Annotated in this window: 48 protein-coding genes (1 of these 48 running past the window's edge); 18 read left to right on the top strand and 30 right to left on the bottom strand. The window is 64.9% G+C overall.

The window, feature by feature from the left end; genetic code table 11:
- The 4 genes in view from cysD to HGB41_RS12105 are tightly spaced (at most 23 nt apart) and all read right to left on the bottom strand, a layout consistent with a single transcriptional unit that may run on beyond the window.
- On the bottom strand, window positions 1-751 hold the 5' portion of the coding sequence (cysD, locus tag HGB41_RS12120) for a sulfate adenylyltransferase subunit CysD (protein WP_171084580.1). It extends 188 nt beyond the left edge of the window; the window shows 751 of its 939 coding nt (coding positions 1-751); it begins with the start codon at window positions 749-751; its stop codon lies beyond the left edge, outside the window.
- A 23-nt stretch (window positions 752-774) separates the two neighbouring features.
- Window positions 775-1491, bottom strand: a complete 717-nt coding sequence (locus HGB41_RS12115) for a phosphoadenylyl-sulfate reductase (RefSeq protein ID WP_171084578.1) — start codon at window positions 1489-1491, stop codon at window positions 775-777.
- A gap of 11 nt (window positions 1492-1502) precedes the next feature.
- A complete protein-coding gene (locus HGB41_RS12110; protein ID WP_171084576.1) occupies window positions 1503-2060 on the bottom strand; it encodes a DUF934 domain-containing protein in 558 nt (185 codons plus the stop codon).
- On the bottom strand, window positions 2053-3741 hold the full coding sequence (locus HGB41_RS12105) for a nitrite/sulfite reductase (RefSeq protein WP_171084574.1): 1689 nt from the start codon (window positions 3739-3741) through the stop codon (window positions 2053-2055). Before HGB41_RS12105 ends, HGB41_RS12110 begins: the two co-directional genes overlap by 8 nt.
- A 214-nt stretch (window positions 3742-3955) precedes the next feature.
- Here HGB41_RS12105 and HGB41_RS12100 point away from each other — a divergent pair, with 214 nt between their 5' ends.
- The 6 genes from HGB41_RS12100 to HGB41_RS12075 all read left to right on the top strand — a co-directional run bounded on the left by HGB41_RS12100 (window position 3956) and on the right by HGB41_RS12075 (window position 11310).
- A complete protein-coding gene (locus HGB41_RS12100; RefSeq protein ID WP_171084572.1) occupies window positions 3956-4894 on the top strand; it encodes a CysB family HTH-type transcriptional regulator in 939 nt (312 codons plus the stop codon).
- Window positions 4895-4910: 16 nt separating this feature from the next.
- Window positions 4911-5579, top strand: a complete 669-nt coding sequence (locus HGB41_RS12095; protein ID WP_171084570.1) for a class I SAM-dependent methyltransferase — start codon at window positions 4911-4913, stop codon at window positions 5577-5579.
- A gap of 265 nt (window positions 5580-5844) precedes the next feature.
- Window positions 5845-6720, top strand: a complete 876-nt coding sequence (locus tag HGB41_RS12090; RefSeq protein ID WP_171084568.1) for a DUF4214 domain-containing protein — start codon at window positions 5845-5847, stop codon at window positions 6718-6720.
- A complete protein-coding gene (locus HGB41_RS12085; protein ID WP_171084566.1) occupies window positions 6677-8077 on the top strand; it encodes a metallopeptidase domain-containing protein in 1401 nt (466 codons plus the stop codon). Before HGB41_RS12090 ends, HGB41_RS12085 begins: the two co-directional genes overlap by 44 nt.
- 741 nt (window positions 8078-8818) lie before the next feature.
- Window positions 8819-9556, top strand: coding sequence for a LemA family protein (locus HGB41_RS12080; protein WP_171084564.1), 738 nt, complete (start codon window positions 8819-8821; stop codon window positions 9554-9556).
- Window positions 9553-11310, top strand: coding sequence for an MAG1210 family protein (locus HGB41_RS12075; RefSeq protein WP_171084562.1), 1758 nt, complete (start codon window positions 9553-9555; stop codon window positions 11308-11310). The genes HGB41_RS12080 and HGB41_RS12075 overlap by 4 nt, the downstream gene beginning before the upstream one ends.
- Window positions 11311-11415: 105 nt before the next feature.
- Here the strand turns inward: HGB41_RS12075 and HGB41_RS12070 are convergent, their stop codons facing one another.
- Together HGB41_RS12070 and HGB41_RS12065 are read right to left on the bottom strand one after the other, a co-directional pair.
- Window positions 11416-12900: an alanine/glycine:cation symporter family protein gene (locus HGB41_RS12070; RefSeq protein WP_171084560.1), complete on the bottom strand. Its 1485-nt coding sequence runs from the start codon at window positions 12898-12900 to the stop codon at window positions 11416-11418.
- 137 nt (window positions 12901-13037) lie between these two features.
- Window positions 13038-13454 carry a DUF2141 domain-containing protein gene (locus HGB41_RS12065; RefSeq protein ID WP_171084557.1) on the bottom strand — a complete coding sequence of 139 codons (417 nt, stop codon included), beginning with the start codon at window positions 13452-13454 and terminating at the stop codon, window positions 13038-13040.
- A 125-nt stretch (window positions 13455-13579) separates the two neighbouring features.
- Here HGB41_RS12065 and HGB41_RS12060 point away from each other — a divergent pair, with 125 nt between their 5' ends.
- Window positions 13580-14125 (top strand): sterol desaturase family protein, encoded by a 546-nt coding sequence (locus HGB41_RS12060; RefSeq protein WP_171084555.1) that lies wholly within the window; start codon window positions 13580-13582, stop codon window positions 14123-14125.
- Here HGB41_RS12060 and crtB read toward each other — a convergent pair.
- From crtB to HGB41_RS12015, 9 genes are all read right to left on the bottom strand, one after another.
- Window positions 14010-14990 carry a 15-cis-phytoene synthase CrtB gene (gene crtB / locus HGB41_RS12055; protein WP_171084547.1) on the bottom strand — a complete coding sequence of 327 codons (981 nt, stop codon included), beginning with the start codon at window positions 14988-14990 and terminating at the stop codon, window positions 14010-14012. The genes HGB41_RS12060 and crtB overlap by 116 nt on opposite strands.
- Entirely contained in the window at window positions 14987-16495 is a 1509-nt protein-coding gene (locus HGB41_RS12050; RefSeq protein WP_171084545.1) for a phytoene desaturase, read from the bottom strand. Before HGB41_RS12050 ends, crtB begins: the two co-directional genes overlap by 4 nt.
- Window positions 16492-17685, bottom strand: coding sequence for a lycopene beta-cyclase CrtY (crtY, locus tag HGB41_RS12045; protein WP_371868509.1), 1194 nt, complete (start codon window positions 17683-17685; stop codon window positions 16492-16494). The genes HGB41_RS12050 and crtY overlap by 4 nt, the downstream gene beginning before the upstream one ends.
- Entirely contained in the window at window positions 17678-18979 is a 1302-nt protein-coding gene (locus tag HGB41_RS12040; RefSeq protein WP_229422983.1) for a glycosyltransferase, read from the bottom strand. The genes crtY and HGB41_RS12040 overlap by 8 nt, the downstream gene beginning before the upstream one ends.
- Before the next feature lie 20 nt (window positions 18980-18999).
- Window positions 19000-20022 (bottom strand): polyprenyl synthetase family protein, encoded by a 1023-nt coding sequence (locus HGB41_RS12035; protein WP_171084541.1) that lies wholly within the window; start codon window positions 20020-20022, stop codon window positions 19000-19002.
- Between the two features lie 316 nt (window positions 20023-20338).
- Window positions 20339-21352, bottom strand: a complete 1014-nt coding sequence (locus HGB41_RS12030; RefSeq protein WP_171084539.1) for a porin — start codon at window positions 21350-21352, stop codon at window positions 20339-20341.
- Window positions 21353-21557: 205 nt separating this feature from the next.
- Window positions 21558-22736, bottom strand: coding sequence for a PAS domain-containing sensor histidine kinase (locus HGB41_RS12025; RefSeq protein ID WP_171084537.1), 1179 nt, complete (start codon window positions 22734-22736; stop codon window positions 21558-21560).
- Between the two features lie 120 nt (window positions 22737-22856).
- On the bottom strand, window positions 22857-23618 hold the full coding sequence (locus tag HGB41_RS12020) for a LytR/AlgR family response regulator transcription factor (RefSeq protein ID WP_171084535.1): 762 nt from the start codon (window positions 23616-23618) through the stop codon (window positions 22857-22859).
- Between the two features lie 95 nt (window positions 23619-23713).
- Complete coding sequence (locus HGB41_RS12015) at window positions 23714-24988, bottom strand: sensor histidine kinase (protein ID WP_171084533.1); 1275 nt, start codon at window positions 24986-24988, stop codon at window positions 23714-23716.
- A gap of 324 nt (window positions 24989-25312) precedes the next feature.
- Here HGB41_RS12015 and HGB41_RS12010 point away from each other — a divergent pair, with 324 nt between their 5' ends.
- Window positions 25313-26251, top strand: a complete 939-nt coding sequence (locus tag HGB41_RS12010) for an exopolyphosphatase (protein WP_171084531.1) — start codon at window positions 25313-25315, stop codon at window positions 26249-26251.
- A gap of 99 nt (window positions 26252-26350) precedes the next feature.
- Here the strand turns inward: HGB41_RS12010 and HGB41_RS12005 are convergent, their stop codons facing one another.
- The 3 genes from HGB41_RS12005 to HGB41_RS11995 all read right to left on the bottom strand — a co-directional run bounded on the left by HGB41_RS12005 (window position 26351) and on the right by HGB41_RS11995 (window position 30807).
- The gene (locus HGB41_RS12005; protein ID WP_171084529.1) at window positions 26351-28723 is read right to left on the bottom strand and encodes an EAL domain-containing protein; all 2373 of its coding nucleotides are present in this window, start codon (window positions 28721-28723) and stop codon (window positions 26351-26353) included.
- A gap of 185 nt (window positions 28724-28908) precedes the next feature.
- The gene (locus HGB41_RS12000; protein WP_171084526.1) at window positions 28909-30177 is read right to left on the bottom strand and encodes a nitronate monooxygenase; all 1269 of its coding nucleotides are present in this window, start codon (window positions 30175-30177) and stop codon (window positions 28909-28911) included.
- A gap of 144 nt (window positions 30178-30321) precedes the next feature.
- A complete protein-coding gene (locus HGB41_RS11995; RefSeq protein WP_171084524.1) occupies window positions 30322-30807 on the bottom strand; it encodes a YajQ family cyclic di-GMP-binding protein in 486 nt (161 codons plus the stop codon).
- 166 nt (window positions 30808-30973) lie between these two features.
- Here HGB41_RS11995 and murB point away from each other — a divergent pair, with 166 nt between their 5' ends.
- Both murB and HGB41_RS11985 read left to right on the top strand, forming a co-directional pair.
- Window positions 30974-32002 (top strand): UDP-N-acetylmuramate dehydrogenase, encoded by a 1029-nt coding sequence (gene murB / locus HGB41_RS11990; RefSeq protein ID WP_171084522.1) that lies wholly within the window; start codon window positions 30974-30976, stop codon window positions 32000-32002.
- Between the two features lie 15 nt (window positions 32003-32017).
- The gene (locus tag HGB41_RS11985; RefSeq protein WP_171084888.1) at window positions 32018-32728 is read left to right on the top strand and encodes an SDR family oxidoreductase; all 711 of its coding nucleotides are present in this window, start codon (window positions 32018-32020) and stop codon (window positions 32726-32728) included.
- Window positions 32729-32791: 63 nt separating this feature from the next.
- Here the strand turns inward: HGB41_RS11985 and HGB41_RS11980 are convergent, their stop codons facing one another.
- From HGB41_RS11980 to HGB41_RS11950, 7 genes are all read right to left on the bottom strand, one after another.
- Entirely contained in the window at window positions 32792-33388 is a 597-nt protein-coding gene (locus HGB41_RS11980; RefSeq protein ID WP_171084520.1) for a PEP-CTERM sorting domain-containing protein, read from the bottom strand.
- Window positions 33389-33819: 431 nt separating this feature from the next.
- Window positions 33820-34113 (bottom strand): GIY-YIG nuclease family protein, encoded by a 294-nt coding sequence (locus tag HGB41_RS11975; protein WP_171084518.1) that lies wholly within the window; start codon window positions 34111-34113, stop codon window positions 33820-33822.
- 284 nt (window positions 34114-34397) lie between these two features.
- Window positions 34398-35630 (bottom strand): argininosuccinate synthase, encoded by a 1233-nt coding sequence (locus HGB41_RS11970; protein WP_171084516.1) that lies wholly within the window; start codon window positions 35628-35630, stop codon window positions 34398-34400.
- 121 nt (window positions 35631-35751) lie between these two features.
- The gene (gene argF / locus HGB41_RS11965) at window positions 35752-36675 is read right to left on the bottom strand and encodes an ornithine carbamoyltransferase (protein WP_171084514.1); all 924 of its coding nucleotides are present in this window, start codon (window positions 36673-36675) and stop codon (window positions 35752-35754) included.
- 208 nt (window positions 36676-36883) lie between these two features.
- A complete protein-coding gene (rsgA, locus tag HGB41_RS11960; protein WP_171084512.1) occupies window positions 36884-37786 on the bottom strand; it encodes a ribosome small subunit-dependent GTPase A in 903 nt (300 codons plus the stop codon).
- Window positions 37783-38115, bottom strand: a complete 333-nt coding sequence (locus HGB41_RS11955; protein WP_171084510.1) for a 4a-hydroxytetrahydrobiopterin dehydratase — start codon at window positions 38113-38115, stop codon at window positions 37783-37785. The genes rsgA and HGB41_RS11955 overlap by 4 nt, the downstream gene beginning before the upstream one ends.
- Window positions 38112-39374, bottom strand: coding sequence for a M48 family metallopeptidase (locus HGB41_RS11950; RefSeq protein WP_171084508.1), 1263 nt, complete (start codon window positions 39372-39374; stop codon window positions 38112-38114). Before HGB41_RS11950 ends, HGB41_RS11955 begins: the two co-directional genes overlap by 4 nt.
- A 67-nt stretch (window positions 39375-39441) precedes the next feature.
- Between HGB41_RS11950 and orn the strand changes: the two genes are divergently transcribed.
- On the top strand, window positions 39442-40026 hold the full coding sequence (gene orn / locus HGB41_RS11945) for an oligoribonuclease (protein WP_171084506.1): 585 nt from the start codon (window positions 39442-39444) through the stop codon (window positions 40024-40026).
- A 74-nt stretch (window positions 40027-40100) separates the two neighbouring features.
- A complete protein-coding gene (locus HGB41_RS11940) occupies window positions 40101-42629 on the top strand; it encodes an ATP-binding protein (protein WP_229422982.1) in 2529 nt (842 codons plus the stop codon).
- On the opposite strand, the gene HGB41_RS11935 is transcribed toward HGB41_RS11940, so the two are convergent.
- Window positions 42626-43582 carry an MBL fold metallo-hydrolase gene (locus HGB41_RS11935; protein WP_171084504.1) on the bottom strand — a complete coding sequence of 319 codons (957 nt, stop codon included), beginning with the start codon at window positions 43580-43582 and terminating at the stop codon, window positions 42626-42628. The genes HGB41_RS11940 and HGB41_RS11935 overlap by 4 nt on opposite strands.
- A 169-nt stretch (window positions 43583-43751) precedes the next feature.
- Here HGB41_RS11935 and HGB41_RS11930 point away from each other — a divergent pair, with 169 nt between their 5' ends.
- The gene (locus HGB41_RS11930; protein ID WP_229422981.1) at window positions 43752-44900 is read left to right on the top strand and encodes an HPP family protein; all 1149 of its coding nucleotides are present in this window, start codon (window positions 43752-43754) and stop codon (window positions 44898-44900) included.
- Between the two features lie 195 nt (window positions 44901-45095).
- Here HGB41_RS11930 and HGB41_RS11925 read toward each other — a convergent pair whose 3' ends face one another.
- Together HGB41_RS11925 and HGB41_RS11920 are read right to left on the bottom strand one after the other, a co-directional pair.
- Window positions 45096-45788 (bottom strand): UPF0149 family protein, encoded by a 693-nt coding sequence (locus HGB41_RS11925; RefSeq protein WP_171084502.1) that lies wholly within the window; start codon window positions 45786-45788, stop codon window positions 45096-45098.
- A 131-nt stretch (window positions 45789-45919) separates the two neighbouring features.
- Window positions 45920-46960, bottom strand: coding sequence for an alpha/beta hydrolase (locus HGB41_RS11920; RefSeq protein WP_171084499.1), 1041 nt, complete (start codon window positions 46958-46960; stop codon window positions 45920-45922).
- A gap of 148 nt (window positions 46961-47108) precedes the next feature.
- Between HGB41_RS11920 and HGB41_RS11915 the strand changes: the two genes are divergently transcribed.
- Both HGB41_RS11915 and HGB41_RS11910 read left to right on the top strand, forming a co-directional pair.
- Window positions 47109-48116 (top strand): serine/threonine protein kinase, encoded by a 1008-nt coding sequence (locus HGB41_RS11915; RefSeq protein ID WP_171084497.1) that lies wholly within the window; start codon window positions 47109-47111, stop codon window positions 48114-48116.
- Window positions 48117-48251: 135 nt separating this feature from the next.
- Window positions 48252-50606 carry a coiled-coil domain-containing protein gene (locus HGB41_RS11910; RefSeq protein WP_171084491.1) on the top strand — a complete coding sequence of 785 codons (2355 nt, stop codon included), beginning with the start codon at window positions 48252-48254 and terminating at the stop codon, window positions 50604-50606.
- Window positions 50607-50848: 242 nt separating this feature from the next.
- Here the strand turns inward: HGB41_RS11910 and HGB41_RS11905 are convergent, their stop codons facing one another.
- Window positions 50849-51265: a DUF8785 domain-containing protein gene (locus HGB41_RS11905; protein WP_171084490.1), complete on the bottom strand. Its 417-nt coding sequence runs from the start codon at window positions 51263-51265 to the stop codon at window positions 50849-50851.
- Window positions 51266-51376: 111 nt separating this feature from the next.
- The gene (locus HGB41_RS11900) at window positions 51377-52441 is read right to left on the bottom strand and encodes a DUF475 domain-containing protein (protein WP_171084488.1); all 1065 of its coding nucleotides are present in this window, start codon (window positions 52439-52441) and stop codon (window positions 51377-51379) included.
- A gap of 165 nt (window positions 52442-52606) precedes the next feature.
- Between HGB41_RS11900 and HGB41_RS11895 the strand changes: the two genes are divergently transcribed.
- The 3 genes from HGB41_RS11895 (at window position 52607) to HGB41_RS11885 (ending at window position 57647) form a co-directional block, all read left to right on the top strand.
- Window positions 52607-53029 carry a divergent PAP2 family protein gene (locus HGB41_RS11895; protein ID WP_171084486.1) on the top strand — a complete coding sequence of 141 codons (423 nt, stop codon included), beginning with the start codon at window positions 52607-52609 and terminating at the stop codon, window positions 53027-53029.
- Window positions 53030-53252: 223 nt separating this feature from the next.
- Complete coding sequence (locus HGB41_RS11890; RefSeq protein WP_171084484.1) at window positions 53253-54437, top strand: efflux RND transporter periplasmic adaptor subunit; 1185 nt, start codon at window positions 53253-53255, stop codon at window positions 54435-54437.
- Between the two features lie 3 nt (window positions 54438-54440).
- Window positions 54441-57647 (top strand): efflux RND transporter permease subunit, encoded by a 3207-nt coding sequence (locus HGB41_RS11885; RefSeq protein ID WP_171084482.1) that lies wholly within the window; start codon window positions 54441-54443, stop codon window positions 57645-57647.
- Window positions 57648-57671 lie beyond the last annotated feature (24 nt).

Raw genomic sequence — 57671 nt, 5'->3', positions numbered from 1 at the left:
GGGTTTCAACCGTCTCGCCTTCGCGCGCCGGGGTCAGGGGCGTCAGCGGCACCAAGAGGCCGTTACGCGGGATCACCTGGCGCTCGTGCGCAAAATAAATCGGCGGCAGCGCCAGCTGTTCGCGGGCGATGTACTGCCACACATCCAGCTCGGTCCAGTTCGAGATCGGGAACACGCGCATGTTCTCGCCCGGATGCACGCGGGTGTTATACAGGTCCCAAAGTTCGGGGCGCTGGGCCTTCGGGTCCCACTGGCCGAATTCGTCGCGGAAGGAGAAGATGCGTTCCTTGGCGCGCGCCTTTTCCTCGTCGCGGCGGGCGCCGCCGATGCAGGCGTCGAAACCGTGTTCGGCGATGGTTTCCAGCAGCGTCACGGCTTGCGCGGCATTGCGCGAGTCGGTGGCCGGGTTACGCAGGCGCACAGTGCCGCGCCGGATCGACTCCTCGACCGAGCCGACGATCAGGCGCTCTTTCAACTCCGCCACGCGTGCATCGCGGAAGGTGATGACTTCGTCGAAATTATGACCGGTGTCGATGTGCACCAGCGGGAAGGGGAATTTGCCGGGGCGGAAAGCCTTCTCGGCCAGGCGCAGCAGCACGACGGAGTCCTTGCCGCCCGAAAACAGCAGGGCAGGGTTGCTGCATTCCGCCGCCACTTCGCGCAGGATGTGGATGGCCTCGGATTCCAGGGCGTCGAGGTGGCGCGCGTTTACCGCGGTGAGCACGCCCGGGTTGTCGAATACTGTCGTCATGTGATTTGCCTTTGTGCGGATGCTTACGCAGCCACGGATTTGATGCGAATGAGTTTGCCGTCGACCACGTGCAGGCCGCATTCCTTGGATTCGGGGTTTTCCCACCACCACCGCCCGGCGCGCACGTCCTCGCCCGGCTGGACCGCCCGGGTGCAGGGCTCGCAGCCGATCGATGGATAGCCGCGGTCGTGCAGGGCGTTGTACGGAACCTGGTTCTCGTGCAGGTATTCCCAGACGTTTTCCTCCGACCAGTCGGTCAATGGATTGAACTTCTGGAGGCCGTGCGCAACGTCGTCTTCCTGCACCGCCAATTCAGCGCGGGTGGCCGACTGCGAACGGCGCTGCCCCGTGATCCAGGCCTGCTTGCCGGCCAGCGCGCGGCCGAGCGGTTCGACCTTGCGGATGCGGCAGCATTCCTTGCGCATCTCGACGCTGTCGTAGAAGGCGTTCAGGCCGTTCTGCGCCACATAGGCCTCGACCGCCTCCGGCTGCGGCTTGTACAGGGCGATCTCGTAGCCGTAGGTCTCGCGCACCCGTTTCAGCATGTCGAGGGTCTCGGCATGCAGGCGGCCGGTCTCGAGCGAGAAGATCGCGATCGGCAGCCGGGCTTTCAGGATCAGGTCGGTGAGGACCATGTCTTCGGCGGCCAGGCTGGACGCGAACACGGCCGGCGAATAATCGCGGGCAATGCGCGCCAGGATGGCCTGGGTTTCTTCGACGCGGCGGTGGAGATCGCTCATGCCCAAACTCCTCAGATGCCCGCGCCGACGTCGTTCAGCTCGGCCGGCGTACCGCGCGGCGCGCGGCGGAACAGCGGCTGCGGCTGGTCCACCGACGCCTGGTAGGTTTCCGAGAACACGGTCAGGCCCTTGAGCGCATCGTGGATGCTGCGGTCCTGGCGGGTAGCGAAGGCGTCGAAGCCGACCCGCGACATTGGCCACAACTGGTCGCGCAGCACGTCGCCGATGGCCCGCAGTTCGCCCGTGTAGTTCAGGCGTTTGCGCAAATTGAAGGCGATCGAATAGCCGCGGCCATCCGAGAATTTCGGGAAGTCGACCGCAATCACGGCGAAGCGGCCCAGGTCGTCCTTGATATCGGCAGCCTGTTCGTCCGCCGCCAGCCAGACGCCGACCTCAAGGCGCTTGTCCAGCACTTCGCGCTGGGCCTGCCACACGGCCAGCGGCACGATGATCCGGCCTTCCGGGACGGCGGCCGTATCGGCCGTTTCGCCTTCTTCGAGCTTCAGCACGCTCCAGTCGTCGTCGACGACTTCGCGGCCCTTGATGATCTGCTTGTGGGTATTAAGCATAGTGGTCTTCCCCGCTAAGTGCGCCCGCCGTGATCGGCGTGGCATAGACGTGTTCCTTGAATGGCGCGACCCCGAGGCGCTGGGCCGTGTCGACGAAGCGCTCGCCTTCGAAGCGCTCGCGCACATAGACTTCCAGCAGGCGGCCGACCACTTCCGGCATCTGCAGGGCCGAGAACGACGGCCCGATGATCTTGCCGATGGCCGCGTTGTTGCCCTGCGCCCCGCCGATCGACACCTGGTACCACTCGCTGCCGTCCTTGTCGACGCCGAGGATGCCGATCGCGCCCACGTGGTGGTGGCCGCAGGCGTTGATGCAGCCCGAGATGTTCAGTTCGATGTCGCCGATGTCGTGCTGGAAGTCGAGGTTGTCGAAGCGTTCCGCGATGGCGGCCGCGATCGGCAGCGACTTGGCATTGGCCAGCGAGCAGAAATCGCCGCCCGGGCAGGCGATCATGTCGGTCAGCAGGCCGATGTTCGGTGTCGCCAGGCCCTTGGCTTTCACCAGCTGCCACAGTTCGAACAGCTTGCTTTGCTCGACGTCGGCCAGCACCAGGTTCTGCTCGTGCGTCACGCGCACTTCGCCATAGCTGTAGCGGTCGGCCAGGTCGGCCACGAAATCCATCTGCTCGGCGGTGGCGTCGCCCGGCGGCACGCCGGTTTTCTTCAGCGACAGCAGCACGGCGGCATAACCCGGCACCTTGTGCGGCTTGACGTTGCGGTTGAGCCAGTTGGCAAACGCCCGGTTATCCGGATGGGCGGCGGCCGGATCGGTATCGTCGCGCTGTTCGTAACCGTGCGGCTGGAACCACCTAGCCACGCGGTCGAATTCTTCCTGGGTCAGGGTTTCCGGGCCGTCTTTCAAATCGACCCACTCGGCTTCGACCTGGCGGGTGAACTCCTCGACGCCCATGGCCTTCAGCAGGATCTTGATGCGGGCCTTGTACTTGTTGTCGCGGCGGCCGTGCTGGTTGTACACGCGCATCACGGCTTCGGTGTAGGTCAGCAGGTGGCGCCACGGCAGGAAGTCGCGGATGACCGAACCCAGGATCGGGGTGCGGCCCATGCCGCCGCCGGCCATGAACTTGAAGCCGACTTCGCCAAGCTCGTTGTGCACCAGCGTCAGGCCGATGTCGTGGATGGCGATCGCGGCACGGTCTTCGACGGCGCCGTTGATCGCCACCTTGAACTTACGGGGCAGGGCGATGAATTCCGGGTGGAAGGTGCTCCACTGACGCAGGATCTCGGCGAACGGGCGCGGGTCGATGATCTCGTCGGCGGCGACGCCGGCGAATTCGTCGGTGGTGATGTTGCGGATGCAATTGCCGGAGGTCTGGATGGCATGCATTTCGACCGAGGCCAGGTCTTCCAGGATGTTCGGCGTTTGTTCCAGCTCAATCCAGTTGTACTGGATGTTCTGGCGAGTCGTGAAATGGCCATACCCGCGGTCGTACTTACGGGCAATATGAGCGAACATGCGCACCTGGGCGGAAGACAGCAGGCCATACGGCACGGCCACGCGCAGCATATAGGCGTGGCGCTGCATGTAGAGGCCGTTTTGCAGGCGCAGCGGCAGGAATTCTTCTTCAAGCAGCTCACCGTTCAGGCGGCGCTGCACCTGGTCGCGGTATTGTGCGATGCGTTCGCGCACGATGAGGTGGTCGTAGTGGTCGTAGCGGTACATGGTCTCGTCCTAGGGGGCAGACCTTGCCAAAGTCTCTGCAAACATTGTCCACCCGTTAAATGGTTGGCCAAGTGTACGGACTGCTCTATATATTCCAAACTACGGAGAATTCATTTGCTTATATGCGTAACCTGAATAAGCATCTTAAAATGTCGTCTGATGCAGGATTTGCAAAACGTCGCCACAAGAACAGTCAAAAGAACAACACCACTTCATGAATCTTCACCAGCTACGCTTCGTGCGCGAAGCCGTTCGCCAGAACTACAACCTGACCGATGCGGCCAAGTCGCTGTTCACCTCCCAGCCGGGCGTCTCGAAAGCCATCATCGAACTCGAGGAAGAACTCGGCGTGGACATCTTTACCCGCCATGGCAAGCGCATCCGCGGGCTCACCGAGCCGGGCCGGCTTGTGCTGCAGTCGGTCGAGCTGATCATGCAGGAGATCGAAAGCCTCAAGCGCATCGGCAAGGAATACGCGGCCCATGACAGCGGCAGCTTCACGATCGCCACCACCCACACCCAGGCGCGCTACATGCTGCCCAAGGTGGTGCAGGCCTTCATGCAGAAATACCCGAAGGTGCGCTTGTCTTTATTGCAAGGCAATCCGAAGCAGATCGCCGACATGGTCAAGAACGACCAGGCCGACCTGGCCATCGCCACCGAATCGATCGCCGCGATCGACGGGCTGATCACCTTGCCCTGCTACCAGTGGGAACACGTGCTGGTGGTGCCGCACGAGCATCCGCTGACGCGCTCCAAGGCGGTGTCGCTGGAAGAGATCGCCAGTTACCCGGTGATTACGTATGATGCGGCCTTTGCCGGACGCAGCAAGATCGACCACGCTTTCGGGCTGCGCAGCCTGAAGCCGGACGTGCTGCTGGAAGCGATCGATGCCGACGTGATCAAGACCTATGTCGAGCTGGGCATGGGCGTGGGCATCATCGCCGGCATGGCCTTCGACCCCGAGCGCGACCGCAACCTGCGCGCGATCCCGGTGGGCCAGCTGTTCGGCATGAACGTTTCGCGGGTGGCGATCAAGCAGGGCGCCTACCTGCGCAGCTATATCTATACCTTTATTGAACTGCTGGCCCCGACGCTCAACCGCAAGATGGTCGAGTCGGCGATGCGCGGCGGCGAGAACTATGAACTTTGAGAACCAGGGAAACACCATGAATGCCAACCCCGTCGCGGAATTCTTCACCGCCATCGCCGACCACTACGACAGCCAGTTCCACGACGAAGCCGACGAGGACCGCCAGGACGACCTCGACGACGTGGCCGAGCAGGTCACCGAACTGATGCGCGGTCATACCGTGCTCGAACTGGGCTGCGGCACCGGCTACTGGACCGACGTGCTGGCCGAGAGCGCCAAGTCGGTGATCGCCACCGACATCAGCGAGGCGATGCTGAACGTGGCGCGTGAACATGGCGACGGGCTGGATAACGTGCTGTACCGCGTGGTCGATGCGCTCGACATCCCCGCCAACATCGGCGGCGACGAAAAGATCACCGCCGTATTCGCCGGCTTCCTGTGGTCGCACCTGCGCCGCGAGCAGCAGGACGCCTTCCTGGCCGGCCTGCGCGCCCGCATCGGCAAGGATGCGCTGCTGGTGATCATTGACGACGAATATGTCGAGGGTGTGAGCCCGACCGTCTGCCGCACCGACTTGCAGGGCAACACCTGGGCGCAATTCGTCGACGCCGAAGGCGGGCGCCACGAGCTGCCGAAGAACTACCCGACCGACAGCGCGCTGCGCAAGCGCATGGGCACGGCGGTACGCGAGATCAAGATCGGGCGCTGGGATTCGTGCTGGGCGCTGACCTGCCGGCTGAAGTAAGTTGAAGGGAATCCGGGGCGCCGCCAATGGCGCCGTCCGGGCTCTCGGTATCCTCGCACGTGCCTGAAACATCGCAACAAATTCGGGACGGCTTTTCCTATGGTAGCAATGCCCGATATACTCTCGAGCACTTACTGAACAGGAAGACATCGTGCTCGTACGCCGGATCGCACCACCCCTCACCGTGCTCTTGCTCGCTGCTTGCGGTGATGCCACCACCCTACCGGCCCCCGCGCTGCAGTCGCGGCAGCTCTCCGGAAGTTCGATGTCCGTGGCTGCACCGGTTGCGGCCGATTACCATCGCGTCGTCCAGCAAATCTATGTAGGCTATTTCGGGCGTCCGGCCGATGTCGGTGGACTCGACTGGCATGCAAAGGTATTGCTTGCAGCCGGCGCCCCGGTCGACATCGGCGGAATCGCTCGCGCTTACGGCAGTAATGCCATGCTGCGCACGGAGATCGACAGCTTCGGCACCAGCGCCGAATCCGCCGCCCTGTATCCCGGCAATAACGCGCAGTTTATCGAAGGTCTGTACCGCAATCTCTTCGGCCGGGCGGCTGATGCCGGGGGGCTGGCCTATTGGGTCAACCTGCTCGACCGCCAGCTGATCACGCGCGCCAGCGCGGCGATCCAGCTAATGTCAGGTGCCGTCGATACCGACACCGTCATCATCGCCAACAAGACCAGTGCCGCGAGCGCCTTTACCACCCGGATCACGACCCCGATCCAGGAGCGTGGCTACGACGGGCTGACGGCCAATGCGGTCGCGCGCACGATGCTGAACCAGGTTGGCTTGGCCACCGACCTGGCGGCCTTCAATACCACCATCGGCGCGACCCTGAGCGCGCTGGCCGGGTCGGTTGCCAGCGCCAACGGCTGGGACATCGTGGCGGCGGTGCCGGCCATGAACTCCATAGCGTCGAAAGCACCTGTGGTGCTATCGACCCAAGTGATCGCGCGCCTACCCGCGGTTCCCGTGTCGCCACCAGTGCCGGCCAGCCTGGCGGCCGCCCGTGAGGGCAGTAACCTGAAATTGTGGCTCTACGATCCGCGCAGCACCGGCAGCCTCGCCCTTTCGACCGGTCTTCCTGCGCAACGTGACGGCCGATGGCGTTTTCCAGTTCCTCGCGGCCAATGCTGATGGCAGCCTGTACCTGCAGCTCGCCGCGAGTACGCGCTACGAATTCGATACGGTGGAGCCGAACGGCAGCGCCACTACCCTGCAGCGCCGCCGCTATCAGGTGGACGTTGCGCCGAGCGGCGCTGCCACTGTCCAGGACCAGGACGCCGACGCGAGGGGGGTGGTGGCAGTTACCCTCGCCATGACTGCGGTCGCGGGTCCGGAGGTGCAGCAGCGACAGGATGCACTGCGCGCAATTGCAGCGCAGCCGGTGGCGAGCTTCCGCCAGACCTCACAATGCCAGCTGCTCGACACCGTGAGTCCGCAGCGCAGCTTCGGGACCGACGTGTCGGCCGGCTTCCCGAGAGTGCGTACGCGCCTGCCATCATTTGGCCGCGTGCGTTCCTTGATCATCCCGGTCGACTTTCCCGAAGCAACCGGCAAGGACGATCCGGGAATCCTGTTCACGCCGCTTGCGAAGGAGGTGAGTGACTTCTACGCGAGGCAATCCTACGGCCGCCTGGCCTTCGATTTCGAGATCCTGCCGAATTGGGTGCGGATGCCGTTCAACCCATCGAATTACGGGTTCACGGCGGTCAACGGTTCGGGCGACTTCACTTCCTACCGCAACAACATCTTCGCCATGATCGACAAGCAGGTCGATTTCAGCCAGTACGACGCCGTCTACATCCTGGTGCCGAAGGACTTGCCGATGTCGAAGATGGGCTATGGTCCGGCGATTACCGGCCCGACTTTCACCTTGACCGGTTACATCATCAATGGTGCGACCGGTGGTGCCGACATGTACCTGTCGCCTGGTAACGAATGGCGCTGGATGGCGCACGAAACCGGCCACGCCTTCGGTCTGGTCGACGAAGACCTTGACCACAAGACTCAGACCCTCGGCCACTGGGGAATCATGGCGATGAACCGGAGCCGCAATGCGATCGAGCACATCGGCTGGGACCGTTACCTGATGGGCTGGCTGCCGGAAGAGCAGGTGGCCTGTCTGCCGATGGCCTGCCTGGGCAGCAACGGAATCAGCGTGACCCTTGGCCCGCTGGTGCGCCAGAGCCTCGACACCAAGGCCGCAATGGTGCCGCTTTCCAGCACGAAGATCCTTGTCATGGAATCGCGCAAGAACGAAGGTTATGACCATATCGCCAGCAACAACGAAGGCGTCTTGGTCTACACCGTGGACATGACGATCGGTACGCTCAAGGGTGGCTACCGCACAGTGCGAAGGCCCGGCTCGATCGACCCGGCTTTCGAGGACGCTGCATTGCGAGTGGGCGAATCCGTGACCGTGGATGGCGTGACGGTCACGGTGACGGCTTCCAGCAAGGATGGCGATACGGTGAAGGTCAGCCTGCCGTAAGTCAACAGCAGGGGGAGTAGATCAGAATCCCCGGCTGCCCAACCCGATCCCGATATTACCGCCGCCGGACATGCCGCGCGGCCCCTGGCCGCGGCCGCCACCTTCCGGTTTGCCGCCGCTCCGCTCCGGCCGGCCCTCGCTTCTCTCCTGACCTCCTCCCCCAGGCTGTCGTTCCAGCATGGAAATTCATCGGCGGGCCAGTCGCTCAAGGGAATGGCACCGCGCCGCGCAGGACGAGGAGCAGGGAAGCGGCAAGGACGAGGGTGGCAAGTTTCATGGGTTCGGGGCGAAGGAAGGAGGGCACATTGTCTATTGCCCACGCGTTAAGCGCGGTTATCCAGCTGTGCGCAAAAGTTGCAGTTAAAAAAGCTGCGTGTAGGGCTTTTGCGTGCCGACAAGCTGAATTAACACACACTATGGTGAACTGCTGGCCAGCCCCAAAGCTTGCGCGGAGGCCATTGCAGTCACGCGAGTATCGATTCTTAAGATTCTCGAAGTTCGCTCTTCATAAAAACTCTCCAATTATTTCAGCTGTTGCTTTGCAGCGACCATTTAGCGCCATTCAAACCAAACATCGGCCCTGTTTCCTTGATAGCTTCTTGTTCCGCATTATATGATTGCAACAAACAGTGCCTGGAAGCAATTCACACTGCATATCAACATTCGCTCAAGCGTTATACAAGCTGCAGCGAACCATCTTGCAACCGAGCGAACGACGCTCACGACAAAGGATTTTCACGCATGGCAAACGATTTGGATGAAGTGACCGGGGCAATCAATGAGAGTGGCCGCGATGTCAACGTCATCAACAAGCAGATTTCCGTTCAAATCGGCAGCGGCACCCTGGCCTTTGAAATCGCTCTGTGGACGATCCTCCCAGCCATAGGCGCCCTGGCGCTGCTGACCGATGCGCTGCCGCGGACATATGGCCTGGGACTGCTGGTGCTGGGTGCCGTGCCGGGCTTGATTTTCCAATTCATGAAAGTCTTTGCCTTGGCTTATCTGCGCAAGCTGCAACAGAAAATCCAGGCTGATGCATCGCAGATCGACAATTACCTGGAGCAGCGCGTCGTCGTCCTGAACAACGTGGTGGGCCTGGTCGCGAAAGCGATCGATCTCGACAAGGACGTCATGAAGACGGTAGCGGCCTACCGGAGCGGGCACAACGCCGATGCCGAACGCAATCAGGCATCGCAAAAGATCGACGGGATTTTTTCGCGCATTAGTCTGGCCTGCGAGGCTTACCCCGATCTGAAAGCGCAAGCCGTGATCGCCGATGCCATGCGCCAGAACAGTTATCTCCAAAAAGAGATTACCGCGGCGCGCACGCTTTACAACGATACCGTCGGGATGTGGAACCAGGACATCTTCGCCTGGCCGACCAAGCAGATCGTTGCGGCGCGGGCAGGCTATACCACGCGCATTCCTTTCACGGCCTCCGCTGAAACCAAGGCTGCCGCCCGGAGCGTCTTCTTTTGATCGACGACGTCCATGAGCCGCTGGAGCAGTACGCGTCCTATTTCAAGACTGCTCACGTCACGAATACGTCGGAATTTTTCGAGGACCTCGTGCGCCGCTCCGGCGTCGACGAGAATGCGAATATCCAGACGGTGGGGCAACTGCGGGAGCTCGAGGCGCAGGCCGCGGGCGCAGGTTCCACCAACAAGTGGTGGCGCGTCCTGCGCTTCGTCACCATCATGGTCGCGGTGCTGACGGCGCTGTATGTCGTCGCCAATTACTCCTGGCCGTGGCTCGTGGTTCCGGGAATCGTGTTTGCGCCTGCGATCCATGTGCTCAACCGCGTCATCAACGATTCCGATGCGCAGTTAAAGCGACTCCGGGAAGCCTGCGACGAGAAACGTGCCGTGGCCTGGGGTCAAATGGCGCCATTGAACTGCTTGTTCGACTGGGATATCGTGGCGAAGCTGATGCAGAAAACGGTGCCTCGCATTGCATTCGACCCGTATTTCAGCAACGGCCGCATGGACGAGCTGCGCAAGAGCTTCGGCTGGGCTGACCATCTTGGCGACGCCCACTCGATCGTGTTCTCCCACAGCGGTGTCTTGAACGGTAATCCCTTCATTCTCGCGCGTACCCTGTCGCACTGGATGGGCAGCAAGACCTACCATGGCGGGCTCGATATCAGCTGGACGGAACAGTACCGCAACTCGCAAGGCAAATGGGAAACCAGGACCCACCACGAGACCCTGCGTGCATCGATCGAGCGTCCTTTCCCCGAGTACGAAAACCAGACGTTCATCGTCTACGGCAACGAAGCGGCGCCCGACCTCGTATTCAGCCGCCAGCCTTCGAAACTCTCCAAGCTCGAAGACGGCTTGTTCGACAAATGGCGGACGAACCGCGCCATCAAGAAGCTTGAGGCAAAGTCGCGCGATGTCGGCGAAGGAAAAACGTTTACGGTCATGTCCAACCGGGAATTCGACGCATTGTTCGATGCCACGGACCGCAACCATGAAGTGCAGTTCCGGCTGCTGTTCACACCATTGGCGCAGCAGGAAATGCTGAAGCTGCTCAAGGACAGCCAGACAGGTTTCGGTGACACGTACGTGTTCGAGAAAACGCAGATGATCAATGTCGTGGAGCCGCGGCATATGCGCCGCACCGATATCAGCGGCGACCCGCAGAAATTTCATGCCTACGAACTCGCCCACGCGCGAATGTTTTTCAACGGTTACTACAACGATTTCTTCAGGTCGTTCTACTTTGGGATTGCCCCCCTGCTCGCCATCCCTTTGTACCAGCAGCATCGGCCTCATGCTGACATTTATAAAGACACATACTCGCACAAACCCTGTTCCTGGGAGCATGAAGCGATTGCCAATTACCACGGCGAGGCAGTGTTCAGCCATCCCGAGTGCGTTACCCGAAATATCCTGAAGACATCCATGCAACACGAGGCCGATGGATCACAGAATGTGCGGGTGACGGCGAGCGGATTCGGAAGCATCGGGCGCATCCACCATGTCTCGGTCCGTGGTGGAGATGGCCGCTCCCATCAGGTTCCGGTTCGTTGGGACGAGTATTTCGAGGTCCAGAACAGCGCCAATATGCTGGTAAGAGAAACGATTTCGCCAGGCGAGGTGTCGAGGGATGCCGCTACAGACGGCAATGATGTCGCACTGCCCCCAGCGTTTTTGCAGCGTGGCATCGATGCCGGCAAAGCTGTCCTGCGCCGGTCGATTGTTTCGGCGGTCTTGCCCAGTCATGGCTGAAGCATCTTTGTGACTCGGTGGCAGAAGCGGGCTGGTCGGACTTGACTGTCGCTGAAAGAAAAACTGCCGCGAGCGCGGCAGTTTTTCTATGAAGTGCGGTGAGGCTTAGCCGACCACATCGGTCTCCACCGTATTGCCGGCCTTCTGCTTCTTGCCCAGTGCCACGCGCTGCTCCCAGAAGTGCGCATTCTTGATGCCCAGCGCCACCGGGTCGAACACCGGATCCTTGCCCAGCTTCTTCTGCGCTTCGTAGTCGCGCAGGCACTTGAAGGCGACGTCGCGCATCAGGACGATGGCGACCAGGTTCAGCCAGGCCATCAGGCCAACGCCCAGGTCGCCCAGCGCCCATGCCACGTCGGCGGTCTTCACCGCGCCGTAGATGGTGGCGCCGATCATCGCGACCTTCAGCACCACGCCCATCCACGGACGCTTGGTCGTGCGGTTCAGGTAGGCGATATTGGTTTCGGCGATGTAGTAATAGGCCACGATGGTGGTGCCCGCGAAGAACAGCAGGGCGATCGCGACGAACAGCGAGCCGAAGCCCGGCATCACGTTTTCCAGCGCGGTCTGGACATAGCCCGGACCGGAAGCCACGCCCTGGACGCCGACGAACATCGGCGTGCCGTTCGGCGCTTCCACGTTGTACTGGCCGGTAATCAAGAGCATGAAGGCGGTGGCCGAGCACACGAACAGGGTGTCGATATACACCGAGAAGCCCTGCACCAGACCCTGCTTGGCCGGGTGGCTCACTTCCGCCGCCGACGAGGCATGCGGGCCGGTGCCCTGGCCGGCTTCGTTCGAGTATACGCCGCGCTTGACGCCCCACATGATCGCCTGGCCGATGATGGCGCCGAAGGCCGCGTCCGCACCGAAAGCCGAGCTGAAGATCAGCTGCAGCACGCCCGGCAGCTTGTCGATGTTGATGGCGACGATCACGCAGGCCACCAGGATGTAACCCAGTGCCATGAAGGGCACCACGTATTCGGCGAAGGTGGCGATGCGGCGCACGCCGCCGAAGATGATGAAGCCCAACGCCAGCGCCAGCGCGATGCCGGTATACGTTGTGTCGATGCCGGCGGCGGTCTTCAGGCTTTCCGCGATCGAATTGGCCTGCACGCCCGGCAGCAGCACGCCGGTGGCGAGGATGGTGACCAGGGCAAAGGTCACGGCATACCACTTCATGCCCAGGCCTTTTTCGATATAGAAGGCAGGGCCGCCGCGGAATTCCTTGTTGATCGGCTCCTTGTACACCTGGCCGAGGGTCGACTCGACGAAGGCCGAGCTGGCGCCGAGGAAGGCCATGACCCACATCCAGAACACTGCGCCCGGGCCGCCGAAGGTGATGGCGGTGGCGACGCCGGCGATGTTGCCGGTGCCGACACGGCCGGCCAGGGTCATGGTCAGGGCCTGGAACGACGAGACGCCCTGGTCGGAACTTTTACCGTCCCACATCAGGCGTACCATTTCGCCGACGTGGCGCAACTGCAGGAAGCGCGAGCGGATGGAAAAATACAGGCCGACGCCCAGGCACAGCGCGATCAGCGCAGGACTCCAGACATAGCCGTTGATGGCAGTGACCAACTCGTTCATTGCTTTGTTCCCCGTAGCTGGCAACGCAAATGCGTGCCTGTGATCGATCATGGCCGGGAACGCTGCCCGGCCGCTTGTGGGTCACAAAGATACCTGAAGAGTTATGTGTTTCCTATCGTTATTTTTCGCTACGGTGCTCAGCGCAGGTGGACCGGCGCAGTCGTCGTCCCCTCGCGCACCTCGATCGCCGCATCGTCGAAGCCGGGCGGCCCGAAACGGCCGGCGGCGTTGCGGCTGAAACCATAGTTCTCGCGCGGGATGCCGATGAAGTTGCGGTCGAGTTCGCCGTTATCGTTTTCGTCCTGGTAGGCAAGCACGGCCCAGGTGCCAGCCGGGATGTCCTTCAGGCTGACCACGACCTCGCTCGCTTGCGCCGGCACCGAGGCGCTGTACAGGCATTGCTTGAGGAAGCGCTCGCGGTCGCATACGGCGACATTGACCTTGCCTTTGCCGGCGCTCACGCCCGTTACCCGGACTTCGACCGTGGCGGCTTGCGCCGGACCGGCTGCCAGCAGCAACGTGCAGCAGAGGAGGGCGGTAAATTGGATTCGCATCGTGTTCCTTTCGTGATTCATGTTGTTTGTACCGTCGATGACCCGCACGCCAGCGGCGCTCCCGGGCGCGCGGGCAGGGCCTATGGTAGGCTCTTGCCATTCCGTTCACAGGTCGATCCATTCCCATGTTGCTCAACGCCTTCATCGTCGTGCTCACCGTCGTGCTGATGGAAGGGTTTTCCATCGTCGCGCACAAGTACGTGATGCACGGGTTCGGCTGGGGCTGGCACAAGTCGCACCACGAACCGCGCACCGGCTGGTTCGAGAAGAACGACCTGTACGCCGTCGTGTTCGCGGGCGTCGCCATCGCGCTGATCTGGTTCGGCACCGAAGGCGCGCACCCGCTCGAATGGATCGGCGCCGGCATGACCGCCTATGGCCTGCTGTATTTCGTCGCCCACGACGGCCTGGTGCACCGGCGCTGGCCCTTCAAGGTCACCCCGCGCAGCGGTTACCTCAAGCGCCTGTACCAGGCCCACCGCATGCACCATGCGGTCGAGGGCAAGGACGGCGCGGTCTCCTTCGGCTTCCTGTACGCGCCGCCCGTGGACCGCCTCAAGCGGCAGCTGCAGGCGCTCCATGGGGGGCGCTTGCAGCGCCACCCGGACGCTGCCACAGCCCCGCAGGACGCGGACGCGCCATCACACCCGCAGGGCGAACGCGCGAGCTGAGCGCAAGCCCGGCGCCCTTGGCCAGCAGCCAGAGTTTCATGGCCTTGGTCGTGCCGGCGCGCTCGTCCCAGGCGTGCGCGCCGCGCCGCTTCACCTCGATCCCGATCTGGCGGTACACGTTGCGCGCGCTCGCAATCGCCCAGGCCGAGCGCAGCGGCAAGGCGGCAATGCCTTCCAGCGCCGAGTCGTAATAGGGTTCGGCCTCGTCCACCAGGCGCGCGGCCACCTTTGCCAATGCAACGCGGTGGCGCGGGTCGGCCACTTCCTCGGGCGGAATGCCGGCCTCGACCAGCCATTGCGCCGGCACATAGGAGCGCCCCATGCGCGCGTCTTCCACGATGTCGCGCGCGATATTCGTCAGCTGGAAGGCCAGGCCAAGGTCGCAGGCGCGGTCCAGCACCCGCGGGTCGCGCGCGCCCATGATCGAGGCCATCATCAGGCCCACCACGCCGGCCACGTGGTAGCAGTAGCGCAGGGTGTCGCCAATCGTCGCGTAACGCACTTCCCGCACGTCCATCGCGAAGCCGGCCAGGTGGTCGAGTGCGTAGCGCGGCTCGATGCGGTGGCGCAGCGCGACTTCCTGGAAGGCGGCAAAGGCGGGGTCGCTCATTGCTTCGCCGCCATAGGCGCGGCGGGTCTGCGCTTCCAGCATCGCCAGTCCGGCGGCCGGGTCGTGCTGCGCATGATGTGCGACATTAAAACCCAGCTCCTGGCCGTCCACCACGTCGTCGCAGTGGCGGCACCAGGCGTACAGCATCAGCACGCTGCGCCGGGTGGCCGGGTCGAACAACCTGGCCGCCGCGGCGAAGCTCTTCGAGCCGACTTCGATGGTGCGGGTCGCATGATCCATCAAGGCTTCGCTCATGCCAGGATCCCATCCCGCAAATCTTCCACCATCAGGCCGGCGGTGGCCTTGGCCGAGCCGATCACGCCGGGCACGCCCGCGCCCGGATGGGTGCCGGCGCCGACCAGGTACAGGTTGGACAACACGCTGTCGCGGTTGTGCGGGCGGAACCAGGCGCTCTGGGTCAGGATCGGCTCCAGCGAGAAGGCCGAACCGACGTGGGCATTGAGCTGGTCGCGGAAGTCGAGCGGCGTGAAGATGCGGCTGGTCACCAGCTGGCTGCGCAGGCCGGGCATGTAGCGCTTCTCGAGGTAGTCGAAGATGCGGTCGCGGTAGCGCGGGCCTTCGACCTCCCAGTCGATCGGCGCATTGCCCAGGTGCGGCACCGGCGCCAGCACGTAATGGCTGCCGCAGCCCGGAGGCGCGAGCGACGGGTCGGTCACGCAGGGCGCATGCAGGTAGAGCGAGAAGTCGTCGGCCAGCGTCTCGCCATTGAAGATGTCCTTGATCAGCTCGCGGTAGCGCGGGCCGAAGCAGACCGTGTGGTGCTGGAGCTGCTTGTGGTGATGGTCCAGCCCGAAGTAGAGCACGAACAGCGAGTTGCTGAAGCGCTTCTTCTGCAGGGCCTGGCCTTCGGACGCGCCGCGCGGATGGGCGCCCAGCAACGCGGCATAGGTGTGCACCACGTCGGCGTTCGAGGCCACGGCATCGGCCGGGAAGAAGCGCCCGTCCTCGACCCGCACGCCGCTGACGCGGTTGCCGCTCGCTTCGATGCGGGCCACCGGGGCATTGAGTTCAATCTTGCCGCCGATGTCCTCGAACAGCTTGACCATGGCGCGCACCAGTGCGCCGGTGCCGCCGCGCGGGAACCAGACGCCCCATTTGCGCTCCAGCGCGTGGATCAGCGTGTAGATCGAGCTGGTGGCGAAGGGGTTGCCGCCGACCAGCAGCGAGTGGAAGGAAAAGGCCTGGCGCAGGTGCTCGTCCTGGATGAACTTGGCCACCAGGCTGTACACGCTGCGCCACGCCTGCAGGCGCGCCAGTTGTGGGCCGGCCGCGATCATGTCGCGGAAGGACAGGAAGGGCACCGCGCCCAGTTTCAGGTAGCCTTCTTCGAACACGGCCTTCGAATAGGCCAAAAAGCGTTTGTAGCCTTCGACATCGGCCGGGTTGAGCGCGTGGATCTGGCGGTCCAGCGCTTCCTGGTCATTGACGTAGTCGAAATGGCTGCCGTCTTCCCAGCACAGGCGGTAGAAGGGCGCGACCGGCAGCATCTCGACATAATCGCTCATGCGCTTGCCGGCGGCGGTGAACAGCTCTTCGATGCAAGACGGATCGGTGATCACGGTGGGGCCGGCGTCGAACACGAAGCCCTGGTCTTCGTAAACGTAAGCGCGCCCGCCCGGCTTGTCGCGCTTTTCCAATAAGGTGACCTGCATGCCGCTGGCCTGCAGGCGGATCGCCAGTGCCAGTCCGCCGAGGCCGGCGCCTACCACCACGGCCTGTTTCTTGTCCTTGTTGCTCATACTTGTGCGGCTTTCCTGATCTGGTCGGGATGGATTTTGAGTGCGGCGGACAGGGCTTGCCCGACCGGCACCGGCGGCTTGCCGCTCAGCAGGCGCGCCTTGTCGCGCAGGCGCAGGCGCCCGGCGTAGAAGCGCGCGATGAGCGGCGCCGGCAAATGGTAAAAACGCTGCATCACGCGCCAGCGGCATTCGGGGCTGCCGGCCAGGAACAGCATGCGGTTGAGCAGCCGGAAGAAGCGCTGGCCCTGCCACGCCTGCTGCGCCTCGAAGCGGATCGCAGCGAACAGCGCCGGCGCCTGCAGCGCCGCCGGCTCGCCGGCCAGGGCGGCGATGCGGTCGGCCAGGCGCACCGCATGCGGCAGCGAATAGCCAGTGGTGGGGTGGAACAGCCCGGCGCGCAGGCCGGCAGCCGGCTGGCCGCCGAGCGCCGTCCAGTGCGCGTCGAAGTCGCCCGCCAGCACGATCGGCAGCGAGCCGTGTTCTTCGCGCAGCACCTCGACAATGTCCCAGCCGCGCCCGCGCGCATAGGCCGCAATGTTCGCGCGCAGGCGCTCCGGCTCCCAGGCGGCGGTATCGACGTAATGCGTGTCTTCGACCAGCACCCGGTCCGGGCCGAAGGGCAGCAGGTAGACGAAGCGGTAGCCACCGTCCTGTTCGACGCTGGCATCCATGATCACCGGCGCGCTCAAACCGTGCGGCGCGCCAAGGCGCAGCTCCTGGCCGAGGAAAGTCTGGTAGCCGAGCGACATGTGCGAGGTAGGGCGCGGGCCCCGCCCGTCGATGACCGCAGCAGCTTCCAGGGTCTCGCCACCGGCCAGGCGCACCGTGGTCGGGGTCACGCCCTCGATCTGCGCGCCCAGGCGCAAGTCCGCACCCAGCGCGGCTTCGATCACGCGCGCGAAATCTTCGGAGGCGATGCTGGCATAGCCGCCTTCGAGCGTGCGCGCCAGGTTCGGGAAGACCACGTCGTAGCGTGGCCAGCGGTGCGACACGAGGGGCGCGATCCACGCCAGCTGTTCGTGCGTCAGGTCGCTGTCGTGGAAGGACCAGGTGTGGTTGCCGCCAATGTGCTCACTCGCTTCGAGCAGCAGGATGCGCAGGCCGGGACGCAGGCTGCGCAGGCGCCAGGCAATCAGGCCGTTGGCGAGTCCGCCGCCGGCCAGGATCAGGTCGTAGGGCTCCTTATCCACCGCTGGCCACACCTTGTATCGGTTGCGGCAGACGCCGCAATTGCAGGGCGTCTTCGACCAGGTCGGCCGCACGGGGCGCACCGCCGCTGGCCGCGACGCTGCCCGCCAGCGCATCCAGGCGCGTGGCGAAACTGTTCTCGTCGAGCAGCCGGCGCAATTGCGCCGCCAGGTGGGCGCTGCCGGAGAAGTGGGGCGAGGCCTTCAGGCCGATGCCGGCATGGACGATGCGCGCGGCGGCGCCCGGCTGGTCGAAGGCGATCGGCAAGGCCAGGATGGGCGTGCGCGCGGCGATGGCGTCCATCACCGTATTCAGGCCCGCATGCGACACCACCGCATCGGCGCGCGCCAGCGCGGCCTGCTGCGGGGCGAAGGCGCAGACCCAGGTGGCGCCAGCCCGCTCCAGCGCCCGCTCCTGGGCCGCATCGAGGCCGCCGCAATGGGCGACCAGGAGCTGGGCGTCGAGCTGGCGGCAGGCTGCCGAAATACGTTTGAACAGCGCCAGGCGCTGGCCCTGCAGGGTGCCGAGCGAGGCAAACACAAAGGGGCGGCCGGGCGCGATCTCCGGCAGGGGCGACACGTCACTGCGCGGGTTGGACGCACGCAACGGCCCGACATGGTGGAAATGTGGCGGCAACGCGCGCCGCGGGAACTCGTAGCCGGCCACGGTCTGGCTGACCTGCACCAGCGGCGACAGGCAGTCGTGCAGCGCGCCGCGCGGCGACAGCCTGAGGCGGCGCGCATTGGCTTCGATGCTGCGGCGGTGCGGCGCCATCATCCAGTCGTAGACCCGGGTGCTGCCCTCGACGATCTTGTGGGCGCGCTCGCTGTCTTCGTACCCGAAGGGCATTACGGGCAGCGGAATGCCCGGCTCGCGGTTGACCGGCAGCGCGCAGGCCACCGAGGCGAAGGGCATGCCGAGGCCTTCGGCCACCAGGCCGCCGGCTGCTTCCATCTGATCGGCGATGAGGGCGTCGATCCCGAGCGCTTCGATCGCGCGCGGCAGTTCGCGGCACAGCATGTCGGTGCCGGCGGCCATGTCGAGGATTACCCGGCGCAGCCCCAGCGGCCCGCCGGGATTGGCGGCCAGCTGCAGGGACGCGTCCAGCGAACCTGGTGGATGGGTGCCGGCGCCGATGGCGTGGAAGCCAACCCGGGGATCGCGGATGAAGCGTGCCGCGTCCGGACGGTGCAGGAAGGTCACGCGGTGGCCGCGCGCCACCAGCTCGCCGGCCAGCGCTTCGAGTGCGTTGAAGTGGCTGTAGAACGCAGGTGCAACTACCCCGAAATGCGCCATGCGATCGCTTTCCGCCGGGTTCAGTTGACGTGGACTTCGCGCACGCGCGCAGCCACGGGATCGGCATAGGGGCTGGCGTCGGCTGCCAGGCGCATGCGCGAACGGCCCTGCGCGAACAGGCCGTCGACGAAGCGGCGGGTGCGGCCGCCGGCGCCGAGCGCTTCGCCCAGGTGGCGGTCGGCATCCATCAGGTGGGCGGCCAGGCGGCGCTGCGCTTCTTCCTGGCCGAGCGAGGCAAGCAGGGTGGCCTTGCCGAGGTCCTTGCCGGTGTCCTTGCCGGTCAGCGCGCTGTCGGTGCCGGGAATGTCGTAGAAGTCGTCGCGGATCTGGAAAGCGTGGCCGGCCGCCAGCGCGAAGGCGCGCAGCGATTGCGATACACCCTCGCAGGTCTGGGCGACGATCGCGGCCATGTCGACCGCCACGCCGAGCAGCACGCCGGTCTTGAGTTCATTGGTGGTGGCGATCGCGTCCGGCGTGCGCGCGCCGGCGCCATGCAGGTCTTCGAACTGGCCGCGCACCAGGCCTTGGGTGCCGATAGTCTCGGCCAGGCGGGCCACCAGGCGGGTACGCGTGATCGGCGGGATGTCCTGGGCCGCGGCCAGCACCCCGAAGGCGCGGCTGAGCAGGGCGACCGAAGCCAGGATGGTGACGTCTTCGCCGTACTCGACGTGGATGGCCGGTTTGCCGCGGCGCAGCTGGGCATTGTCCATGCACGGCATGTCGTCCAGCATCAGCGAAGCGGCGTGCACCATCTCGACCGCACAGGCGACGTCCACCAGGGCCGGCGAGGTGCAGCCGAGGTCGCGCGCCACCAGCATTACCAGCAGGGGGCGCATGCGCTTGCCTGCGCTGAGGGCGCCGGCACGCATCGCCGCAGCGAGCATGTCGGCCTGGCTGCCGGAATCCGCCAGCAGGTGGGTGATGCGCTCCTCGATGGTGCCGCGCATGCGCTCCAGGTCGACATGGTGATCGTCGCCATGCCCGGGCTTGCCGAACTCCCCGAGCCCGCTGATCCCGTCCATCCGCCGTGTCGCTGTAGTCATGCGCTACTCCTTTTTGCCGAGTGCAGGGAATGAAAATTAATAAATCCGACCTCGATGATACATGATCAAAATGCTAACGAATCACATAGTTTTCAATCGTGCGAGTGCCTGCGCAGATTGCCGCATGGTCGTGCCGACATAGTAAGCTTGAATTAAAGGCCACGCCTCTGCGTTTGCCCCTGTGCGGGCAGCTTAACGGGTCAATCTTGGGACGTGGGAAAGGCCAATGCCGGCGAGTGCCGGCATTGGTCCGGTCCCGCGGCGGGGACCGGTGACGGCGATCCGCAGGGGCGGGATCGCCGGAGGGGACGATTGCTTAGAACGAGTGGCGCACGCCCACGGTGAACACCGACGGATCGGCGCCCAGTGCGGTGGCCGGCGGGGCGACTGCGGTCGACGACGAGCTGATCCCGAACACGCCGCGGCCGTTGTTGCGCAGCTGGGCGTAGGTCGAGTAGATGTTGGTGCGCTTCGACAGTGCGTAGGTGTAGGCCAGCGACACGGTGTTGCCCTTGGCGCCGCTCTCGATCTTCTGCTGCTGGAAGTTCAGGAAGAATTTGTTCGGGCCGGTGGTGAAGGCCGCGCCCAGGTTGGCGTTGGTGTATTCGTTGTTGGCGCCGGTCTGGTCCGCCTGCAGGTAGTTACCCTTGATTTCGAAGGCACCCATGGTGAAGCCCGCGCCGAAGGCGAGTTCCTTGTCGTCGCCCGTGGACAGGCGCTCGATCACGTGGTAGCCGGCGCCCAGGTAGAGGCCGCCGGTCTTGTACTCGAGCGACAGGCCCATCAGGTCGCCCGACGGTTCGACGACGCGTTCGCCGGTCGAGTAGGCGGCATTGAGCGTGAAGCCGCTCATGGCGTCGCTCTTGTAGTTGACCGAATTGGCCAGGCGGCGGGTCAGGCGGTTGGTGGCGAAAGCCGACAGGTTGGTGCCGAACATGCCTTGGCCCAGGATGTCGGTGGCGGCGGCCACTGCGGCGATCGGGCTGTATTCGCGGCCGACGGTGACGGTACCGAAGGCGCCCTGCAGGCCCACCACGGCGCGGCGGCCGAACAGCGAGGAATCGGCGGCGCCGGTGTCGAGGGCGACGCCGGCCTCGATGTTGAACAGTGCTTTCAGGCCGTTGCCCAGGTCTTCGGTACCGCGGAAGCCGATGCGGCTGCTCGACTGGTTGCCCGAATTGATCACAGTGCGGCTGTCTTCACCCGGTGCGTCGGTGTCTTCCACAGCGACCGCTGCGTCCATCACGCCATAGATGGTGACGTTGCTCTGGGCGTGGGCGAACAGCGGGAGGGTGGACAGCAGCGCAGCTGCCAGGTACTTGAACTTCATGCAAATCTCCAGTTGGTTTGGACAGGATGCCGGGTTCGCAGATGAACCCGGATCGACCCGAATCTTAACCAGTGAATATTTCCGCTTAGTGACAGCTTGATATTTGGCAGCTTGCTATTTGACAGGCCGCAATTTGACAAGTCGGCATGGGGCGTGCGGCAAGCAGGGAGGTGGCAACCCGGTCAGGCCGCCGACTGGAGGAGGACTATATGGTGCGCTCGGCGAGCGGGAGCACAATGTCGATGCGGGTGCCGGTGGGTTCGTCGGCGCTGATGCTGATCTCGCCGTCCATGGCCCACACCCGCTCGCGCATGCCCACCAGACCGAGCGATGCGGCCTTTTCCATGTCTTCGGCGCGGATGCCGCGGCCGTCGTCGCGGATCGTCACCAGCAGTTCGCCGTCGATGCGGTCCAGGTTGAGCACCACGCTGGTGGCGTCGGCGTGGCGGGCGATATTGGTGAGCGCTTCCTGGACGATGCGGAAGATGGCCGTGCTGGCGCTGTCGTCGAGGCGCAGCTCGTTCTCGTCGGCCATCAGGATGCAGGCTATATTATGGCGCTCGACGAACTCGTCGCGCAGGCCCTGCAGCGCGAAATACAGGCCGCCTTCGTCGAGCGCGCGTGGACGCAGGTTGGTGGCGATGCGGCGCAGCGAGGCGATGGCCGTCACCAGGTTCGATTCCATGCCTTCGATCAGGTGGCGGCCGGGCTCGGGCAGGCCATTGCTGCGCTGGAGCAGGGTCAGGTCCATGCGCAGCGAGGCCAGCAGCTGTCCGAGGTCGTCGTGCAGTTCGCGCGCGATATGGGTGCGTTCTTCTTCGCGGATGGTCTGCAGGGCCGAGGACAGCTGGCGCAGCTGGTCGTGCGAGCGCGCCAGCTTTTGCTGCACCAGGTGACGCTCGGAGACATCGCGCAGGATTACGGTGCAGATTTCCTGGCCGTCTTGCTCGACGCGCGAGATCGAGCCTTCGATCGGGAACAGCTGGCCGTTGGCGCGGATGCCGGTAACCGCATAGTCGGTGGCGCGGCGCCCGGCACGTCCTGCGCCGGCCGGGAAGTAATCGAGCGGGCTACGCGCCTCGCGCCCGGTGGACTGGATGAAGCGCGACAGCGAGCCCCCCTGCATGGCGGAAACGCTGGTCGCAAACATGTGGGCCGCTGCCGGATTGGCGAACAGGATGAAGGCATGCTCGTCGATCGAGAGGATGGCGTCGCTGGCGCTGTGGACGATGCGACGGCCGTCGAGCTCGCGCACCGTGCGGCGTACGCTGCGGGCACGGCGCATTGCCGCTGCGGTTGTGCCGGCGCAATAGCCACTGATAAAGCCGAACACGAGTACCGCCGCGCCCGCGCGGCTGCGGCGTTGGCGTCGCTGTGGAGTCATGCGGGAATGCCACAAAGATGGCCGGGGAGGCCGGAAGCTCTACATTACGTGGCGGGGTGGGGATGGAGGTTGATGTCCGACAAAGGGGGCGGGCGGCCCGTGCAGGGCCGCCGCGGACGCTTACATCTGCTTGAACAGGTGCAGGAAACTCCGGCTCACTTCCAGTTTCTCGGGCCGCCCCTTGACCAGCACCAGGTGGCGCCCGCGGATATCGCGCGTCACGCCTTCGATCGCATTGACGTTGACCAGGGTGGCGCGGTGGATCTGCCAGAACAGCGACGGGTCGAGCTCGTCGGCCAGGTCGCGCACCGGCTTGCGGATCAGGGCCTCGAAACTGGCCGTCTGGACGCAGGTGTATTTCTCGTCCGAGCGGAAGAACAGGATGTCTTCCACCGGGATCATGCGCAGGTCCTGGCCGATGCTGGCCTGGATCCATTGCAGGTGCTTGGCCTTGGGCGCGCCGATTTTTTCGGCCAGTTGCGACAGCATGGCCTGCACGCTGTCGTTGACTTTCTCGGCCGGGCGCGCGAGGCGGCCCTTGAGGCGGTCCACGGTCACCTTCAGGCGGTCCGGCTCGGTTGGCTTGAGCACGTAGTCGACCGCGCCGCGTTCGAAAGCTTCGACCGCATACTGGTCGTAGGCGGTGACGAACACGACCTGGCTGCGGTCGCCGATGTCGCGCGCCGCCTCCATGCCGGTCTTGCCCGGCATGCGGATGTCCAGGAAGGTCAGGTCGGGTTTGAGCTGCTCGACCAGTTCCACCGCTTCCTCGCCGTTTTTCGCTTCGCCCAGGATCTCCAGCTCCGGCCAGGCCTCGGACAGGCGCATCCGCAGCTGGTCGCGCATCAGTCTTTCATCGTCGGCAATAATCGCGGTGGGCATGGTCGTCTCTTGGCAGAAGGAAGGTAACAATTATTCAACGAAACCGCGCGGCAGGCAAGTCACCTTGCATGCCGCCCCGGGCGGATGGTGCGGGGTCACGCCTGTTTTGACAACAGGTAGGGCACTTCGATCATCGCGATCACGCCGCTCGGGCTGTTGGCGGCGATGTGCAGCTGGCCGGCATCGCCGTGCAGCAGCTTGAGGCGGTCGCGGATCGTCTGCAGGCCAAGGCCGGTGCCGTCGCTCGGCACCACTCCGAAGCCGACGCCGTCGTCGCTGACGGTGACGCGCAGCCGGTTGTCGACAACCTCGGCGGTGATCTCCAGGGTGCCGCCTTCCGGCTTGCATTCGAGGCCGTGCTTGATCGCATTCTCGACCATCGACTGCAGCATCATCGGCGGGAAGGCCGCGCTGCGCAGGCCCTCCGGAACCCGCATCACCACGGTCAGCCGCTCTTCCATGCGCATCTTGAGCAGGGCCAGGTAGGCCGTCACCATGTCGACCTCGCGCCCGAGGCCGGTGACGACGGCGTTGTCGCGCATCTGCGGCAGCACCGCGCGCAGGTACTGGATCAGGCTGCGTTGCATGGCCGAAGCGCGCGGCGGGTCGACCTGGATCAGGTGCTCGACCGAGGCCAGGGTGTTGAACAGGAAATGCGGTTCGACCTGGGCCTGCATCATCTGCATCCTGGTTTCCGACAGCTGGCGCTGCATCGCCTCGCGCTCGGCGGCGGCATTCGCGACCTGGGCCTCGGCCACCGCGCGCTTCTTGCCGCCGACCAGGGCCTTGGTCCCGAACAGCGCCAGCACGAACAGCAGCACGAAATTCATGAACCAGGTCGAGGCCTGCTTGTGGTAGCGCGACACCTTCTGTTCGGCGGCGTCTTCGACCGCCATCTCGATGGCGTTCGAGAGCTCCTCGCCGATTTGCGGCGGCAGCTCGATGTGGACCGATTCGCCGTTCGGGTAGATGGCCGGCGAGGGACTCGTGGACGGCGCCGGCACGGCGGGCGTTTCCGGCGCCGGTGGCGCATCGGGGGGCACCGGTGGTGCGGATGGCTCGGGCGGCACGGTGGCGGCGCCGCTGCGCGGCTTGCGGCGCGGATTGAACCGGATGCCGCTTTCGTCGATCAGGATCGCGGCGTCGCTGCGGCGGCCCGATTCGCGCTCGGCACGGGCGACTTCTTCTTCGGCCGGGCCGGAGAACAATTCTTCCTGCAAGATGGCGCCAGCGGCCAGAGTCAGCAGGGCGAACAGGAAAAACTTCCACCACGACAGCTGGGTGACCCAGGTCGCTACGGCATCGAAGCCGCGGAAGACCCACGACAGGATGCTGGAAAAATATTGCTGGGTTGTATTCCTTGCTTGCATGGTTGCTGTGCGTGTCTTGTCGACGGGTGCTTGGGCAAACGGCGAGTGTACCGCGTCGCTGCCTGCGCGTGCCGGAAATACAACATCTCCGGCGCCTTCGACTGTTGGGATGATGCAACTTTACGTCCGGCGCCGCCTGGGCACCAGCCCCGTGCGACAGCCTGCACGATCCGGGGCATGGACGGCACCCCGTCGAGCCAGAATGCGCCAGCGCAAAGGCTGTTATTTGGAAACATTGCAAGGTATGATCCTTGAGGTCCGGCCTGCCGTCCGGCAAGGCCAATCACTCGCAATCCGAATTTCCGTTCTCGAAAGGATCTGCCGATGTCAGCCGTTCACGAAAAATTCCGACTCGTTACCCGCAGCGATTTCGACGGCCTGGTGTGCGCGGTCCTGCTCAAGCACCTCGACCTGATCGACGACATCCTGTTCGTGCACCCGAAGGACATGCAGGACGGGAAGATCGCCATCAGCGGGCGCGACATCACGACCAATCTGCCATATGTGGCGGCAGCGCGCCTAGCTTTCGACCACCATTTGTCGGAAACCATCCGCAACACGGGCGTCCGCGAGAACCACGTGATCCACCCCGAAGCGCCCTCGGCCGCGCGCGTCGTGTACGACCACTATGGCGGCGCGAAAACCTTTCCCGCGGCCTGGAACGACATGCTGGCGGCGGTGGACAAGGGCGACTCTGCGCGCTTCTCACGCGACGAAGTGCTGTTCCCCCAGGGCTGGAACCTGCTCAACTTCCTGATGGACGCGCGCACCGGGCTGGGACGCTTCCACGAATTCCGCATCTCGAACTACCAGCTGATGATGGCCCTGATCGATTACTGCGCCCAGCATTCGATCGAGCAGATCATGGAGTTGCCCGATGTGCGCGAACGCACCGCGCTGTATTTCGAGCACAGCGAGCGCTGCAAGCAGCAGATCCGCCGCTGCGCCACCGTGCACCGCAACCTGGTGGTGCTCGACCTGCGCGCCGAACCGGTGATCTATGCCGGAAACCGCTTCATCATCTACGCGCTCTTCCCTGAGACCAATATCTCGATCCACGTGCTGTGGGGCGTGAAGCAGCAAAACACCGTGTTCGCCACCGGCAAGTCGATCCTGGACCGCAGCTCCCGGACCAACATCGGCGCGCTGATGCTGGAATACGGCGGCGGCGGGCACGAAAACGCCGGCACCTGCCAGGTGGACAACGACATGGCCGAAGAGGTGCTGGGCGCGCTGGTCAACCGCATCAACAAGGACGGCTGAGTCGATCACCAAAGAGCCGCCACTGTCCCGTAGGGTGGGCAAGGAACTTGCCCACCCTACGGTTCTCTCCAATCGAGCACCGTGGCACGCGCATTGGTCTCACTGCGCGTCATTCCGCTGCTCCAGCATCTGCCTTACCGCATCCGCCGCCAGCGGCTCGCTGAACCATTGCCCCTGCAACTGGTCGCAGCCATGCGAGGTCAGGAAAGCCATCTGGGCCTCGGTCTCGACCGCCTCGCCGACCACCGACAGGTCGAGGTTGTGGCCGATGTCGATCAGGGTCTTGGCCAGCATGCTGCCGCGGCCCTCGCCGGCGATGTCGTGCACGGCTGCTTTCGACAGCTTGACCTGGCGCACCGACAGCTGCTGCAGGAAGGAGAGGTCGGAGATGCCCTTGCCGAACTCGTCGATCGACAATGCCACGCCGGAGTCGCGCAACTGGGCCGACAGGTCGCGCCCGAGGCCCGGGTTGCGGATCAGGTCGGCCTCGGGAATCTCGATTTCCAGGCTGCCGGGCGGCAGGCCGTGGCGCTTCATCCGTTCGCCGATGCCGGCAACGAAGCCGTGCTGGCTGTACTCGCGGTGCGAGACGTTCACCGATACCGGCAGGCCGGTGTAGCCGAGCTGGCGCAACTGCTGCTGGAAGGCGCAGGCCTGGTCCAGCACCCAATTGCCGATCTCGACCATCTGGCCGGATTCCTCGGCCTCGGCCAGGAAGGTGGCCGGCAGCATGACCCCGTTCTTGGGATGGCGCCAGCGCAGCAGCGCCTCGAAGCCGCGCACCTTGCCGCTCTTCGCATCCATGCGCGGCTGGAACAGCAGGAACAGCTCGTCATGGTCGAGTGCGGCGCGGATGCCGTCGGCCAGCGCGGCGCGCTTCTCGTTGGCCGAGCGCATCTCGGGCGAGAAGAAATGCACGCCGCCGCCGTTGCCCTTGGCGTGGTACATCGCCATGTCGGCCGCGCGCACCAGCTCAACCGGCGCCTGGCCGTCATGCGGGAAGATCGCCACGCCCAGGCTGGCCCCCACCGGGATCTGGTTGCCGCCGAAGGCCACCGGCATCGTCATCGACCGGCGCAGCCGCTCCACCATGCGCAGCGTGAAGCGCAGCGAGGGCTGGTCCACCAGCACCAGCACGAATTCGTCGCCCGACATGCGGGCCACCGTATCGCTTTCGCGCACCGCGGACTGCAGGCGCCGCGCCACCACCTTGAGCACGATGTCGCCGGCCTCGTGGCCGAAGGTGTCGTTGATGGTCTTGAAGTTGTTCAGGTCGATCAGCACCGTGGCTACCATCGCCTTGTGGCGGTGCGCCAGGTGCACCGCGTGGTCGAGCCGGTCCCACAGCAGGGTGCGGTTGGCCAGGCCGGTGAGGGCGTCGTGGTTGACCTCGTGCTCGAGGTGGTCGGTGCGCTGCTTGATGGCCGTGACGTCGTGCAAGATGCCGATGAAATGGGTGACTTCGCCGTACTCGTCGCGCACCGGCGTGATGTTCAGGTCGTTCCAGAACAGCTCGCCGTTCTTGCGCAGGTTGCGGAAGACCACGCTGACCGGGCGCCGCTCGGCCAGGGCGACGCGGATCTGGCTGCGCTCGTGGGTGTCGAATTCGGGGGCAGCCATGAAGCGCGGGTCGCGCCCGATGGCCTCAAGCGCCGGGTAGCCGGCGATGCGCTCGAAGGCAGGGTTGACGTATTCGATGATGTTGTCGCGCCCGGCGCAGCGGGTGATGACGATGCCGTTGCTGGCCGCGTTCAGCGCGCGCTCGCTCAGGAGCAGCCGGCGCTCTTTCTCGCGCCGGCTGGCGATGTTGACCCCCATCCCGAACAGGTAGTCGTCGCCGTTGCAGGACACCCGCGTGCCGCCCAGCATCATCGGCGTCTCGCGGCCGCTGCGGGCGACGTAGTTGATTTCCATCGAGACCTCGGCGCCTTCCTCGAACACGCGGCGTATGTTCTCGAGCGCCAGGTCGCGGTCGCGTGGCTCGAACATGTCCATGACCTGGGCCGCGGCAACTTCGTCCGGCGTCATTTCGGCGAGGCGTTCGAGATTGTGGTTCCAGACGACGAAGCGGCCTTCGCGGTTGATCGCGTAGAAGGTGCCGGGCAGCAGGTCGACGACCTCGGACAGCGGCGTGCAGCCGACGCGGTCGGACTCGCTTACCGAATCGCACGGCGCGATGACGATGGCGGCGCTCCAGCCCTGTGGCTCGCCGGCGGCATCGTACTGGCGGAGCAGGCTGAGGGTGGCGAGGCCTTCGCGCCCGCCGGAAAAGCGCATCCGGACCCGGGCGCCGCCGGCAGAGGCCAGCGAGGGCCAACGCTCATCGCCTGCCAGCAGGTCGGTCAGCGGCCGTCCGGGAGCACCTTCGGACGTCCAGCCAAACAGGCTCGCGCATGCAGGATTCCACGTTGCGACCTTGCCTTCGTCGTCGGTCAGGAAAGTGACCTGGGCAGATGGATCGAAAGTGGTCATGCCGGCACCCTTCGTGAAAAGCGCTCGCTGAGTTCTCAGCTTACACGCCTTCGCACCAAGGTGGCGCATCACAAAAAAAGCCACGGCAGGCCTTGGCTTCGAAGAAATGGAACTGCGATCAGGCCTGCTGCCACAAAGCGCTTCAGGCCGCCACGCCCGGGGCTGCCGGGCCCAGGCGGCGACGCTCAGGCCGCGACGACTTCCTGTTTCGGCGGCAGCGCCACCTGGTTGTCGACGCTGAACTGGTAGTCCTCGAACACGTGCTGGGCCGACAGGATCTGGTAGCTGCCGTCCGCCAGGCGGTGCGTGGTGTCCTTCAGGCGGTAGGTGGTGTGGCCGCAGGTCCAGCAATTGAAGTTGCGCATGTGCGTGCACAGGCAGGTTTTATCCAGCACCGAGATATTCTTGCCGTCCGGGCTGGCCTGGACTTCGCGGTTGTACGAATTGATGTAGGCGCAGTTGCCGGTGGCGTCCAGCAGGTAGCCGTAGGATTCGCAGCCGGGGCGGATGCCGGAACCGATCGCCGGCGTGCTTTTCAGCATACGCATCGGGTAGCCGGTCGGCGACACGCCATTGACGATGATGTCTTCTTCGCTGGCGCGGAAATATTCCTGCTTCACGTGGTCGGGCATGCCGCATTCGTGGGTCACGGTGAAGCGGGTCGCCACCTGCACGCCGGCCGCGCCTCGTTCCATGAAGCCTGCCGCATCCGAACCGGTGAAGATGCCGCCGGCGGCGATCACCGGGATGTCGAGCTGCTCGGCGCGCATGTAGGCATGGATCTCGTCCATGATGGTGTGCAGGTCGTACTGCTTCCAGTCGTCGATGCCGAAGCCGAGGTGGCCGCCCGCCAGCGGGCCTTCGACGATGATGAAGTCGGGCAGGCGGTCAAGGCGCGAGACCTTGCGCAGGAACAGTTGCAGCGCGCGGGTCGAGGACACGATGATGCCCAGCTTGGCGTCGCGGAAGCGCGGGTGGTCTTTGATGAGCTCGAAGGAGCCGAGGTGCAGGCCGGCCGACATGGTGATGCCGTCGATGCCGGCGTCGAGCGCGGACGACAGGCGGGTGCGCAGGGTTTCCTTCGGCGCGTTCATGGTCAGCTTTTCCATGCAGTTCACGAAGATCAGGCCGCTGCCTTGCTTCGCCTGCATGGTTGCGCCCACGTGCAGGCGGGTCGCTTCGGCCAGGCGGTCGAGGTCGAACTGCACCACCGCCTTGTTCATGTTGTTGATGTTGAACTTGTAGAGCTTGGTCTTTTCCTTGACGAAGGTGGTGTCGAACTTGCGGTCGGACACGTCCTGCACCATCGCATCGGAAATATGGCCGATGCCGCCCAGGCGGGCAGCCTCGAGCGCCAGCTCGGAGGTCGAGATGTCCACGCCCATCCCGCCGATCATGATGGGAACATATTCCTTGTTGCCCATTCGCAGGCGGAAATCATCAACACGTTTCATTGCAATCCTTAGACTACCGTAGTTCCCTACGCGTACATATGCATCGACGGCCGTGCGCGTACACGGTCGTCATTCTACCCCAAGGCGGGACATGGCTTGCGCAGCGTTGGCCACGCGGCTGGGCCGGTGTGCCGGCCCCGGCTATCAGTCGCGGAAGTTGTTGAAGGCCAGCGGCAGGTCTTCGACATCCTTGCGCAGCATGGCCATGGCGGCCTGCAGGTCGTCGCGCTTGGCGCCGGTGATGCGCACTGATTCGCCCTGGATGCTGGCCTGGACCTTCATCTTGCTTTCCTTGACCAGCTTGGTGATCTTCTTGGCGTCCTCGGTCTCGATGCCGTTGCGCACCTTGATGACCTGCTTGACCTTGTCGCCGCCGATCTTCTCGACCTTGCCTTCGTCGAGGAAACGCACGTCGACCTTGCGCTTCGACATCTTGTTGATGAGGACGTCCTTCACCTGGCTGAGCTGGAAGTCGGAGTCGGCGAACAGGGTCAGTTCCTTGTCCTTCTGCTCGACGTTGGCCGAGCTGCCCTTGAAGTCGAAGCGGGTGGTAATTTCCTTGTTCGATTGTTCAACGGCATTCTTTACTTCGACCATGTCTGCTTCGCAGACGACATCAAACGATGGCATGGCGGGTTCCTTTTTTTGATGTTGCTAATAGATGAATCCCTCTATTTTAACGGACAACCCCGCCCGCACGCGACCACAATTTGCCTTGTGGGCAACAGGCGGCCCGGCCCCCGCCCCCGGGCCGGCCCGCAGTTGCCCCTATAATAGGCAAAAACACCATCACGCCATGCACCCACGACTCCCCATCCTCGACGATTATCCGCTCGCTTCCCTCAACACCTTCCGCATCCCCGCGCGGGCCCGGCATTACCTGCGGGTGAGCAATGCGGCGGAGCTCGACGCGGTGCGCGGCAACCCGGCCCTGAGCGGCCTGCCGCGCCTGGTGCTGGGCGGCGGCAGCAACATGCTGTTCACGCGCGATTTCGACGGCATCGTGCTGCACATGACGGGACTCGGAAAGGAAGTGCTGGGCGAACAGGATGGCAAGCTGCTGGTGCGCGCCCAGGCGGGCGAGAACTGGCATGCTTTCGTGCAGTGGACGCTGGCGCAGGGCTTCGGCGGACTGGAAAACCTCTCGCTGATCCCGGGCACGGTGGGCGCGGCGCCGATCCAGAACGTGGGCGCCTACGGCACCGAGACCAGGGATACCTTCCACTCGCTCACGGCCTACGACCTGGCCAGCGGCGAGACGCGCACGCTCGATGCGGCGGCCTGCCGCTTCGGCTACCGCGACAGCATCTTCAAGCACGCGCAAGGCAGCACGCTGGTGGTGCTGGACGTGACTTTTGCGCTCCCGCTCGATTGGACGCCCAATTTGCGCTATGCGGAGCTGGCCAATGCGGTCGAGGCGGCTGGCCTGACATCGCCGACGCCCCGGGAGATCGGGCAGACGGTGGAAGCGATCCGACGCCGCAAGCTGCCCGACCCGGCCGAGATCGGCAATGCGGGCAGCTTCTTCAAGAACCCGGTGGTGTCCGGCGAGCAGTGCGCGCAGCTGCTGGCGCAGTATCCTGCGCTGGTGCACCACGCGCAGCCGGATGGCAGTGAAAAGCTGGCCGCCGGCTGGCTGATCGACCAGTGCGGCTGGAAGGGCAAGGCGCTGGGCGCGGCCGGCGTGTATCCGAAGCAGGCGCTGGTGCTGGTCAACCTGGGCGATGCGACGGGCCAGGACGTGGTGCGGCTGGCGCGCGCGATCCAGGCGGACGTGGCGGCGCGCTATGGCGTGGCGCTGGAACCGGAACCGGTATTCATTTAGCGGAGGCTGGAGATGATGATCAAGGCAGTCGTGACGGGCCACACCCGGGGCCTCGGCGCCGCGGTGGCGGCGGAACTCGTGGCGCGCGGCATTCCCGTACTGGGCGTGGCGCGCGGGCATGCGGAAATCGGCGAGGGCATGGAGCAGGCTGTCGTCGACCTCGGCGACGCCGCGGCGCTGGCGGCCTGGTTGCAAGGCCATGCGCTGCGCAGTTTCCTGGCCGGCTGCGATACCGCGCTGCTGGTCAACAATGCCGGTGTCGTCGGCCCGGTCGGGCCGCTGGCCGGGCAAGACCCGGTGGCGGCGCTGCGCGCTGCCGTCATCAACGTGGCGGCGCCGCTGGCCTTATCAAGCGCCTTCGTGCAGGCCGTGCCCCAGGCCGAGCGGCGCATCCTGCATGTATCGAGCGGCGCAGCGCGCAGCGCCTACCCCGGCTGGAGCGTCTACTGCGCCACCAAGGCAGCGCTCGACCAGCATGCGCGCGCCATTGCGCTGGACGCCGATCCGCGCGTGCTGGCCTGCAGCCTGGCGCCGGGCGTGATCGATACCGATATGCAGGCCGAGATCCGGGCCACCCCGGACGAACGCTTCCCGCTCAGGCAGCGCTTCGTGGACCTGAAGGAGGGCGGGGTACTGGTGGCGCCAGGCGATTGCGCGGTGGCGCTGGTGGATTACCTGCTGGGCAAGCGCTTCGGGCAGGAGCCCGTGGACGACCTGCGCGGCTGATCATCCGGCAATGAAAAAACCCGGCATGCGCCGGGTTTCCAGGATGGCACGAAGAACGCCGGATCAGACCGTTTTCTTCTTCCGCGACAAGCGCATGCCCATCAGGCCGAGGCCGAGCAGGGCCAGCGACGCCGGCTCAGGCACCGCAGCCGTCATCTTCTCGAAGTTCGTGAAGGCCATATACTCTTCGCCATTGCCATACGTGTAAGGGCCGTACCAGTTATTGCTTCCGACATAGTCACCGTTGCTGGTGTTGACGTGCCAGGCCGACTGTACGGTGCCGTTGCCGAGATCCAGGTAAGGAACCCAGATCTCGCAGAAGCCTTGCGTATCGCAGCTGTTGACCAGTTCCGGCTTGCTGTCGAAGTTATAGCGGACGCCGTTGATCATGACGTTATCGACGAACACCTGGCTGAACAGGGCGTCGAGTGCGGCGACAGCGGCGTTCTCGGTTTTGAAATCGAACAGCGAGCTCTTGCATCCGTCAAACATCGAGGCGCAGGAATTGCCGAAGCTGACTCGATAGTTTTCGCCAGCGATCGTGATGCCGCTCGCGCCGACCAGTTTGCCGTTTTGCATGTTATGGATCACGGCTGCGTTTGCGCTGCCGGCAAAGGCGACTGCGCAGATCATCATGGCGTTCAAGAAAAGCTTTTTCAATTTCGACTCCCTAGGTTTGGAATGACAACCCAATCAAGTGGCTTGGCAAGCTGCTTCATTGGATACGGATATTTTTCTTCGCAGGTTTTGCGCAACGCTAGCAAGTTCTGGCCAGTTGGCTGGTAACCCGGGTGCTTTGCGCTACTTCCTTCTGAGACACATATCTGTCCTTATAGCAACAAATGTGCCAGTAGTGAATTCTTTTGATTAATCAAGACCTTAGGTTTTTCCTGCGGTGCTGGAATTCGCGAAGTGTAAATATTCTCGACAGCTTCCCATGGGACCCGTGGGTTGTTGATTGGGAGCGCGGAGAAGCGTTGTCACAGGGCGAATGTTCGTGCACAGGCGGCGCAGGCCGATCGTATGGGTGTGCCTAGGGCGCGACAGGGTTGTTTGCAGGCACTGTCGTGCATGAACAGCGGGGGGAGCCATCAGGCGACGATGTCGGGGTAGAGGTCGTTCCAGTCGGGGTTGATCGACTGGATCAGGTTGATCTTGCAGTTGCGCCGCCACTTCTTGATTTGTTTCTCACGGGTGATGGCAGCGATGATTTCGCCGTGGGTTTCGTACCAGACCAGGATGTTTGTTTTATGGGTTTTCGTGAAGCCTTCAACAAAGCCTTCTTTGTGTTCCCACACACGGCGAACGAGGTCCGCTGTAACGCCGACATAGAGGGTGCCGTAGCGGCGGCTGGCAAGCATGTAAACGAAGGATTGTCTGTCCATTGGAATATCGTCGGCGGACGGCCTCGTTCGATGCTAACGGCACGCAAACAAAATTGGGTTCCCGCCTTCGCGGGAACGACGGTTGCAAGAGCAGCAATTAAAATTCCGTTAGCGAATACTCAGCGGTCCGACAACTTGCCTGCTAGCCACCGCCTCCAGCACATCGTTCCAGCGCAGGCGGGAACCCAATTTCGGCGCATTGAGGTACTGCTTACCCCGTTCCGCCAACCAGCATCACCCATAAAAAAAGCCGCCCTCAGGCGGCCCCCAAAACACAAACGCGCTTACTGCCCGCGCTTGGCCCTTGCCTTCGCAGCAATGCGCATCCGCAGCGCATTGAGCTTGATGAAGCCGCCCGCATCCGCCTGGTTGTATGCGCCGCCGTCTTCGTCGAAGGTCGCGATGTTCATGTCAAACAGCGAATCGGTCTTCGAATCGCGCGACACCACGATCACGTTGCCCTTGTAGAGCTTCACGCGCACCCAGCCGTTGACGGTGGCCTGGGTGTGGTCGATCAGGGTCTGCAGCGCGACGCGTTCCGGCGCCCACCAGTAGCCGTTATAGATCAGCGAAGCATAGCGCGGCATCAGGTCGTCCTTCAGGTGCGCCACTTCACGGTCGAGGGTAATCGATTCGATCGCGCGGTGGCCCTTGAGCATGATGGTGCCGCCCGGGGTTTCGTAGCAGCCGCGCGACTTCATGCCGACGTAACGGTTTTCGACCAGGTCGAGGCGGCCGATGCCGTGCTTGCCGCCCAGGCGGTTCAGTTCCGTCAGCACGGTGGCCGGGCTCATGCGCACGCCGTTGAGCGCCACGATGTCGCCGCGCTCGTATTCGAGGTCCAGGTATTCGGCTTCGTCCGGCGCCGCTTCCGGCGACACCGACCAGCGCCACATCGATTCCTCGGCTTCCGCGCTCGGGTTTTCCAGGTGGCGGCCTTCGAAGGAGATGTGCAGCAGGTTCGCATCCATCGAGTAGGGCGCGCCGCCGTTCTTGTGCTTCATGTCGACGGCGATGCCGGCGTCTTCGGCGTACTTCAGCAGCTTCTCGCGCGACAGCAGGTCCCATTCGCGCCATGGGGCGATGATCTTGACGTCCGGTTTGAGCGCATATGCGCCCAGCTCGAAGCGCACCTGGTCGTTGCCCTTGCCGGTGGCGCCGTGCGAGATGGCGTCGGCGCCGGTTTCGTTGGCGATCTCGATCAGGCGCTTGGCGATCAGCGGGCGCGCGATCGAGGTGCCCAGCAGGTATTCGCCTTCGTAGACGGTGTTCGCGCGGAACATCGGGAACACGAAGTCGCGCACGAATTCTTCGCGCACGTCGTCGATGTAGATGTTTTCCGGCTTGATGCCGAACTTGATGGCCTTGGCGCGTGCCGGCTCGAGTTCTTCGCCCTGGCCGAGGTCGGCGGTGAAGGTGACGATCTCGCAGCCGTAGTTATCTTGCAGCCATTTCAGGATGACCGAGGTATCGAGGCCGCCGGAGTAGGCGAGGACTACTTTTTTAATGTCGCTCATGGATGGTTCCAGTGTGGAGGGAGATGGGATTCAGATGGTCAGCTGGCCTGGGCGCCGCTCCCGGAGGGAACGGCAGGCCAACGATCAAACAAAAGGGTGCTGCGTTTACATAGGTACTGCTTTACTTGTCCTCGATGCGTCCGAGGAGCAGGTATTCGATCAGGGCCTTCTGTACGTGCAGGCGGTTTTCCGCTTCGTCCCAGACGACCGATTGCGGGCCGTCGATGACTTCAGCCGAGACTTCTTCGCCGCGGTGGGCCGGCAGGCAGTGCATGAACAGGGCGTCTGGCGCGGCGCGCGCCATCTTGGCGCTGTCGACGATGAAGCCGTCGAAGGCTTCCAGGCGTGCCGCGTTTTCCTTTTCGTAGCCCATGCTGGTCCAGACGTCGGTGCTGACCAGGTGCGCGCCTTCGCAGGCGCTAGAGGGGTTGTCGAACAGCGTATAGCGCTTGGTCGACACCAGCTGCGGGTCGATCTCGTAGCCCTTCGGGGTCGAGACGTTCAGGTGGAAGCCGAACACCTCGGCCGCCTGCAGCCAGGAGTACAGCATGTTGTTGGCGTCGCCGATCCAGGCCACCGTCTTGCCGGCGATCGGGCCGCGGTGCTCGTAGAAGGTGAAGATGTCGGCCAGGACCTGGCAGGGGTGGTGTTCGTTGGTCAGGCCGTTGATCACCGGGACCCGCGAGTGGGCCGCGAAACGCTCGATGATCTCCTGGCCGAAGGTGCGCACCATGATGATGTCGCACATGCGGGACATGACCTGGCCGGCGTCTTCCACCGGCTCGCCGCGCCCAAGCTGGCTGTCGCGCGTGTTCAGGTAGATCGCGGCGCCGCCCAGCTGGTGCATGCCGGCTTCGAAACTCAGGCGGGTGCGGGTCGAGCTCTTTTCGAAGACCATCACCAGGGTGCGGTCGACCAGCGGGTGGTAGACCTCGTAGGCCTTGAACTTGCGCTTGATGACCTTGGCGCGCTCGATCACGTACTCGAATTCATCGCTTGAAAAGTCGGAGAATTGCAGGAAGTGCTTTACTTTTGCGACTGGCATAGCGTCTTTGCTTTTCGGTTTTATCCCTTGGAATTATAAGGGTTTTTGCTTGACGTTAGGGAAAGCGGGGTTTCGTCGGGTGGGCAGGTTTCCTGCCCACGCGGTGATAGTTATGGGTAGATAAGCCGAGCGGGCGGATCTTGCACCGCTTGGCAGCGTGGGCGGGAGGACCCGCCCACCCAACAAGCGCGGTCCGCCACTGTCGCGTTCAATACAGCGTCTGCGCCGACTCGTGCAGCAGCTGGCCATACAGCTCGTGCCGATAGCGCGCGATCTTCCCGGCGGCCACCGCCTCCAGCACCGCACACTGCGGCTCCTGCAGGTGGCGGCAGTTGTAGTACTTGCAGCCGCCTAAATACGGCTTGAACTCGACGAAGGCCCGCTCCAGCATGCCCTCGCTCAGGTGGTAGAGGCCGAATTCCTGGAAGCCCGGCGAATCGATGATGGACGCACCTCCCAGCAGCCAGTACAAGCGCGTGAACGTGGTGGTGTGCTTGCCCGTATCCAGCGCTTCCGAGATCTCGCGCACCGCGATATCGGCGTCCGGCACCAGCAAATTGATCAGGGACGACTTGCCCATGCCCGACTGGCCGATGAAGATCGACGACTGCCCATCCAGCAGCGGCGTCAATGTCTCGACCGCATGTTCGGGCTTGGCAGTGGCGGACAGCTCGTGCACCGGGTAGCCGAGCGAGCCATACAGGCCGGCCCGTTCGCGGGCGCGCGGCAGCAGTGCTTCGACGTCGACCTTGTTCAGGATGATGTGGGCCTCGATGCCGGCCGCTTCGGCCGCCACCAGCGAGCGCGAGACCAAATCATCCGCGAAGCCCGGTTCGGTGGCGACGACGATGAACAGGCGCGTGATGTTCGCCGCCAGCAGTTTCGATTTGTACTGGTCCGAGCGGTAGAGCAGGGTCGTGCGGTCGGCGATGCGCTCGATCACGGCCTGGTTTTCGGAAGTCTTCTGGAGGTGGACGATGTCGCCCACGGCCACATTGGTCTTCTTGCCGCGCGTGACGCACTGGAGCTTCTCGCCGTTGGCGTCAGCCAGGTAGTGGCGGCCGTGGGCCGCAATGATGGTGCCGGTCAAGGTGTCGGTCACTGAGCTCATGCCGCCATCCCCCGGTCGTACAGCATACCTGCCTTGGCCGCGCAGATGAAGTCGTTGGCGCTGAGCGCGCCGCCGGCCGAATGGGTGGTGTAAACCAGCGTGCAGCGGCGGTAACCCACCCGCATGTCCGGATGGTGGTTCTCGGTTTCGGCCATGGTCGCGACCGCGTTCACGAAAGCGATGGTGGCGCGGTAGTCTGCGAAGGTGAACTCGCGTTCGATGCTGCCGCCGGCGGCTTGCCAACCGGGCACCTGGGCCAGCAGGGCGCGGATCGCGTCAGGGTCGAGCGCGGGCGCGCCATGGGTGCAGTGGCGTTCGAGGAGCTTCATGCGGCCGCCATGGTGAGCTGTTTCACCCGCACCGAGGCCGGCGGGTGCGAATCATAAAAGGCTGAATGCAGCGGGTCGGGCGTCAGGGTCGAAGCATTGTCTTCGTACATCTTCACCAGTGCCGACACCAGGTGGGCCTGGTCGGTATGTTTGGCGGCGAAGGCATCGGCTTCGAATTCGTGCTTGCGCGAGGTGATCGAATTCAGCGGCGAGAGCACGAAGGTAAAGACCGGCAGCACCAGCATGAACAGGATCAGGGCCATGCCGTCGTTCGAGGCATTCATCATCGGGGTCACGCCCAGTCCGGTGTAGAACCAGGCCTGGGTTTTCAGGTAGCCGAGCAGCGCCAGGAAAGCCAGCGACAGCGTGAAGATCACGACGATGCGCTTGACGATATGGCGCAGCTTGAAGTGGCCCAGTTCGTGCGCCAGCACCGCTTCGATCTCTTGCGGATCAAGGCGCGCCAGCAGGGTGTCGAAGAAGACGATGCGCTTGTTGCTGCCGAAGCCAGAGAAATAGGCGTTGCCGTGGGCGCTGCGCTTGCTGCCGTCCATCACGAACAGGCCTTTCGAGGCAAAGCCGACGCGCGCCATCAGGCCTTCGATGCGTTCCTGCAGGCTGGCATCCTGCAGCGGCGTGAACTTGTTGAACATCGGCGCGATCACGGTCGGGTAGAGCACCATCATCAAGAGCTGGAAGCCGCTCCAGACGCACCAGGCCCATAGCCACCACAGGTCGCCGCTTTTCTCCATCAGCGCCAGGATCACCCACAGCAGCGGCAGGCCGATGACGGCGCCCATCAGCGCGCCCTTGACCATGTCGCCCAGCCACAGGCGCGGTGTCATCTTGTTGAAGCCGAAGCGTTCTTCCTGCACGAACTGGCGGTACCAGTCGAGCGGCAAGTCAAACAGGGCCGAGAGGACGGCAAAGGCGGCGACCAGGGCCATCTGGTGCGCCATGCCGGGGCCGGTCACGCCCAAGAGGACGTTCGACAGCGCCTGCAGGCCGCCGAGCAGGGTGAAACCGATCAGCACCAGGCCGCCCCACAGCAGCGAGACCAGCCCGAGGCGGGTCTTGGCCACCGTATAGTCGGCCGCCTTCTGGTGCGCCGCCAGCGGCACCTTTGGAGCAAACTCGGCCGGGACGCTGGCGCGGTGGCGCAGCACGTGGCGGATGTGGCGGTTGGCCAGCCAGAAGCGCAAACCGAGGGTCAGCGCAAGGAAAACAACGAACAAAACCGAAAACCCGAATGAAGACATTCTGTGCCTGTGAGAAAATGCAGGATAAGCTTGCACAGTGAAGTGCAGTACCAACAAAGAGAGAATTATGTCACAAGCTACACAAACCGAAGGGGCGGCCAAGCCTGCGCGTCCGAACGAGTTCAACCTGGTCTGGCTCGACATGGAGATGACCGGCCTCGACCCGGACAACGACCGCATCATCGAAGTAGCCGTGGTCGTGACCGACCCGGAGCTGAACATCATCGCCGAGGGGCCGGTATTCGCCATCCACCAGTCGGACGAAACCCTGGACAAGATGGACAACTGGAACAAGGGCACCCACGGCAAGTCGGGCCTGATCGATCGCGTCAAGGCGTCCACCGTCACCGAAGCCCAGGCGGAAACCGAGCTGATCGCCTTCCTGAAGCAGTACGTCCCGAACAACAAATCGCCGATGTGCGGCAATTCGATCTGCCAGGACCGCCGCTTCATGGCGCGCGGCATGCCGAAACTCGAAGCCTTCTTCCACTACCGTAACCTGGACGTGTCGACCCTGAAGGAATTGTGCCGCCGCTGGAAGCCGGAACTCGCTTCGGGCTTCAAGAAGCACCAGAAGCACACCGCGCTGGCCGACATCGTCGAATCGATCGAAGAGCTGCGCTACTACCGCGAGCACTTTATCAAGCTGTAGTAGGCAGGTACCTGCGTCGGTTGCCTGCCATGAAACGTGCGTGACAGGCAACAAGTTATGCGACAATCGTCCGCATGACCCACGCACCGCAGACCGCGCTTCTCGACCCCGGCGGCGAAGCAACGATGCGTTCCCGCATCCGCCGGCACGACTGGAACCAGACGCCCCTCGGTCCTCCCGAGCGCTGGCCGGCCAGCCTGCGCACCGCCTGCGACATGATGCTGCACTCGGCCTTCCCCATGTTTTTGGCGTGGGGGCCGGACCTGGTCTTCCTCTATAACGACGCCTATGTGCCGCTGCTCGGGCAGAAGCACGGGCGCGCGCTCGGCCAGCGCTTTTGCGACCTGTGGGCCGAAGTCTGGGCCGAGATGGTGCCGCTGATCGACCGTGCGCTGTCGGGCAAGCCGGTGTATTACGAGGACATGCCGATGACCGTGAACCGGCGCGGCTACCCGGAACGGGCCAATTTCACCTTCTCGCATGCGCCCCTGATCGGTGACGACGGCCAGGTCGCCGGCCTGTTCTGCACCGTGATGGAAACCACGCGCCGGGTCGCGGCCGAGCGCCGCGCGGCCTTCGAGCTGACGGTGTCGGACGCGCTGCGGCCGCTGTCCTCGCATGAGGATGTCGTCGCCACCGCCTGCGCGCTGCTGGGCGGAGAGCTGCATGCAGGGCGGGTCGTGTATGCGGAACTGGATCCGGCCAGCGGGCGCTTCGCCGCGCCGCACTGGTGGACCCGCGAAGAACGCGCCGGCCTGCAGCCGCATCTTCAAACGCAAAGCCAGAAAGCCCCGCACCCCGGCTTCGACCTCGATGCCTTCGGGCCGGCAGTCGCCGCCGCGCTGCGCGCCGGCGATGCGGTGCGCATCCACGACACGGCGCACGATGTGCGCACGATTGGCTACCGCAGCGCCTACGTAGCCGAGCGTATCGGCGCGCTGCTGGTGGTGCCGCTGGTGAAAGCGAACGGGCTGACGGCTTTCCTGGGCATCGACTGCCCGCAGCCGCGCTTCTGGAGCGAAGACGACATCCAGCTGGCGCGCGACGTGTCCGAACGTACCTGGTCCGCGGTGGAAACGGCGCGCGCCCAGGCCGAGCTGCGTGCGGAACGCGACCGCAGCCGCGACATCTTCGACACCATCGCCGAGGGCTTCGCCGTGTTCGACGCCGACTGGACCGTGCTCGAGATGAATGCCGAAGGCCTGCGCATCTGCCGCATGGAGGCGCCGGACGTCCTGGGGCGCAACCACTGGGACGCCTTCCCGCATACGGTCGATGCCGAGCCGGGGCCAATGTACCGCGAGGCGATGCGCACCCGCGTGGCCGGCGCTGCCGAACACTCGCACGTCTTCCCGGACGGCAGCCGCCTGTGGACCGAGGTGCGGGCCTACCCGATGCAGGACGGCGGCCTGGCCGCCTTCTTCCGCGACATCACCGACCGCAAGCTGGCCGAAGAAAAGCTGATGGAGGCAGACCGCCGCAAGGACGAGTTCCTGGCGATGCTGGCGCACGAGCTGCGCAACCCGCTGGCGCCGATCAGCGCGGCCGCCGAGCTGCTGCGCATCGGGCGGATGGACGAAGCGCGGGTGCGCCAGAGCAGCAACATCATCGGGCGCCAGGTGCGCCACATGACGCGGCTGGTGGACGACTTGCTGGACGTCTCGCGCGTCACGCGCGGCCTGATCACGCTGGAACGGGCGCAGGTGCCGGCGCGCGTGGTGATCCAGGAAGCGGTCGAGCAGGTGCGCCCGATGATCGATGCGCGCCGCCAGAAGCTGGCGCTGCACCTGCCGCCGGCATGGGCGATCGTCGAAGGCGACAAGGCGCGCCTGGTGCAGGTAGTGGCCAATATCCTGAACAACGCCACCAAGTACACACCGGAAGGTCGCGCCATCGACCTCGGCGCGCAAGCTTTCGGGGATAGCCTGGTGATCAGCGTGCGCGACGAAGGCATCGGCATGGACCGCGAACTGTCCGCGCGGGTGTTCGACCTGTTTACCCAGGCCGAGCGTTCGTCCGACCGCTCGCAGGGCGGCCTCGGGCTGGGACTGGCGCTGGCCAGCAACCTGGTCGAGCTGCATGGCGGGACGGTCGGCTGTTCCAGCCCCGGTCCGGGCATGGGCAGCACGTTCGAAATCAAGCTGCCGCTGCTGCAGGGCGCCGTGCCGGCGGCCCTGCCGGCGCCCGAGGCGGCGCCGGAACAGGCCGGGCGCGTGAGGGTGCTGGTGGTAGACGACAACGTCGACGCCGCCGAGACCCTGGGCCTGCTGCTGGAGGCCCATGGCCACGAGGTGGCGGTCGAACACGACTCGCTGCGGGCGCTCGAACGTGCGCGCGGCATGGCGCCGGACGTCTGCCTGCTCGATATCGGCCTGCCCGACATCGATGGCCGCGAACTGGCGCGGCGCCTGCGCGCCCGGCCGGAAACGGCAGGCGCGGTGCTGGTCGCCGTCACCGGCTACGGCCAGCAGCAGGACCGCATCGATGCCTTGGCGGCCGGCTTCCAGCACCACCTGGTCAAGCCGGTCGACATGGAGGCGTTGGCGCGCCTGCTCGACGGCGTGCGCGCCGCGGGTGCCGCAACGCGGACAGAACCCGCTTAACGCATCTGGGTGTAATTCACCGGGATGAAGCGGTAGCCTTTGCCCTCGGTTGCGAGGTAACCCATCCCCGGGAATTGCAGGTGGGCGCCGCCGATCAGGTAGCCGCCTTTGGCTGCGGCGTCGAAGGCTTTCTTGCGTGCGATGGCGGCGGCTTTCTGGTCGCTGTCGAACTGGATCGTCACGCCGGGGGCCGGCATCTGCACCGCGGCCACGTGGATCAGGTCGCCGACCAGGTGCAGCTTCTGGCCGCCGCTTTCCACCATATAGGTCGTATGGCCAGGCGTGTGTGCGCCGGTCGGGTTGGCGGTCACGCCCGGCACCAGCTCTACGCTGCCTTCGAAGGGCTTGAAACGGCCCGCTTGCACATACGGCCCGAGCGCGGCCTGGGCGCCCTGGAAGGACCCCTTGTCCTTGGCCTTGTCCAGGTTTTCCTTGCTCAGCCAGTAGTCGGCCTCCGCCTTGCTGGCACGCACCGTGGCGTTCGGGAAGACGGCCGCCGAGTTGCTTACCAGGCCGCCGACATGGTCGCCGTGGAAGTGGGTGATGTAGATCTCGTCGACCTGTTCTGGCTGATAGCCGGCTGCCTTCATGTTGGCCACCAGCCGGCCCAGGGTCGGGCCGAAGAAGCTGCCGGCCCCACTGTCGACCATCACCAGCTTGCTGCCGGTATTGATCAGGTAGGCATTGTCCGAGGTTTCGAGCGGCGCTTTCAGGTGCGCCTTCGCCAGCGTGGCAACCGTCTTTTTCGCATCCTGGGCCAGCAGCTTGTCCACCGGCAGGTCGACCGTGCCGTCCGACAGCGGGGTGATCTCGAACTGGCCGAGCATGACGCGGGACCAGCCGGGGGCAGGGGTCTTGGCCATGGGCGCGGCGGCCCAGGCGGGGCTGGCCAGGCAGGCGGCTGCCACGGCGGTGGCGACGATCGCCAGGGTACGGTGCTGCAGGGTGTTCATGGTGGCTCCTTTGTTATTGTTGAAGGCGTTGCATATCGTACATGATTGCAACGCTGTATGTTTACCTTGCAGCACGCCTAACGCGCCCAACGCGCCCAACACGCGCTGCAGCAAGCTGTGGTGTAATGGCGGGCTTCACAGCTGCTGTGCGGATGCACAACGCGTTTCCATGTTCCTGATGCTGATTCACAGGCTGCGGCGCCTCCGCCCGGCCGGACCGACGTCGTTTGCCACGCAGCTGCCCGCAGCCCTGGGCGCACTGGTCGTACTCCTGCTTACCGAGCTCGCCAGCAGCGTCGTGCTCGATGCCGCCGGCGTCCACTCCCTGCCTTTGCTGGTGGCCCCGATGGCTGCCTCCGCCGTTCTCCTGTTCTGCCTGCCCGCGGCGCCGCTGGCCCAGCCCTGGCCCGTCATCGGCGGCAACGTCGTGTCGGCGCTGGTGGGCGTGGCCTGCGCCGGCATGGGCGACCCGCTGGTGACCGCGCCGCTGGCGGGCGGCGTGGCGATCGCCGCCATGGCTGCGCTGCGCTGCCTGCATCCGCCCGGCGGTGCGGTGGCCGTCACCGCCGTGCTGGGCGGGGCCGCGGTGCACGATGCCGGCTTCTGGTTCGCGCTGGCGCCGGTGGGCCTGAACTCGGTGCTGCTGGTTCTGGGCGCGGTGGCCTGGAACAAGCTGTCCGGACACCGCTACCCCCACGTGCAGCCGGCCGCGCGCCCGCTGGAAGCGAAGGCCGGCTTCGCCAGCGAAGACCTCGATGCGGCCCTCGACAGCTATGGCGAGACGCTCGACGTCAGTCGCGACGACCTGGCCACCATCCTGGCCAATACGGAGCAGCGCGCCGCCGCACGCCGGACGCGCCTGCACCGCTGCGCCGAGCTGGCGCAGCCCGTGCCCGCGACCCTGGACCCCGGCATGCCGCTGGCGACGGCGCGTGCGCTGCTGGTCCGCCACGGCGTGCCGGCGCTGCCGGTGGTGGACGCCGCCGGCCGTCCGCTGGGAGTGCTCAGCATGGCCGCGCTGGTGGCCGCAGGCGGCAGCGCCAGCCGCCCGCTGCCTGCACGCGCGCGGCGCGCCACGGCGCTGCTGTTCGGGCGCGACATGGTGCCGACCGTGGGGCAGCTGGTGGAACCGGGTTTTGTCGCGGTCGACGAGGATGCTCCGGTGACGGCGCTGCTGGCGAGCTTCCATGACGGGGCGCAGCAGGTGTTCGTGGTGGACGGGAAGGGCAGGCTGGCCGGGATGGTGCGGCCGGGGGACTTGCTGGTGGGGCTGGATTTGGGGGTGCTGGAGGGGCCGGTGGAGCAGGCGGCCGCGTGAGGGAGCTTGTTGCACGGCTGATCGGCCGCTGGTTGAACGCGTGGGCAGAATCTGCCCACCCTACGATGTGCGGCTGAGCGACAGCCGCGGACTGGGATTTGTGGAGCACCGTAGGGTGGGCAGGTTTCCTGCCCACGCGTTCAACCTACGGTGCTGATGCCGCAAAAGATTTGCTGCGCGATCCCAACGGGTGAATTACTCGGCTTCCGCCCCGCAGCACTTCTTGTACTTCTTCCCGCTACCGCAAGGGCAATCGTCATTGCGCCCGACCTTCGGCTCCTCGCGCACCACGGTTTCCACCGCAGGCTTGCGCAGCGGCAGCCAGTAGCGGTGGATGCTTGGGAGGTTGGCTTCGATCGCCAAAGCCAGCTGGTGCGCCTTCTTCGGGTCTTCGACTTCCGGCAGCTCGGACTCTTCGATCTCGTCGGCGCCGAGCAGGTAGATCGGGCGCATCAGGTCGGCGACCTCGGAGGTCCAGATCGGCTCCCACGAACCCGGGCGCAGTTCCATGCCTTCCCAGAAGCCCCAGCACCAGGCTTCGCCGTCGATCAGGTTGCTGCCATTGACTTCGTGCTCGCAGTAGAGCGGCTCGAAGTCTTTCGGGGCGACCTCGAAGGTGACCAGCACTTCGTTCATGAAGCGCATGATCAGGTTGATGATCTTTTCTTCGTCGCGGCTGTTCTTCCACGTCGGCGCCTGCTGGCCATCCTGGCCCCACACGCGCGGCAGCCATTCGGCCGGCATGATGGTTTCCGGGCCGATCGCGATCGCAGTCAGGTAGCCGTGCAGGGTGTCCATCGTCATCGCATCCTCGGGGGAGCGGTCGGACAGCAGGAACTGGTCGAGTTCGTCGAATTCTTTGTCGGTAAGGGGCTGGTCGAGATGCATGTGGGGCTCTTGTTGCGTTTGAAGGCGACAGTTTAACCCCTGTGGCCCCCGAGAGCACGGAAAACCTGAGAATGCCCCCGTGGCCGGGAGCAGTCATGGCCACCGCCGGCGGCCATGACCTGGCCAAGGCCTTAACGCTTGGCTGCGAATGCCTTCACCAGCGCATCCGCCGCATACTGCTCGGCCTCTTTCGCCTTCGGCAGCATCGCGCCCATCCCGAAGAATTCATGCGTCACGCCGCTCCATTCTCGGTAATCCACGGCCACGCCATCCTTCTTCAGCTTGTCCGCATACTGCTTGCCCTCGGTGAGCAGCGGGTCGATTTCGGCCGCGACGATGGTCGCCGGCGGCAGGCCCTTGAGCGAAGCGGCTTTCATCGGCAGCGCGTACGGGTTCTTCGGGTCGCCCGCGTAGTGCTTGAAGAACCAGCCCATCATCGCCTTGTTGAGCGGCTTGGCGTTGGCGTTGCGCTTGTACGACGCGTTGTTCATGTCGTCGTTCACCACCGGGTAGACCAGCAGCTGGTGCGCCGGCAGTTGCGCCTTCTTGTCGCGGGCCATCATCGACACCACGGTCGCCAGGTTGCCGCCGGCCGATTCGCCGCCGACCGCCACGCGCATCGGGTCGCCATTGAATTCCCTGGCGTGCTGGGTGACCCACAGGTAGGCCGCATACGAGTCTTCCGGCGCGATCGGGAATGTATGTTCAGGGGCCTGGCGGTAATCCACCGACACCATGATCGCCTTGGCCATCTTGGCCAGCGCGCGCGGCGAGGCTTCATACACCTTGGTATCGGCGATCACGAAGCCGCCGCCGTGGTAGTACACCATCACCGGGAACGGGCCCTTGCCCTCCGGCGTGAAGATGTGCACCGGGATGCTGCCGCCGGCGACCGGCACGCTCATCGTCTTCATCGTCACACCCGGTTCCGGCGCGGTGCTCTTGCCCATTTGGGTCAGCACCTTCTTGACCGCGTCGGCCGGGGTCGGCTGCTTGCGCGCTTCGGCCGGCGTGAGGGTCTCGATCGGCTTCGGCTTCAGCGATGCGTGGGCGTCGAGCACCTTCTGCATGTCGGCGTCGGCCTTTGGTGGCTGCGGCGACTGGGCCAGGGCCACGTTCCAGACCAGGGCGGCGGCGACAGCCGTCAGCGCCAGGGGGAGTGCTTTTTTCATGTTCTTGTTCCTCGGTGAAAGGCCGTATGACCTATAGAATTCGATAATTCCATGCCGGGGGCGGCAGGCACTGTTCGCGCGCGCACCATATTCGTCAAATTCCAGCGGCCAATAGGACGGGAAGGGGCGCGGCGCTTACAATGTCCAAATGGATAACCCGACTTCACCCGACAACACCCCGGCGCATCCGTACGCGCGGCTCGACCCGCAGGCCGTACTGGAGGCGGTCGAGAGCGTTGGCCTGTACTGCGACGGCCGCCTGCTGGCCCTGAACAGCTACGAGAACCGCGTCTACCAGGTCGGCCTCGAAGAAGGCCCGCCCGTCGTCGTCAAGTTCTACCGGCCCGGTCGCTGGAGCGACGAGGCCATCCTCGAGGAACACGCCTTCGTCAGCGAGCTGGCCGAGCGCGAAATCCCGGTGGTGCCGGCCGACGTGATCGACGGCCGCACCCTGCACAGCTTCGGGGGCTACCGCTTCTCGGTCTTCCCGCGCCGCGGCGGGCGCGCGCCCGAGCTGGGCGACCCGGCGACGCTGGAATGGATCGGGCGCTTCATCGGCCGCATCCACGCCGTCGGCGCCTTGCATCCTTTCACGGCGCGCCCGGAACTCAACCAGCAGACCTTCGGGCGCGAGCCCTTCGACTGGCTGCGCACCCACGGTTTCATCCCGCCCGAGCTGGCGGCGACCTACGCCAGCGTGGTCGAGCAGGCGCTCATTGGGGTGGCGCGCTGCTACGAGCGTGCCGGCGAACTGCCGCTGCTGCGCCTGCACGGCGACTGCCATGCCGGCAACGTGCTGTGGACCCCGGATGGCCCGCATTTCGTCGACTTCGACGACAGCCGCATGGGCCCGGCGATCCAGGACCTGTGGATGCTGCTCTCGGGCGAGCGCCAGGAAATGGTGGGCCAGATGGCCGACGTGCTGGCGGGGTATGAAGACTTCTGCGAATTCCACCCGCGCCAGCTCTATCTGGTCGAGGCGCTGCGCACCCTTCGGCTGATCCATTATTCGTACTGGCTGGCGATGCGCTGGATTGATCCGGCCTTCCCGGCGGCCTTCCCGTGGTTTAACACCCAGCGCTACTGGCAGGACCGCATCCTCGAGCTGCGCGAGCAGGTGGCGCTGATGGATGAGCCGCCGCTATGGCAAGTGTGAACCTTGCAGGTGTGAACCTTTAAACACGGAATTGCCGCGCTTTCGCCGTCCAGTTCGGCGTGACACGCGCGCCGGATTTGCCGGATAATCGGGCGACGCAGATTTGCCTGCGGTCCAGCGCCACTGAGAACGACCATGGAACCCAACAAACCCGACCCTGACGATATCGATTTCACGATAGACCTGTCCCATGCGGGCAGCGTCGTGCCGCGGGGACCGGAACAGGCGCCCGCCACCCAGCCGCAGCCGCAAGGCCGCGCGCCGATGGAAATGCGCGAAATCCAGGAAGCCATCGCCCGCGTCGAAGCCGAGGCCAAGGCCAATGTGGCCGGCGAGAGCCGCGCCCATGCCGAATCGCGCGCCCGTTCGCTGGCCGAGGAGCGCGCCGCGCTGGATGCTGCCGTGACCGCCGCGGCCCTGGCCAATGCCCAGGCATCCGAAGACGCGATCGCCGCCAACCGCGAGCGCCTGGAGTCCCTGCACGCGGCCGCCAAGGCTTCGAACGAGCGGCTGGACGCGATCCGCCACGAGACCGCCGAACTGCGTGCCCGCATGCAGCTTGAGACGGAAACCCGCATGGCCTCCGAAGCGCGTTCGCGCCTGGAAGACGAATCGCGCCGCCGCGCCGCGGCCCAGGTGGAAGCCCAGGCCGAAATGGCGGTGCAGGCCGAAAAGGCCGCCGACGAACTGATGGTCCAGACCGAACGCGCGCGCCTGCAGGCGGTCGAGCGCATGGCCGCAGTGGAAGCGGCGCGCGAAGAAGTGCTGCACAACGCCAGCGCCGATGCGCGCGTGGCGATCCTGGCGCGCGAGCGCGAACGCGCCGAACACGGCGCCCGCCAGACCGCCGAGATGCTGGTGCAGGCCGAGGCCGAGGCATTGGAACTGACCCTGCAGCGCGAACGCGCCGACCAGGTCGCGCTGGCTTCGAGCTTCGCCCGCGCGGCAGCCGAGGCGCGCGCGCTGGAGGAAGCCCGCGCCATGGCCCATATCGAGCAGGAGCGCGAAGCCATCGCGCTGGCGCAGGCCGAGTCGGACCGCGTCGCCGCGCAATCGATGCGCATGCGCATGCAGACTGAAAAAGAGCTGCGCGACGCCGCCACCCACCGCGAGCGCCTGGAACAGAGGGCCGCCGCGGGCGCCGAAGCGCGGCGCGAAGCCGAAACCCGCATCCTGGCGGCGACCGAAGCGCGCATCGAGGCCGACCGCAAGCTGCGCGAACTGGCCGGCGAACGCGCCCGTGCCGAAGAAGAAGCGGCCGGCCAGGTGCAGGCGCGCCTGGAAGCAGAATCGGTCGCCGCGGCGCATGCGCGCGAGCGTGCCGCGGCCGACGAGGCGGCGGCGCTGGCCGCCCAGCGCGACGCCGGCGAGCAGGAACACCAGCGCGCGCTGGCCGAGGAACGTGCGGCGCTGCTGCAGGCGGCGGCGGATGCGCGCGCTGCCGAAAATGCGGCCGAAGAGGCGGCGATGCTGGCGGTGCGCGAGCAGGCGGCGGTGCAACAGGCGGCGCTCGATGCGGCCCAGCGCCGCGCCGAGGGTGCGCAGCGGCGGGTCGAGGCCGAGCGCGAACGCGCGGCGGCTGAAGAAGCCGCGCTGGCGCGTGAAGAAGAACAAATCCAGGCCGAACGCGCGCTGGCGCAGGCGGCCGAAGCGCGCGCCCAGGCCGCGCATGCGGCTGCGGCGCAGCTGCGCGAACAGGCCGAGGCCGAACGTCGCGCCGAGGCGGTGCAGCAGGCCATGTTCGAGGCGCAGGGCGAACAGGCCCGCGCCGCGATCCAGGAAGCCGAGCACGCGGAGGCGGCAGCCGCCGCCCAGCAGGACGCCGCGCGCCGCGCCCTGGAGCTGGCTGCTGCGCAGGCCGAACGCGCCGAGGCGGAACGCCGCCAGCTGGAGCTGCTTGATGCCGCCATCGCGTCCGAACGCGCCGCGACCGAGACGGCGCGCGAATCGCTGGCCCTTGGCGAGCGCAAGCTGGCCGCGCAGCGCCAACAGGCCGCGGCCGATGCGCGCGCCAACGAAGCGGCTGCGGCGCGGCTGGCGTCGGAACAGGCAGCCGCGCAGGCGGCGCTGGCACGGGCGGCGGCAGAAGAAGAGCAGGCACGCCTGGCGCATGAGCGCGCAGCGGGCGAGCAGGATGCGCTGGCGGCGGCGGTACAGAAGCGCGAGGCCCAGCGTTCGCTGCTCGAGCATGCGCAGCGCCACGCCGAAATGCAGCGCAAGGCCGCCGACGCGACCCAGCGCATGGCCGACGCGCGCAAGGCGCTGGCCGACCTGGAAACGCAGCGCTACGAAGAAGTGTCGGCCGACCTGGCGGCGTTTGACCGCGCCATCGGGGCCCGCAAGGCGGAAGCCGAGCACCGGGTGGCATCGGTGAACATCACGCGCGAGGTGCTGGGACGGTTCAAGCAGTCGCAACCGGCATCGGCGTCACAGGCGGTGACCAGGCTGGCGGATGTGATTATGAATCAGAGGAAGAACGAGCAGGAGTAGGGCACGCTTCGGTGGGACGCAACGAAGGTCAACCTGGGTTCGCGCGCAGGCGGGAACCCAATGCCAGTCAACTAAGAAGAATTTGTAGGGTGGGCGGGGTAATTTCGGGCAATGCCCGGAATTACAAATTGCCCACCCTACGGGTGACCAGCGGCTCTTAAGTGACTGGCATTAAGGCGGGAACCCAATTTAGTGTGATATGCCCCGCATATCAATCATGGCCGATCGAGTCGCCCAGCATATCACCGCACCGCCGGCGCCTCGCTCGGCGCCACCGGATTCACCGGCCCCGTCGCCGCCTTGGTCGCAAAATATTCCGTCTCGCCAAAGCAGGTGGTCGGTACGCCGCGGTGTTGTTCGTAAGTCACCTGCACGCGCTGCCCCATTGCACTGAGCAGTTGCTTGGCCACCGCATCGTCGCGCACCGTGAAGGTGAACCGCTCCGGGATCGCCCCTGGCATGCTCGACAGCAGCAGCTCGCCTTCCCAAGTCTTGCACAGCCAGCCCTTTTTCGAGAACTTCTGCAGGTAGCCCGCGCGTTCGCCTTCCGAATACGACCAGCTGAGCGTAAACCAGGTGTACAGCGCGAACAGCACCAGCACGGCGGCAATGGCGGAGAGCAGGATGGCGGTAGCGCGTTTTGGCAGGGCGTTGGGCATGGCGGCAGTCGTAAGAAAGATTGGGTTGGAAATCAGGTATCAGCTTGGCGGCAGGGCAGCCGCGCCCATTCTGCCACGGCTTGGCAGAATAACAAAATCCCGCGCTCCGGTTCAGGACTTGCCGAGCGCGGCCCGTCCCTCGTGTTCCTCACGCTCCATGCGCTTCCGGTAGCGCACCGAGGACCACAAGGACACCAGGATAAAGGCCAGCCCCGACAGCCCCGTGAACCATTCCGGGATGTGATAGTGGACGCTGGCGAACATGATCAAGGCCAGGATGCCGATCGCGTAATGCGCGCCATGTTCCAGGAACACGAATTCTTCCAGCGTGCCCTTGTAGACAAGGAACACGGTCATCGAGCGTACGAACATGGCGCCGATCGCGAGGCCGAGCATGATGATGACGATGTCGTTGGTGATCGCAAAGGCCCCGATCACGCCGTCGAAACTGAACGAGGCGTCCAGTACCTCGAGGTAGAGGAAGCCGCCGATGCTGCCCTGGGCGAGCATCCTGCCCACCGCCGGGTCTTCTTCCTCGTGCTCGAGCAGGCCGCTGAGCCATTGCACGCCTATATAGATGAGTACGCCAGTGACGCCGGCCACCAGCACCGGCAGCTTGCGCTCGGCCGGCATCAGCGACATCGCGCCGCAGACCGCCGACAGGGTGATCAGGATGGCCAGTCCCTCGGTGCCGTATTTGCCGATCTTTTCCTCGATCCAGCCGAGCCAGTGCAATTTCTTTTCTTCGTCGAATAAAAAGTTCAGGAACACCAGCAGCAGGAAGGCGCCGCCGAAGGAGGCGACCTCGGCGTGCTTTTCGGTGAGGTGGCGTGAATACTCGCGCGGGTTGTCGATGCCCAGGTGCCAGACCTCGACCAGGCCAAGCCCGGTTGCAGCGGAAACGATCACGAGCGGGAACAGCAAGCGCATGCCGAACACGGCCACCAGGATGCCGACGGTGAGGAACAATTTGCGCCAGAACTCGTTCCAACCGCGCAGGACCGACGCGTTGACGACCGCATTGTCGAAAGAAAGCGACACTTCGAGCACGCCGAGCACAGCGGTGATCCAGAGCGCCTGCAGCATGCCGCCGATGCCCCGGTGCTCGTAGCCCCACCAGCCGGCAAGGGCCATGAGGATGACCGTGACCGCGATCGACAACCGGAAATGCCGCATGACGCCCCCTTGCCTGTGTAGTCGTGTTGGAGGAATATTACCGTTCCAGGCTTGAGGACGGCGCGGGAATGCCCTGCAGCTGCATTGAAGTTGTATCTACGCTATATCAACTAAACCTTGCATCTGAGATAATTCCGCCCGGCATCAATTCACCTGGACCGAGACATGGATTTTGTTTACTTAGTTACTCCCGTGCTGACCTGGATGGTGGTCGGCCCGATCAAGTTCTTGATTACCAGCGCGCGCCAGCGGCGCTGGGCCTTCAACCTGGTGGGCAACGGCGGCTTCCCCAGCAACCATAGCTCCGTCGTCACCAGCATGGCCACCCTGATCGCACTGCGCGAGGGGATGGGACATCCGGCGTTCGGGGTCGCGGTGACGCTTGCCTTCATCGTGATGATCGACGCGAACAGTTTGCGCCAGCACGTCGGCCGCCAGGCGGCCGCGATCAACAAGTTGGCGTGCGACACGGTGGGCCACATTGTCCTGCGCGAGCGCATGGGCCACACCCTGGTGGAAATCACTGGCGGCATCGCCACCGGCATCGGGATGGGTTTCCTGATCAACTTACTGTTCGGCGCGGCCTGAGCAGCTTGAAGAACGGACAGGGCGGACGTCCGCCCGTCCGGATTTTCGCTGCATTCCAGCCACCCGGAATGCAGCTCATCGCCAAATATCGCAGTTCATCCCACGATTTCCGCGTTATGCAGAGTCGTCAATTGACGCCCACAGGGCACTACTCGATACTGCGCGCTGGCTGTCCATATTCTAATATTTACAAGATCACTGAGTCCTTCTCTGGAGAACCACAATGCTGCGCAAATCACTACTCGTCCTTGCCATAGCCACGGCGCTCGCCGCCTGCAGCAAGGAGGCCAAGGAGCCTGCCAAGCCGGGCGCTGAAACTTCCGCCAAGGCCGACGGCAAAGATCCAAAGGACAAGCGTCCTTCGCAGCTGCAGGTCGCGTCCGAAGACGTGCTGACCATCCAGAGCGACACCCTGGCCTCCGGCCCGGTCGTCACCGGTTCGATCCAGCCTGAACGCAAGGCCGACCTGCGCGCCGAAGTCTCGGCCGTGGTGCTGCAAGTGCTGAAAGACAACGGCGAGCCGGTCAAGCGCGGCGACGTGCTGGTGCGTCTGGACGAGACTGCGATCCGCGACAGCCTGGTATCGGCCGAAGCCACCGTGCGCTCGTCCAGCCAGGCCCTCGACCAGGCCATCCGCCAGCTCGACCGCATGAAGACCCTGCGCGCCTCCGGTATGGCCTCGGCCGTCGGCCTGGACGATGCCGAAGTGCGCCGCAACAGCGCCCAGAGCGAATTGTCGGCCGCCAGGAGCCGCGCCGCCACCGCGCGCCAGCTGCTCAACCGCACCGTGGTGCGCGCGCCTTTCGACGGCATCGTCTCCGAGCGTAAAGTGTCGGCCGGCGACACCGCCAACATCGGCAAGGAACTGGTCAAGGTGATCGATCCGAACAGCATGCGCTTCGAAGCGCGCGTCTCGGCCGATTCGATCTCGACCCTGAAAGTGGGCCAGAAGGTGAATTTCCGCGTCAACGGCTACGGCGACCAGCAGTTCGCCGGCGTCATCAAGCGCATCGACCCGGCCGCGAATGCCGTCACCCGCCAGGTCGAAGTGCTGGTCGAGTTCGCTGACAAGGCCCAACCGCGCGTGGCCGGCCTGTACGCAGAAGGCCGCGTCGATGCTCAGAGCAGCACCGCGCTGATGCTGCCGGAAGCGGCGCTGGTGAAGGCCGGCGACAAGGCCTACACCTGGCGCATCAAGGACAAGACCCTGAACAAGGTCCCGCTGGTAGTCGGCGCGCGCGACCCGCGTACCGGCAATGTCGAGATCAAGCAGGGCCTGGTGGCCGGCGACGTCGTGCTGCGCGCCCCGACCTCGAACCTGAAAGACGGCCAGAAGGTCGAGATGCCGCCCGCGCGCGTGGCAAGTGCTGGCAGCGCGACCGGTAACGTCGCGGCACAAGGGAAATAAACCATGTTCCTCTCTAATTTCAGCGTCAAGAGGCCCGTTGCCACCATCGTCCTGATCGTGGCGATGATGGCCATGGGCCTGCTCGCCCTGTCCAAACTGAAGGTCAACCAGAACCCGGACGTCGAGGTGCCGGTCGTCGTGGTCGACATCCCGTATCCGGGCGCCTCGCCCGAGACCGTCGAACGCGAGATCACCAACCGCCTGGAAAAGCAGATGCTGGCGATCCAGGGTGTGACCGAACTTAATTCCAATTCCTACGAAGGCGGCGTGTCGATCTGGATGGAATTCGATTTCGACCGCAACGTCATCGAAGCCTCGGACGACGTGCGCAACGCGATCGCCGCGGTGCGCTACAAGCTGCCGATCGAGATGCGCGAACCAGTGCTGCGGCGCTGGGATCCGGCCTCCGAGCCGGTGATGCAGCTGGCGCTGTCCTCCAGCGCCCAGTCGCATGCCGAAATCTCGCGCTATGCCGAAGACGTACTGGCCGATAAGTTCCGCGCCATCGAAGGCGTCTCGACCGTGAACGTGAACGGCGCGCTGCGCCGCGAACTGTCGGTCCTGCTGCGCGCAGAGAAACTGCGTGAGTTCAACGTGTCGGTGTCGGAAGTCACCAACGCGCTGCGCACCCAGAACACCAATGCACCGGTGGGCAAACTGCGCAGCGAACTGGACGAGAAGGGCATCCGCCTGGTCGGCCGTATCGAGCGTCCGGAAGATTTCTCGCAAGTCGTGGTCAAGCGTAACGGCGACCAGATCGTGCGCCTGAACCAGGTCGCCGAGATCAAGGACGGCTTTGCAGACGTCAACAGCCTGTCGGTCCGTAGCGGCAAGCCGAACGTCGGCCTGCAGATCGCCCGTTCGCGCGACGCCTCGACCGTCTCGCTGGCCAAGAAGGTCCACAAGCTGGTTGAAGAAGCCAACAAGGAAATGCCGGAAGGCACCAAGCTCGAAGTCGTGCGCGACGGCGGCGAAGAAGCACAAAGCAGCCTGAACAACGTGATCGAATCGCTGGTGCTGGGCGCCGTGCTGACCATCTTCGTGGTGTACGCCTTCCTGAACTCGTGGCGCTCGACCCTGATCACCGCGCTGTCGCTGCCGACTTCGGTGCTGGCCGCCTTCATCGCGGTCTGGCTGTGCGGCTTCACGCTGAACTTCATGACCCTGCTCGGCCTGTCGCTGGCGATCGGCGTGCTGATCGACGATGCGATCGTGGTGCGCGAAAACATCGTGCGCCACATGGAAAAGGGTTCGGACCGCCGTACCGCCGCGCTCGAAGGCACTGCCGAGATCGGCATGGCCGTGGCCGCGACCACCTTCTCGATCATGGCCGTGTTCGTTCCGGTCGCCTTCATGCCGGGCGTGTCCGGCGAGTGGTTCCGTCCGTTCGCCCTGACCGTCACCTGCTCGGTGATCGTGTCGCTGTTCATCTCGTTCACGCTCGACCCGATGCTGTCGGCCTACTGGGGCGACCCCCCTGACTACCACCACCAGCCGAAGAAGGGCATCAGCCGCCAGCTGGAACGCTTCAACGTCTGGTTCGACCACCAGGCCGACCGCTACGGCAACGTGATTGCCTGGGCATTGCACCACCGCAAGTGGATGGGTGCGATCGCCGTGGCCAGCCTGGTCGGCGCGATCGGCCTGCACATGGCCTTCGGCGGCTCGAGCTTCCTGCCGAAGTCGGACGGCGGCAACCTGATGATCGAAGTGCGCACCCCGGCCTCGTCGAGCGTCGAATACGCGCGCCGCAAGCTGGAAGCGGCAGCCGAGATCGCCCGTGCCATCCCGGAAACCAAGGACACCAACAGCTCGATCAACCCGAACGGCGGCCGCGTCTACATCGATATCGGCAAGCGCAGCACCCGCGAGCGCAGCGCCACCGAGATCGGCGCCGAGCTGCGCAGCAAGATCGCACCGCTGGTGGGCGCCGAATACGTCGTCATCGACGACCTCAACGGCGGCGGCAAGCCGGTGCAGGTCGAGTTCACCGGCCCTGATTCGCGCAAGCTGATGGAACTGACCGGCGCCTTCATGGAGAAGCTGCGCCAGGTGCCGGGTGCGGTCGACGTCACGCTGTCGGAACAGGACCCGAAGAACGAGCTGCAGATCGTGCTCGACCGCGGCCTGGCCAATGCCATGGGTATCTCGGTCAACGATGCGGCCCAGGCGCTGCGCGTGGCCTTCGCCGGCATCGAAGTGGGCGACTGGGTCGACCCGACCAGCGAAACCCGCGACGTTGCCGTGCGCCTGCATCCGGACGACCGCGTCAACACCGAGAACATCGAGCGCCTGCCGATCGCGGTAGCCGGCACCGGCATGATGGTGCCGCTCGAACAGATCGCCACCATCACCATGGGCAAGGGGCCGTCCGGCATCCGCCACAAGGATGGCGAGCGCATGATCACCGTGTCGGCCAATGCCCAGGGCCGTTCGGCCGGCGAAGTGACCGCCGACGCGATGAAGCTGGCCAAGACCTTCGACTTCCCGCCGGGCTATGGCCTGGCGCTGGGCGGCCAGGGTGAAGACCAGGCGGAACTGTTCACCGAGATGCTGATCGCGCTCGGCTCGGGCATCGGCCTGATGTACCTGATCCTGGTGATGCAGTTCGGTTCGTTTACGGCGCCGCTGGGCGTGATGCTGTCGCTGCCGCTGTCCCTGATCGGCGTGGTGCTGGCCCTGATCCTGACCAAGAACACGCTCAACCTGATGAGCATGATCGGCGTCCTGATGCTGATGGGCCTGGTGGCGAAGAACGCGATCCTGCTGCTCGACGCTGCCCGTGCGCTCGAACACGAAGGCATGGAGCGCGAAGAAGCGCTGATGCAGGCCGGCCGCAAGCGCCTGCGCCCGATCCTGATGACGACCTTCGCCCTGATCGCCGGCATGTTGCCGGTGGCCATGGCGCTGGGCGACTCCGGCCAGTTCTACCAGCCGCTGGCGATCGCGATCATCGGCGGCACCATCACCTCGACGCTGCTGACCCTGCTGGTCGTGCCGACCTTCTACGACAGCATCGAGATCGCCCGCGACCGCATGTTCGCCAAGTTCAACCGCCGCGCAGCACGCTATAACGTGATCGCCGCGTTCTTCATGACCTTCATCGAGGCCATCCTGACCCTGGTGTTCGTGCGCCTGATCTTCCGTTCGATCATGCGCCTGGTGCGCTTCGCAACCGGCCGCGGCCGTGGGAAGGTGTTGCCGGCTTGATGGTCGAAAATCGTAGCGTGGGCG

Source organism: Telluria aromaticivorans (assembly GCF_013003915.1).
Lineage (GTDB): Bacteria > Pseudomonadota > Gammaproteobacteria > Burkholderiales > Burkholderiaceae_D > Telluria > Telluria aromaticivorans.
This window is presented reverse-complemented; position numbering and strand designations above follow the sequence as displayed.

Coding starts and splice junctions, on each gene's coding strand:
- HGB41_RS12115 (WP_171084578.1), bottom strand. CDS start 1,491: ATGAGCGATCTCCACCGCCGCGTCGAAGAAACCCAGGCCATCCTGGCG.
- HGB41_RS12110 (WP_171084576.1), bottom strand. CDS start 2,060: ATGCTTAATACCCACAAGCAGATCATCAAGGGCCGCGAAGTCGTCGAC.
- HGB41_RS12105 (WP_171084574.1), bottom strand. CDS start 3,741: ATGTACCGCTACGACCACTACGACCACCTCATCGTGCGCGAACGCATC.
- HGB41_RS12100 (WP_171084572.1), top strand. CDS start 3,956: ATGAATCTTCACCAGCTACGCTTCGTGCGCGAAGCCGTTCGCCAGAAC.
- HGB41_RS12095 (WP_171084570.1), top strand. CDS start 4,911: ATGAATGCCAACCCCGTCGCGGAATTCTTCACCGCCATCGCCGACCAC.
- HGB41_RS12090 (WP_171084568.1), top strand. CDS start 5,845: ATGTCCGTGGCTGCACCGGTTGCGGCCGATTACCATCGCGTCGTCCAG.
- HGB41_RS12080 (WP_171084564.1), top strand. CDS start 8,819: ATGGCAAACGATTTGGATGAAGTGACCGGGGCAATCAATGAGAGTGGC.
- HGB41_RS12070 (WP_171084560.1), bottom strand. CDS start 12,900: ATGAACGAGTTGGTCACTGCCATCAACGGCTATGTCTGGAGTCCTGCG.
- HGB41_RS12065 (WP_171084557.1), bottom strand. CDS start 13,454: ATGCGAATCCAATTTACCGCCCTCCTCTGCTGCACGTTGCTGCTGGCA.
- HGB41_RS12060 (WP_171084555.1), top strand. CDS start 13,580: ATGTTGCTCAACGCCTTCATCGTCGTGCTCACCGTCGTGCTGATGGAA.
- crtB (WP_171084547.1), bottom strand. CDS start 14,990: ATGAGCGAAGCCTTGATGGATCATGCGACCCGCACCATCGAAGTCGGC.
- HGB41_RS12050 (WP_171084545.1), bottom strand. CDS start 16,495: ATGAGCAACAAGGACAAGAAACAGGCCGTGGTGGTAGGCGCCGGCCTC.
- HGB41_RS12040 (WP_229422983.1), bottom strand. CDS start 18,979: ATGGCGCATTTCGGGGTAGTTGCACCTGCGTTCTACAGCCACTTCAAC.
- HGB41_RS12035 (WP_171084541.1), bottom strand. CDS start 20,022: ATGACTACAGCGACACGGCGGATGGACGGGATCAGCGGGCTCGGGGAG.
- HGB41_RS12030 (WP_171084539.1), bottom strand. CDS start 21,352: ATGAAGTTCAAGTACCTGGCAGCTGCGCTGCTGTCCACCCTCCCGCTG.
- HGB41_RS12025 (WP_171084537.1), bottom strand. CDS start 22,736: ATGACTCCACAGCGACGCCAACGCCGCAGCCGCGCGGGCGCGGCGGTA.
- HGB41_RS12020 (WP_171084535.1), bottom strand. CDS start 23,618: ATGCCCACCGCGATTATTGCCGACGATGAAAGACTGATGCGCGACCAG.
- HGB41_RS12015 (WP_171084533.1), bottom strand. CDS start 24,988: ATGCAAGCAAGGAATACAACCCAGCAATATTTTTCCAGCATCCTGTCG.
- HGB41_RS12010 (WP_171084531.1), top strand. CDS start 25,313: ATGTCAGCCGTTCACGAAAAATTCCGACTCGTTACCCGCAGCGATTTC.
- HGB41_RS12005 (WP_171084529.1), bottom strand. CDS start 28,723: ATGACCACTTTCGATCCATCTGCCCAGGTCACTTTCCTGACCGACGAC.
- HGB41_RS12000 (WP_171084526.1), bottom strand. CDS start 30,177: ATGAAACGTGTTGATGATTTCCGCCTGCGAATGGGCAACAAGGAATAT.
- HGB41_RS11995 (WP_171084524.1), bottom strand. CDS start 30,807: ATGCCATCGTTTGATGTCGTCTGCGAAGCAGACATGGTCGAAGTAAAG.
- murB (WP_171084522.1), top strand. CDS start 30,974: ATGCACCCACGACTCCCCATCCTCGACGATTATCCGCTCGCTTCCCTC.
- HGB41_RS11985 (WP_171084888.1), top strand. CDS start 32,018: ATGATCAAGGCAGTCGTGACGGGCCACACCCGGGGCCTCGGCGCCGCG.
- HGB41_RS11975 (WP_171084518.1), bottom strand. CDS start 34,113: ATGGACAGACAATCCTTCGTTTACATGCTTGCCAGCCGCCGCTACGGC.
- HGB41_RS11970 (WP_171084516.1), bottom strand. CDS start 35,630: ATGAGCGACATTAAAAAAGTAGTCCTCGCCTACTCCGGCGGCCTCGAT.
- argF (WP_171084514.1), bottom strand. CDS start 36,675: ATGCCAGTCGCAAAAGTAAAGCACTTCCTGCAATTCTCCGACTTTTCA.
- rsgA (WP_171084512.1), bottom strand. CDS start 37,786: ATGAGCTCAGTGACCGACACCTTGACCGGCACCATCATTGCGGCCCAC.
- HGB41_RS11955 (WP_171084510.1), bottom strand. CDS start 38,115: ATGAAGCTCCTCGAACGCCACTGCACCCATGGCGCGCCCGCGCTCGAC.
- HGB41_RS11950 (WP_171084508.1), bottom strand. CDS start 39,374: ATGTCTTCATTCGGGTTTTCGGTTTTGTTCGTTGTTTTCCTTGCGCTG.
- orn (WP_171084506.1), top strand. CDS start 39,442: ATGTCACAAGCTACACAAACCGAAGGGGCGGCCAAGCCTGCGCGTCCG.
- HGB41_RS11940 (WP_229422982.1), top strand. CDS start 40,101: ATGACCCACGCACCGCAGACCGCGCTTCTCGACCCCGGCGGCGAAGCA.
- HGB41_RS11935 (WP_171084504.1), bottom strand. CDS start 43,582: ATGAACACCCTGCAGCACCGTACCCTGGCGATCGTCGCCACCGCCGTG.
- HGB41_RS11930 (WP_229422981.1), top strand. CDS start 43,752: ATGTTCCTGATGCTGATTCACAGGCTGCGGCGCCTCCGCCCGGCCGGA.
- HGB41_RS11925 (WP_171084502.1), bottom strand. CDS start 45,788: ATGCATCTCGACCAGCCCCTTACCGACAAAGAATTCGACGAACTCGAC.
- HGB41_RS11920 (WP_171084499.1), bottom strand. CDS start 46,960: ATGAAAAAAGCACTCCCCCTGGCGCTGACGGCTGTCGCCGCCGCCCTG.
- HGB41_RS11915 (WP_171084497.1), top strand. CDS start 47,109: ATGGATAACCCGACTTCACCCGACAACACCCCGGCGCATCCGTACGCG.
- HGB41_RS11910 (WP_171084491.1), top strand. CDS start 48,252: ATGGAACCCAACAAACCCGACCCTGACGATATCGATTTCACGATAGAC.
- HGB41_RS11905 (WP_171084490.1), bottom strand. CDS start 51,265: ATGCCCAACGCCCTGCCAAAACGCGCTACCGCCATCCTGCTCTCCGCC.
- HGB41_RS11900 (WP_171084488.1), bottom strand. CDS start 52,441: ATGCGGCATTTCCGGTTGTCGATCGCGGTCACGGTCATCCTCATGGCC.
- HGB41_RS11895 (WP_171084486.1), top strand. CDS start 52,607: ATGGATTTTGTTTACTTAGTTACTCCCGTGCTGACCTGGATGGTGGTC.
- HGB41_RS11890 (WP_171084484.1), top strand. CDS start 53,253: ATGCTGCGCAAATCACTACTCGTCCTTGCCATAGCCACGGCGCTCGCC.
- HGB41_RS11885 (WP_171084482.1), top strand. CDS start 54,441: ATGTTCCTCTCTAATTTCAGCGTCAAGAGGCCCGTTGCCACCATCGTC.